Source organism: Paraburkholderia sp. GAS32, from assembly GCF_050434225.1.
Taxonomy (GTDB): domain Bacteria; phylum Pseudomonadota; class Gammaproteobacteria; order Burkholderiales; family Burkholderiaceae; genus Paraburkholderia; species Paraburkholderia madseniana.
In genome coordinates this window covers 172,338-214,999 of record NZ_JBNPVS010000012.1, presented here as the reverse complement: position 1 = coordinate 214,999, position 42,662 = coordinate 172,338, and the positions used below count along the sequence as shown (strand labels likewise).

The window sequence follows — 42,662 nt, the reverse complement described above, 5'->3', positions numbered from 1 at the left end:
TCTGCTGAGTAGGCTTTCATTCACCCTGATTTTACCGCCCCCGGACCATGTCTATAGGAATCAGATAACACGACAAGTAGTCTGACGCCGGGGGATGCAAAGAAAAGTAGGTGCCGCCCCGCACAGGGGCAACGCTAATAGACCACTAACAATTCAAGGAAAGGCCAACGCCATAAGAACACTGACAAAAGCGCCGCGCAGGCAAACAAACCAAGCAAACCCGAACACCGTAGGCAAACAGACAAATAGTCGCCGCAGGCACAAAGCAACCTTCAACCCGCACGCCCCCTACTGCGCCGCCAGGTCTCCGACGGCAACTCCTCAAACTGCCCCCGATACTCGTTCGAGAAATTCCCAAAATGCCAAAACCCCCACCGCGTAGCGACTTCAGTCACCGAAGCAGAACCTCGCAACTCACGCCGCACATGATCGAGCCGAACAGCCCGTATATACGCTGAAGGATTCACCCCAAGCGTATCCTCAAACGCATACTGCAAAGTGCGCCGACTCGCGCGAAACCGAGCACATAGCTCGGCGACAGACAGCGGGCAATCCGGCGACTCTTCCACCAGCTCACGAACGCTGCGCACAAGTTGCCAGTTCCGCGCGGTACGCGCTTCGACATTCCCGTGTGGATCCGCATCCCGCATTCCCTGCAATACCTCGGCAAGACCAAATATCACCGACTTCTCGAACGCCGCCGCCACGCCGCCATCATCGAGCAACGTCGGCGTCGCAGCCACGGCGTCAAGCAATTGCTTCAGCACCTCGCGAAAGCCCTGCAAGCGGACAGGATCGACATTCAATACGCCAGGCCTCGCGCCCAGCCGCAACCCAATTTCATCGAGCTGCGAGCGCAGTAAACGATCGCCAATCGCGCCAGGCTCGATCTCCAGATTCACCACCAGATGCGTGTCGGGCGATAAAAACTCAAACCCGCCATCGCCGGAAAACACATGCAGGCCGTCACGGTGACTCGTCTGCCCGCACAGCAGCGCATGCCCTTCGAGTTGAAATGGAATGCCCACGGCGAGCTTGGACCGCGCCACCTGGCCGCGTTGATAGACCGTGCGGTTCAGCCGCTCCACCAACACCCGCACGCCGCCCGCGGCGAACGAACTCACCGAGCCGTCGAAGGCGCCGCGCGAAATCTGGCAATAGCTTTGGTTCCACGCGTCGAGCAACATCGCCTGCTCGTCGATGTTCCGGCAACAGCGAATCTCGACGGCGCTGCTTGTCTGATTGACCGGCTGCATAGCTTCTCCCGATTCTACTGGCGCTCCCCGAAAAGCCTCGTGCCGGTCAGTGTATGCGAAAAAAAATTTACGTCGCAGTGTTGGAGCGACCCATCCGGGCCACTCATGCGGCTTCCTGCGCCATGTCCGCGCAGATCACGAACACGGCGACCGCCAGATACGGCAAGCATTCAGGTTCAGATGTAATGAATTTGTCAGAAATTCGGATTTTTACGGGATTTTTACGTTTTTGCCAATTTTGGATAGTCGCCGCTTTTTGCCGCCCCTACTTTGTGCACAACGCAATGCAACACAACGCACTGGACACTGGAACGGGAGTCACGCATGAGCAGATCGGCAGGCAGGCTGGAAGGCAAGATCGCAATCGTGTCAGGCGGCGCGACCGGCGCGGGCGGCGCGGCGTCGCTGCTGTTCGCGCAGGAGGGCGCGCAGGTCGCCGTAGTCGATATCAATACCGATGCGGGCGAGGAACTCGTGACGCGAATTCGCGCGGCAGGCGGCACAGCCGAACTGTTTGCCGCCGATGTATCGAAGCGCGCAGCCGTGGACGCCGCCGTGGCAAACATCATGGCGCGCTTCGGCCGTATCGACGTGCTGTTCAACCACGCCGGCAGCATCGTCGTAAAACCGTTCGTCGATACCACCGACGAAGACTACGACTGGCTCATGAACGTCAACGTGAAAAGCATGTTCATGATGACCCGCGCGGTGCTGCCGCACATGCTCGCCGCGGGCGGCGGATCGATCGTGTGCACCGCGTCGATCTCGTCGGTCGCGGCCACGCCGCTCGAAGTGCTGTACTGCACGACCAAAGGCGCATGCGCCATGTTCGCGCGTTCGATTGCCGTCGAGTATCGCGACCGTGGCATTCGCTGCAACGCCGTATGCCCCGGTTTCATCGATACGCCGCATGGGCGTCGCGAAATCAGCGCGCTCGCGAAGTATGGCTTCGATGCGAGCGAAGCGGCGCTGTCGGTGCAGCAGGGCCGTCTGTGCGCGCCGGAAGAAGTCGCACGCGCCGCGCTCTTTCTCGCCAGCGACGACGCCAGTTTCGTCAACGGCGCACACCTGTACGTGGATAACTGCTTTACGGCTGCGTGAGCCGGTCCTTCGTCGCGCGGTCACGCCAGTTTGCCGCTTCGTCATAACCCTGTTCAAAGGATCGCGTCATGGACATCAACACGGCCGTGCCGTCGGCGGACCCCGCCGACAACGACGTCAAGCTGTTGCACAAGATGGGCTACGCGCAGGAACTGTCCCGGCGCATGGGGGCGTTCTCGAACTTCGCGGTGTCGTTCTCGCTGATCTGCATTCTGTCGGGCGGCATCACGTCGTTCCAGATGGGCTTGTCGGCGGCGGGCGGGGCGTCGATCGGACTCGGCTGGCCGCTCGGCTCGCTGTTCGCGTTGGTCGTGGCGGCGGCGATGGCGCAGATCGCATCGTCGTATCCGACAGCAGGCGGCCTCTATCACTGGAGTTCGATTCTCGGCGGCAAAATGTGGGGCTGGCTCACCGCGTGGCTGAATCTGCTCGGTCTCGTGTTCGTCGTCGCCGCGATCAACTACGGTACCTATGATCCGTTCTTTCGCACGCTGATCGCGCCGATGTTCGGTGTGAGTCCGGATTCGCTCGGCTGGTGGCAGCAGACGCTCTTTCTGACCGCGATCACCGCTTCGCAAGCATTCCTGAATCATCGCGGCATTCGCATCACCAGCAAGATCACGGACCTGTCGGGTTATCTGATCTTCGTGGTGACGGTCATGCTGGTGGTGTCCCTGCTGGTGTATTCGCCGGTCAAGATCGATCTGTCGCGGCTCTATACGTTCACCAACTTCACGGGTATCGATGGCGGCGCATGGCCCAAGCAAACCATCGCCATGGCGTTTCTGTCCGGCCTGCTGCTGACCGCTTATACGATCACGGGCTTCGACGCTTCCGCGCATACCTCGGAGGAGACGCATCAGGCGGCGCGCAATGTGCCGCGCGGCATCGTTGGCTCCGTGTTCTGGTCGACCACCTTCGGCTACGTGATGGTGTGCGCGTTCGTGCTGGTGATGCCGGATATCACTGCGGGGGTGAAGCAGGGCACCGGATTCTTCGAAGCGATTCTTGCACCGATTCCGGGACCGCTGCGCATCCTGATCGAATTGCTGATGTTCTTCATCAACTACGTATGCGGCCTCGCAGCCGTTACGTCGACCTCGCGCATGATGTTCGCGTTTGCCCGCGACGGTGGCTTGCCCGGCTCGAAGTGGCTGCGCAAGGTGAATGCGGCACACCGCACGCCGGGCGCTGCGATCTGGACCTCGGCAGTGCTGGCGATCGTGGTGACGTTGTACGGTGATGCGTTCACGGTGCTGAGCGCGGGGAGCGCGGTGTTCCTGTTCATCTCTTACGCTATGCCGATTGCAGCCGGTATTTTCGCCGAAGGGCGCACGTGGAAGGAAAAAGGGCCGTTCCAGTTGGGCATGCTGTCGAAGCCATTCGCTGTTGCAGCGGTGTTCGGCGCACTCGTGCTCGCCTATGTCGGCATGCAGCCGCCTAACCAGAAAGTGGTGTACGTGATTGTCGGTTTGCTCGCGATACTGCTGGCGATCTGGTACGGCGCGGGTGTGCGCAAGAGCTTTGCGGGCCCGCCGATCGGCAAGGTGTCGAAGGAGCGCGAGCAGGAGTTGAGCGGGATGGAGGGGCGACTGGGGGAAAGCTGAAGGAAGGCTGAAGCTCTGCGAGTGCGCGGCCAGACGCCGCTACCCATGTCTGAAAAAATAACGTCAGCCGGCCCTGAAGCCGGCTGACGTTTTTATTACATCTACCGCATGATGTGGCAGTTGCTAATTAGATACCGACGTATCCCACCGGCACCGTCGCGTTGGATTTGGCAACCGACGCGTTGTTCGACACCACATACACCGGCGATTCGGTCAGGTTGAGCGTGAGCGTACCGTTGCTGTAATTTGCGCTCGACGCATTGCCCATCATGTCGACCACCTTCACCGTGCCGCTCGTGCCCGGCGCATCCACCGTGAGGCTATACGGCACGCTATAGGTCGAGCTGAAGCCGACGCTGGCGTCCCACACGCTATTGTTGTGCGCCCACAAGGCGGTGATCACCGCGCCGTTGCCCACCTGCTGGAACGCGTAGGCGTAGACGCCGGTCGGCGTGCCGTTCACCGCTCCGAGCGTGTGCGTGCCATCGAGCGTGTGCGTCATCGCGCTGATCGCCATCGCAACCGGCTTCGGACTGATGTTCGTCGCGCCGAATGCGCCTTGCGCGTCGTTCAGGTCGAAGAACGTGCCGTAGCCGACTTCGCCCGGATAGTCCGCACCGTAGAACACGTAGGTCTGATCCGCGCCTTCACCCAGCGTGATGATGTGCATGCGTGCCGCGACCGCCGCTTGCGCGTACAGCACGTTCGCGCTCGGATAGTTCGGACCGTACGAGGTGCCGAGGTCGTAGCTGATGCCGGCTTCCGTCGAGAACAGCTTCATGCCCGGACGGTAGTCGGTGGCCATTTCAGAGCGCAGAGCGCGCATCTGGCCGCGCAGCGAACCTGAGGCGGTCGACGGGTCACTGTCGTAGCGCTCCGGCGGATGCGACGGCGAAGTGCCCGCGTCGTAGTAGCCGTGCGTTGACACCGCGTCGATGTATTTGCCGAAGCCGAGCGGCGCGAGGCGCTTCAGACGCGTCGTGGTCAGGCTCGGGAACGCGTCGGCCGGGCCCATCACCACCGCGCTCGAATCGGTCGAATGGATGCCTTGATAGACGGACTGATACAGCGCGATGAAGTTGGCGTCGGTGTCGGTCCAGAACTGGTTGGGCTCCCACGTCACCTGATAGTAGTTCGCCGACTGGGTCGGGAAGTACGCCGCGCGAATCGCGCTCGATTCCGTGCCGACGCGGCTCATGTAGCTCTGGTAATACGAAAGGCTGCTCGGCACGCTCGTGTCGTCCTGGAACGCACCGGTGCTGCTCGCCCAGGCAGGGATGCCGTCAAGACGGATCAGGCGCATCACGTTGCCGGTCTTGTAGAACGGATCGAGATTGTTCGCTGACGGATTGAAGGTGTTCGCTCCGTTCGGTTCCATCGTCGAGAGCTGGCGGTCGTCGATCGTCGACGAGATGCCGAGGTCGGCCAGCAGGGCGCCGTTGTCGTTCGCGCCCTGCATGCCGAAACGGTGCTGTTCCTGATGCGCGTAGGTGACCGCAGGCACGACCTGGGACAGGTTCGGCAGCACACCGAAGGTCGCGATGCCGACCGGGCGCGTGCCGGCCTGTGGCAGTTGACCGCCGTTCTGCGCCAGCGTGCCCGTTGCGGCGAAATAGCCGGCGAGCGTCGAGGTGCAGTTGAGCGTGATGGTCTTCGAACCGCTCGGGACGGCGGTGCTGCCGCTCGCCGCAACTCGGCCGATGGTGTCCGTGACGGCCCAGTTCAGCGTGTCGGCGTTCGGTACGTTGGTGCTGAAGGCGAGCTGGAACGCGCTGCCGGAAGCGAAGATGCGTGTGCCATCCGCGCTGGGCGTGTCGGCGGAAATGGTGGCGCTGCCGGAGCCCGCCGAGACGGCCGGCGACGTGCAACTGAGTGTCGCGACGGTGTTGCCCGCGCCGTTCACCGTGGCGGTGCCGCCGGTGCTGCTGTTGCCGGCCGCCGTCGAGTTGGACGAGCCGTTGAGCTGGGTTGTCGCGTTGTTGCTGGCGCCGTTACCGCCGCCGCCACCACCGCAGCCCGCTAGCGCGAGAGAAAGTGTCGAGAGTAGGAGTAGTTGTGATTTCATCAATCTCTAACCAATGCGTTTTCTGAACATTCGTTGGGCTCTTCGCGCAAAGCGCGTTGGGAGACGGAACGAACATCGGGGTTCAATTGCAAGCCAGCCGATAACCGAGGCTTCGACACTGGCCGTCCTGGGTGCGCAAACCATTCGTTCGCGCGAAGGTGTGATGCCTTCCCGGGTTGTCGGCCCCGAACGCATTTCTCTGCAGAGAAATTCTTATCGTACGAATCCATGCCACTCGTCATGGCGGATCTGGCGGAATCGGACGACCGGGGAAGGTGTGACGAAAACAACGAACGTCTTGAGGAACAGCGCAATCCACATCGAAGTGCTTGAGTCCATCGCGCCATTCGATGAACTTTTTACTGTCCTGAAAGCAAGAAAGGCTCTGATGGGAAGAATCGACAGCAACAATACGCATTAGTATGTTTAAAAGAAGTAACGAGTCGTTACGTATGAACATTGATGCAGTACTAATTGCATTGATCGCATCAAAAAATAGGTATGAGGAGATCAGTCTTTATCCGCCATGTGAAAGTGGGGTCGAAAAGATTTGTAACGGATGCCTAACTATACGAATCGGGATAAACCGCGGAGAAATGGGTGATAGCCCTCATTCCATAGCCGATTGAGTCTTGGAGATGGCGGAAAAGTGCTGGGCCTTCGGTGTAACGTTTCCTCGCGATAGTGACTCCGCGGCGGAACTGTCGCTGTTTTACGGAGACGAGGCTGCGTCCCGCGAAAGGGACGCGCCAGATAAACGACGATGGATGCCGACATTTTTTCGGGACCGGTACTTGCTGCTCGGCTTGTCCATCCGCTGCGCAAAAAAGGCGGTTATCCAGAGAGATAAATCGTGAGAATTCTTCAGTTGGTTCACGCACCGCGACTATCCGGGGCGGAAGTACTTGTAAAGGGGCTCGCGATTCAGCATCAGCGCGGCGGCCATGAGGTCTGTATTACGTCGCTGCTTCCCCAGCAGGACGATTTCGTCGGCATTCGTGCCGAGCTGGAAGCCGCGGGTGTCACCTGTCTGTTCCCGAGCAGCCCCCACGGCAGGGTGGGCAAATTGCTGCACCTGTATCGCGTGGTACGCCAGTTCCGCCCCGACTTCATCGTGGCGCATGCCACGCTCGCCGCACTCTATGTCCGGCTTCTGCCCGTGCACACACCGATCGCCTGGGTGATGCACTCCGGTGTCAACGACTTCGAGAACGGCGCGCTCAAGCAGGCCGAGCGCCTGCTGTCACGGCGGGCGAGAGCGATCATCGGCGTGTCGCAGAAAAATATCGACGACTACCTGCGAGAGATCGGCAAGCATCCGGCGATGGTGGTGATCCCGAATGGCGTGGACGCGTCGCTGTTCGCCGAAGACAACAACCCATCCGCACCGGATATCTCAGTGCCTGCGAAGCAGATCGTTCAGCTAGGCCGCTATATAGAAGGGAAGAGCCAGTTGGACACGATTCGTGCGTTCGAGCGTGTCGTGCAGAGCGAGCCTGAAGCGCGCCTGCTGCTGTGCGGAGTCATCGAGGAGATCCCCTATTACGAGGCGGTGGTGTCGCTGGTTCATCAGCTTGGCCTGGACAGCCGCGTGACGGTATGCGGGCCGCGCCTGGATGTCGCCGCGATTCTTCGCTCCTCGCGTGTCTTTGCCATGCCTTCGCGTTTCGAAGCGCAGAGCATCGGCTTTCTGGAGGCGCTCGCCTCGGGTATTCCTGTCGTGGCGAGCCGGATTCCGTCGTTCGGCTTCGCCAGCGGATTTGCCGGCGTCAATCTCGTCGACACGGCCGATCCGGAGGCCTATGGCCGCGCATTGCTCAAGGCGCTCGACATGCCGCGAGCGAACCGGCAACTGGCGGGATACACATTGCGCGACACGGCAGACCGCTACATGACGATCGCGCGGCAGTTCGTTCGGCCGCTGCGCGTTTCGACCTGAGCCGCGTCGGGTCGATCGGCTCGCGCTACTGCGTCAACCGGTCGATCCGCACCGTCTCCGAGAACAGCCCCGGCAGTTCGCCGAGATCCTGGGCTGCGCCCAGGGCGAAACCATCGCCTACCGGATAGCGCGTCAGCGCCGGTGCGCCGCCGGTGAAATAGAAATCGCCGAGCGTCGCGTCGATTCTCCTATAAAGCACGAGTGCCGCGTTGCGCTTGTCACGCACGAAAGCCGGAAAGACATCCGACCACGACATGCCGCGCAAGGCCGCCGCCTGGACCGGCACGGCGTTTGCATCCGCTGTGTCGAGCGTGGCAATGTCGACGACCGCGTCCTCGTTCGTTCCGTCGAGATGCGGTGTCAGAAGAATCAGCGTATTGCTCGCTTTGCCGTGCACGGCCCCGACCGTCACTTTGACGAAGTCGGGCAGGAAACTCGTCGGCAATAGCTTGCGTTCGCCGACGGTCATGCGCGTGCCGTCGTTGGCGATTGGCGTGATCGCAAGCCGGTCGTCCGCACCCTCCACCGCGACCAGTGACGCGCGTGATCCTGCAGTCTGGACTGCCAGAAGATTGGCGTTTTGCCGCAGGGTTTTTGCTTGTGCCATGAGCGTCGGCGCTGAGGCCACTGAGCCCGCTGAGCCTGTGGACGACGCCATCCAGAGGTCGAGCCCGCTATCGGCGCGTTTCTGTGCGATCAGCACGTCCGTATGTCCGGTTCCGCCGAAGTCCGCCGCCACATATTGCTGCGTCAACGCAGGCCTGAACTCGCGGCTGGTCTGAAGCCAGAGACGTGGGGCCTCGAAGCGCTCGCCTGTGCTGCGGAGCAACCAGAACGCGGTGCCACCCTGGCGCGCGGTGATGACCATCAGGTCCGCCTTGCCGTCGCCGTCGAAATCGCCGAGCAGGAAGCGCGCGCTATCGAAACACAGCTTGTCATCCGCACAACTGGGCGCCGTGGCGCGGGGATCGAAAGAGACCGTGCCGGCGTACCAGAGGGCGGGGGGCGACGCTTTCACGAGCGACGCCGCGTACACGTTGAAGCCGGGTCCGTCGTGTTGTCGCTGCACATAGACCGCGGCTTGCTCCCCCGTGCCGCCGATGTCGCCGACCATCGCGGTTGCGAGCCGCCAATCGGTCGCCTGAGTGCGTTGCGTGGTCGCCCAACGGTAGCGTGTGGTGAGCAGAGTGCAGCCGCGCATGGTGAGTTTGCCGTCGTTTTCGCCAAGACAGTGCCGCAGCGGCGTGTAGACGAGGCCGAAGTCCCACGGCGTCCAGCGCTGCGCCATGTCCCATTGATCGCAGGTCTCGGAGATCAGATAGCCGTCGCGTTCGGCGATGCATTGCGAAGTCGCGACGCTGACGAGCGCGGCGTTGCGCGGATTGCCGGGATAGACAGTCACGGGATCCCAGCGCCATTGTTGCGTGGATGAGCCCGTGCACGCGGCGAGTGTCGGCGCCTGGCCGCTGCCTGCGGAAGTTAGACAACGGCTCGCCGCCGCGTTGAAGAGCTGAATGGGATGCGATTGAAAATCCGCGATGCGGCGATCGCTGCGATCGGCGAAGGCATAGCGGCGCGCGACCCAATTACCGTCCCACTGAAACTCGCCGAATACGTGCGAAAACTCGCTGCCGTCGACAGAAAAATAGCTGGCGACGATGTCGCGCTTGCGCTGAACTTCGGCCGCCGGCACATTGCCGGGCCAGTCACCGGTCGGATAGGTGATGTGGTATTCGATCGGCACGCTTTTGTTCAGCGTCTGGGCGACGTGGCGCGTGATGCGCGCGGCGTAGATGTGATCGGGATGCTCGAGAAACGGTACGGTGTCCGGATTGAGCGTATAGATCTGCGACGCCCCGGCAAGTATCACTTTCAGTGTGGCCGACAGCGAGGCCCGATCGTATTGCGCACGCACGGAACCGTCGGCGTTCATCGGATAGGTGGAAAGCGTGGCGTGCTGTTCCCACAGGAGGCCGAGCGGTTCGCGGCCGCCGCGCACGGCGCCGCCGGGCAGGCGGAATTCGAGCAGACGCACTTGCGGCTTGGCCTTCAGCACCATCTGATGCACGAGCTTGCCGGCGATCGGAATATTCGTTTCGATCCATTCGTCAGGCACCCCCGCCATGCGCGCATACGCGAGCCGCGAGGCCCGCTCGCGGGTCTGCACGTAAGCGAAATCCGCACCGTTGGCGCCGCCGATCAGATGGACGGTGGTGATGCACCAGCCGGCGTCGAGCCGTTCGCTGATGGCGGGGTCCACAAAAAGAAGATCGTCATCGAGGTGGGCGACGACCGTGACCAGCGTCCCGGCGCCGCAATCTGCCGCGCGCGCCGCACCGGAAACGAGAGTGAAAAAAAGTAGCGCTAGAAAAGCAATGGATGAATCGCGAACGAGCCTGGCTGCCGATGATCGCATGTTTGATTCGAACCCTGACGGTGAGCTCGATCATACTGTACTGGCGTGGGCCGCCACGTTGGCGAACTCACAGTAGGCAGCACTTTGCGTGCCGGCAATGGGCCATGCGGATGGCGGGGCTGTTGGCGCGAGCGGTGGCCCTAACTCTGCCGCTAACGGAAGTAAGCCTTGGTGTTCTCGTGAACATCGGCGCGTGCGAGCAGCTCCGAAGGTGCTAGCCAGAGATAGTCGCTGTGCTGGTCGAGCCGGCCGACCGAGATGGTGCTGGTGAACTGCAGCGCATAGGCGAGCACGATGTAGTGCGTCGAGACGTCAGGCTCGGCGGCAAAATTGTCTTTGTAGTGGTGCTCGAAAACGCCCTCGAAGCGCGCGGTCGAGCGGTTCAGCCTGCCGATGCCCAATTCGGCGTCGGCAATGCGGGTGAACGCTGCGTCGAGCGTTTCGTCCTTATGAATGCGCCCGCCGGGAACGAACCATGTGCCGCGGGCAGGGCGATTGCGCCGGTGGCCGATCAACACGCGGCCCTCGGCGTCGCTGACGATCAGATCGATCGCGACCAGCGGCGTCAGACGCACCACGTCCAGGAAATCGATCTCGGTCAGCATTCCATCTCCTGCAGGGCGCGCGTCGCGTTGAACGCGTGGTGATCGTGTGGCGATGCTGAAAGCGCTATTAGTCGCCATGGTGTTCATCATCCCGGGTGAGACGGTTTGAGACATTCGCCAGCAGCAGTGCGACCAGAATCGCGCCGACCGTGGCGAAGAGAAACGCCCCAACCATCGCGGCCAGCACCAGCATTGTCCATGCGAGGCCGTTCATTTCTCGGCTCCAGCGCGTTGATATGCATGCGACGTAGTCTCCGTCTGGATTTTACGGGTGTAAGAAACGACCTGCCCTGTCACTTCACGCCGAAGTATCGTCGCGTCTCGACAGCAAGCGTTGCGTATCGAAGGATCCACGGCGGCCGCTACGCGCACCCCGCACCCCGCACCCCGCGCGGCACATCTAGCGAGGCACGTAACCCTCCGGAGTCGTGACCGCGTCCTTGAACACGCCAGCGTTGGCGGACACCACATAGATAGGCGTCGGCGAGAGCTTGAGGTTCGCGACACCGTCGCGATACGGCAAGCTCGATGGGTTGCCCATCATGTCGAACACGGTCACTTCGCCCGACGTGCCGGGCGCGTCGACACGCAGACGATAGGCCGCGCTCTGGCTCGCGCTGAAGCCGGCTTTGGCATTCCACGCGTCGTTGTCATGCGTCCACAGCGCCGTCACGATCTTGCCGCCGCCGAGCCGGCGGAACGCGTACGCGTAGACGCCTTTGGGCAGACCTTTGAGGGGCCCGAGCGTATCCGTTCCGTCGATGATCCGCGTCATCGCCGCCACCGCGAGGGCGGCGGGTTTGGGGCTGATGCGAGCGGCGCCGTAGGCGCCATTCGGATGATCGAGTTCGAAGAAAACACCATAGCCGGGCGCCGCGTCCGGCATGTCCGCGAGGTAGAACACGTAGGTCATGTCCGCGCCTTCGCCGAGCAGGATGAGATGCGTGCGCGCCACGACCGCGGCTTGCGCATACAGCACGTTCTCGCCCGGATAGTTCTTGCCATACGCAGCACCAATGTCGTAGCTGATGCCGGTTTCGGTGACGAACAGCGGCGCGCCGGGTTTCAGGTATTGACGCAACTCGTGGCGCAGCGCGCGCATTGCGGCGGGCAGAGCGCCCGGCACGGTGCCCTGGTTGCCTGGGTCGGCGACGCGCTCGGGAGGGTGCGACGGTGTCGTGCCGATGTCGTAATAGCCGTGAATGGTCATGCCATCCATATAGCGGCCGATCCCGAGCGGACCGAGACGGCGCATCTTCTCGACATTGACTTGAACCGAGGCGTACGTCACACCCATCACCACGGCATGCGGGTCCGTCTGATGAATGCCCTCCCAGACGGCCTTGTACATCGCGACGAAATTCGCGTCGGTATCGCGCCACGGCAGGCCGCCGTCGGCGTCCGGTTCCCACGTCACCTGATAGTAGTTGTCGCGCTGTTTGGGGAAGTAGGTCATCCGCGTGCGGTTGGACTCGGTGCCGACTTTGGCCATGTAGTCCTTCATTTGCGCGAGCGAGGTCGGCGCATAGCTGTGCGTCTCCTTGCCGGTCGGACTTACCCACTGAGGAATACCGTCGAGCTGGATCAGACGCATGATGTCGCCGCGCCGGAAGTAGGGAAGCAACTGCTTGCTTGCGGGATCGAACGTGCCCGCGTTTTTTGGTTCTTCCATATACCAGTTGCGATTGTCGTTCGCCCACGAAAGGCCGAGCGCGGTATAGGCCGGGCGATAGCCGTCGCCGTCGCAACAATGCTGTAGAGGCGCCAGGTAGGCAGTGCCCTGTCCGCCGAATCGATGCAGATCTTCATACGGAAAGCGTACGGCGGGTAAGGCAGTGGAGGTGTCAGGCAGTACGCCGAAAGTGGCGATCCCCGCAGGACGTGTGCCACGCGATTCAAGCTGGCCGTGTGCGCGTTCCAGCGAAGCGGAAACGGCGAAGTAGCCGGCAACGGTCGAGGCGCAACTGAGGGTCGACAGCGTGGCGCCCGCCGCAACGGGGAAGCGGCCGCTGGCCCGCACGGCATTCCAGCTATCGCGGATCTGCCAGTTGAGCGTGTCGTTTTGCGTAGGTCGTGTCGTGAAGACGAGCGCGAAAGGTTTGTCCGCTGCGAACAGGCGCGTGCCGTCGCTCGGCGTGTCCGCTTCCAGCAGATCGCCGTTTGCGGCCGCGCGCACCTGCGAGGCGGGCGCGGCGCAGCGCAGACCCTGCCCGGGCGGTGCCTTCAATGAAGTGGGCACCGTGGCTGCAGATTCCGTCGCGGCGGCGGGCGCTGCGTCTTTTTGCGCCGGGACGGCGGCCTCGGCCTTGGCCGCCGTACTCGAATCAGCCGCAGTGACCGCAACCGCGCAGCGCTTCTCCACACCGGGTGCGGGATCGCCGAACACACCGTTATTGCAATCGGCGCTGGTCGTGAACGTCTTGATGACATGTTGCTCGACCGTGCCGTACAGCACGTCGCGCGTACCACTGAACCGGCAGGTTCCATATTCCGCCGCGCATGCTGTCCACTTTCTGCCGTCGATCGTCAGATCGGCATTGCTTGCGCTGTCAGGACCGGTTGAAGCCGCTGCCGCACTACACGAGGAGGCCACGATGCCCAGCAGGATAAACGCCGCCGCCGAGGCGGCAACGCGCAGCACTAACGCGTGGGCGGCACAGGCGCCGAAGGGTGGTTGCAGCGCGCGATATTCGCATACATCAGACATGTGTTCCCCGTGTCGTTCGACGCATAGGTTCCGGCATGTTCCAACGATAAGGCGTCACCGGATGGCTAGTTGACCAGGCCATACCCGCCTCAGGTTACCTCGTGTCGCAATGTGTTGCGGAAACCGCATAGGCTATTTCCGCAATTCGATGGCGGAAACATACCGGCTCTCATCCGACAGAATCCGCCATTGGCCCGTCTATTGCCGGGCGGGCTAAAGTTGTCTTATTGCAGTGTTTCACGTTTGAAACATTAATCGTCGTGTTTATATTCTCCAGATCCTATAACAGCGAATTAAATAATTTTGTCTCTCGAAAAGTGCTTATATTAGAACCTGCTTTACATGTCTCCGCTGACCGAATATATCGTCAGAAGAAACCTCATCGGGCATCTGGTAAGAGCAATGAGTGGTGCAAGCAAGGCGGCTGCGCTCATTCTGACGACGTGATGGAAAGAAGTCACTTCAAATCCGCGAAATGATGGGCGGATCAAATTGCAACTCAAGCATTTCGAGTAGCGATTGTATGTGCGTCAACGCACAAAAAATCACATTAAATTAGCATTAAGATTCGCAGAATGTGAATTCATTCATATGCAGAATCGGCTTTTAATTCATTGAAAAAATAGTAGTGGAGTGCTTGTTCCGAAAATCACTGGCTGGCCACCAGATCGAAACGCCAACATGTCTGCACTTTCGGTCATGGCGGCTAAATGCTTGATTGGGGATGACTATGATGCACTGCACAGAACATTCGTCTGTGTAGGCGTTCAAGGTTGAAAAGTAGATCCGTATTCTGTTGAGAGGATGACTATGACCTGCGCGAGTCTCGAGTCTGCAATGCTGCGCTGGGTGCACGCACCGAACAAAGGTATGCGTCGCATCGCAATCCTGATGTTCAACGACTGCTCGCTGCAGGGCGCGGGCGTGGTTGCCGAGGTGTTTCAGGCTGCCAACGAACTGGCATCGTCCGGCTCGGGTGGCTGGTTGTATGACGTTTCCTTCCTGTCGGCCGACGGCGGCATGGTGACCTCGTCATCGGCACTGCGGGTCTGGACCGACGGGCTCGACGCGCGGCATTACGGCGGCTTCGACGCGTTGTATGTAGCCGGTGGCAAAGGCGCTTTCGCCGCAGCCGGCGACGAGCGGCTGATCGCCTGGTTACGGCGCGTGCGCCGCAACACCGGCATGATCCGGCCGATCGCGGAAGGGCGCGCGCTGCTCGAGGCAGCGTATGTGCCGGACATCAAGGAAAGCGGCGAATTGCATCAGCCGCAGTCGATGTCTTCGCGCCAGACCGAACAGAACGGCGATGCGGGTGACCGGCTTGAATCGATGAGAAGCGCGCTCGCCATGATCAAGCGCGATCTCGGCGGTGCGACCGCCCGCACGGTGGCCGAGCGTCTGCTTGCCGATTCGTGCTCGAACCTCGCACCGCTGCTTGGTGAAGACGGCGGTTTGAGCCCCGGCGACAAAGTGCGCGCGGCGGCCCGCTGGCTGCAAGAGAATTGCCAGCAATCGATTTCGATTGCCGATGCGGCTCAGTTCGCCGCGATGAGCGAGCGCAACTTCCTGCGCCGCTTCAAGATGGAAATGGGCATCACGCCCTCGAGTTTCCTGTTGCATGAGCGCCTTGCGGTGACCTGCAGCCTGCTGACCGAGTCGGAATTGCCGGTGGACAAGATTGCCCGGCGTACCGGCATGGGTAACGGTGACCGCCTCGCGAAGGTCTTCCGCAAGCGGATGAGGATTTCCCCGACTGAGTTCCGGATTCAAAGCCGCCGCATGGTCGGCGGATAGCGCGCGCCGCGAACCGCGCTGAGCGCGCCCAACACGCAGTCGTTTCGTACCGTGCTTCGGTAAGTATTTCCTTGATCTCAAAGAATTATAAGGATTCCGAATATGTTGACTAAGGGATTTGTGAGCGCTGCGTCGGCGAACCCGGACGGCGCCAGTGCCGGGACCGCCGGTGCGCATTGCGCGCGCATCGTCCCGGTCATTCTTGCGGGTGGCTCGGGCACTCGGCTGTGGCCGGTGTCGCGCGAAAACTATCCGAAGCAACTGATCGACGTGGTCGGTTCCGACTCGCTGCTGCAGGCGACCGCGCGGCGTATGGACGGCTTTCCCGCCGGCTGGAACGTGGACGTGTCGCCGATCATCGTGTGCGGCGAAGAACACCGGTTTGTGATCTCCGAGCAGCTTCTGGAAAACGGCGTGGACGCGCGTCTGATCGTCGAGCCTGCGCGGCGCGATACGGCGCCGGCGTTGACGCTCGCCGCGTCGCTCGCGTGCGCGGACGGCAACGACGCGATTCTCATCGTGATGCCGGCCGACCATTCGATTGCGGATGTGCCTGCGTTGCAAGGCGCGCTGGAACGTGCGGCCAGGTACGCGGAACGGGGCTCGATCGCCACGCTGGGCGTGCCGCCCACGCGCCCCGATACGGGCTTCGGCTATATCCGCATCGGCGCGGAATTGCCCGACGGCGGTCATGCGATCGACGGCTTTGTCGAGAAGCCCGCCGAGGAAATTGCCGCGCAGTACGTCGCTGCGGGCACGTATTGGTGGAACGCCGGGATCTTCGTCGTGCGGGCACGTGTGTGGCTCGATACGCTGAAACGTCTGCAGCCCGAGATGCACGCGGCCTGCGAACGCGCATTCGCGAACGGCCGCACCGAAGGCGCGTATTTCCGTCCGCTGGTGGACGCTTTCCTGAGTTCGCCCGCTGACTCGATCGACTATGCCGTGATGGAGCGTCTCACTGACGTGGACGATGCGAGTGACGCGAGCGTCACGGATGAAACGGCCGCGACCCACGTCACCGACCCGCAGGAGTCCGGCGCGAATCCATCCGGCGTCGTCGTGCGGCTCGATGCGGGCTGGTCGGATCTCGGTTCCTGGGACGCCGTCTGGGCCGCGATGGATAAGGACGCCAACGGCAACGCCGGGCGCGGCCGCGTGACGTTCGAAGGCGCGGTGTCGAGTTATGCCCATTCCGAAGGACGGCTCGTCGCCTGTGTCGGCACGACCAATGTCGTGGTCGTCGAAACGGCCGACGCCGTGCTGGTGGTCGACCGCTCGCACGTGCAGGACGTCAAGGGCCTGGTGTCGCGCATCAAGGCGCAACACGCACCCGAGGCCGATGCGCATCGCAAGGTGCGCCGCCCGTGGGGTTTCTACGATTCCATCGACCACGGCGAACGCTTCCAGGTGAAGCGCATCGTCGTCACGCCGGGCGCGAAACTTTCGCTGCAACTGCATCACCACCGTGCCGAACACTGGGTCGTCGTGCGCGGCACGGCGCTCGTCACGCGCGGCGAAGAGCAGTTCCTGCTGAGCGAAAACGAATCGACCTACATTCCGCTCGGTACACGTCACCGGCTCGAAAACCCGGGGAAAGTACCGCTCGAAATCATTGAAATCCAGTCAGGCACCTATCTCGGTGAAGACGACATTGTGAGGTTCAACGACAACTACGGCCGCTGCTCCTAACAGCGCCCCGGAATCATGTGCGGAAAAGAACGAACGGCAAGAACGAGGTAAGCAAAATGCGCAAGTTTCAGGATTTGCTCGCGCGAGTTTTCGATGTCGCGTTGGTACTAGTGGGTGCGGCGGTGGCGTCGCAGATTCGCTTTGATTACCTCGCTCAATCCGGGTTCTATTGGGCGCTCGTGATGTTTTCCGCCGCCTTTGCGCTGGCCATCTTTCCAGCGTTCGGTGTGTATGAATCATGGCGCGGCCGCTCCAAGCTCTCGCTGGCCGGGCAGGTGTCGCTCGCCTGGTTGATGGTGCAGGGCAGTGCGCTGGTGCTGATGTATTCGCTGCACCGCATCGACTTCGTCTCGCGGCTGTGGTTCTCGTATTGGACCGCGGTGACGGGCGGCCTGCTGATCGCTTACCGGCTGATCACGCATGCGGTGCTGGCGCGTGCGCGCAGTGCCGGTCTGAATCTGCATCAGGTCGCGATCGTCGGCAGCGGCTCGCAGTGCGACGCGATCATCCGCAGGATCGATTCGGCGCCCGGCACAGGCTTTCGCGCGACGGCCGTCTACAACACGCGCCCTGACGTGTCTGCTGTGACCAGCACGCGGGTTCCTGTCTGCGAGACGGTGGATGCGCTTGCCGACTACATTCGCACCAACGACGTGCACGAGCTTTGGCTGATGTTGTCGCTCGCCGAAGAGCCGCTGATCTGCAAACTGATCAGCGAGTTTCGCGACGATCTGGTGAATATCCGCTTCATGCCGGACGTACGCAGCATTGCATTGTTCGATGGCAGCGGCGTGATCGATCTGCTCGGCGTGCCGGCGATCAACCTGGTCGCCTCGCCGCTGTCGGCCAGTTCGATGCTGAAGAAAGAAATCTTCGACCGCCTGTTCGCCGCCACGGCGTTGATCGGCCTCGCGCCGATCCTGCTCGGCATTGCGATCGCGGTGAAGCTCTCGTCGCGCGGCCCGGTTCTCTTCAAGCAGAAGCGTAAAGGCGCGGACGGCCGTGTATTCACGATCTACAAATTCCGCTCGATGCGACTGCATCACGAGCCGAAGGGCACGCTCAAACAGGCGACGCGCGACGATCCGCGCGTTACGCGCGTCGGCGCATTTCTGCGCCGCACGAGCCTCGACGAACTGCCGCAATTCTTCAACGTGTTGCGTGGCGACATGTCGGTCGTCGGACCGCGTCCCCATGCACTCGAGCACGACGACCTCTATCAGAAAGTGGTTGCCGGCTACATCAATCGCTATCGGATCAAGCCGGGCATTACAGGCTGGGCGCAGATCAACGGCTTTCGTGGCGAAACCGACCGCATCGAGAAGATGGAGCGTCGCGTCGAACATGACCTGTACTACCTGGGGCATTGGTCGTTCGCACTCGACATGCGGATTATCGGCGCGACGATCGTTGCCGGACTGGCGCATCGAAACGCCTACTGAGTACTAAGTAGTTAACAAGCACGCTGGGCTCTACCTCCCCCGAGGACAGTCCCTGGCGCAAGGAGGAAACACCATGAGCTCGCTTGGCATACGCACGGGAAGTCTCGTGATTTTCACAGTTACAGCACTGCTTTCCGGATGCGGAATCGTACCGGGTCAACAGATGATTACCCCAGCCGCGGTTCAGGACACGGGTGGGGACTACAGCACGGAAGCATCGCAGCAACAGCAGATTCCGATTACCGATATCAACCTCGCGCTGCTGCGCAAGATGAACACGACGCGGACGTCCGCGACGCTGCCGCCGGAGACGACCGCGCTGTTCGGCAAACCGACCGCATACAAGGTCGGCCCGGGCGACGTGCTGCAGATCGTTGTGTGGGATCACCCGGAACTCGCCGCCGCGCTGGGCCAGCCCGCGCAGAACGCGAAAACGACGGATGCCGCGCCCGGTTTTCTGATCGACGAAAACGGCGACGTGCAGTTTCCGTATGCGGGCACGGTGCACGTGGCCGGCAAAGACGTCGGGGCGATCCAGAAGGAGCTGCACAAGCGCCTGAGCAACGTGTATCAGAAGCCTGAGGTGACGGTGCGGGTGGCCTCGTTCCGGAACGCGCAGGTCTATGTCGACGGTGAAGTACGCACCCCTGGCGCGCAGTCGGTCACGGACATTCCGTTGTCGTTGACGAGCGTGATCAACCAGGGCGGCGGCTTCAGCGCAAATGCGGATCGCAGCCGCGTTGAGCTGATCCGCAACGGCGTGACGTACCCGCTCAACGTGGACGACCTGATCAAGCGCGGCCGCAATCCGTCGGACATCTACCTCCAGGCCGGCGACATCGTGCGGGTGGCTTCGCGCGAAGACAGCGGCGTGTATGTGATGGGCGAGGTCAACAAGCCGGCGACCATCCTGCCGATGCGTAACGGCACGCTGACGCTTTCGCAGGCCATTTCCGACAGCGGCAGCTTCGACTCGAACACGGCGGCGGCCAGACAGTTGTTCGTGATCCGCAATTCGACCAGCGAAGCACCGCAGGTCTACCACCTCGATGCGACCTCGCCGGTGTCCATGATCCTCGCCAATCAGTTCGAGCTTCAACCGAAGGACGTCGTGTATGTCGGTCAAGGCGGACTGGTCCGCTTCAACCGTGTGCTGAACCTGCTGCTGCCGGCGATCAATGCGGCTGTAACGGGTGCTGTTCTTGCGAAATAACAACCGTGCAACGTGACCTTGAACCGCCGGGCTTTGTTGGGTGAACAAAATGGCAATTAATTTCGAAAACCGCTATACCGACGTGTCCGGACCGGACGAGCTGCACCTGTCGGACTATCTGCGCACGATCGTGAGAGGTTGGCGCACGATCGTGACGGTGACGCTGATCGCACTCGCGCTGGGGTGCGCGTATGCGTTCCTTGCGCCGCCGACGTATCGCGCGGATGTGCTGTTCCACGTCGAGGACAAGACGGCCAACGCCAACGCGAACGGCAAGGATTCCTTGCCGCCGCTCACCGGCATGTTCGACACCAAGCCCTCGACGGCGGCGGAGATCGAGTTGCTGAAGTCGCGTCTCGTCACCGAGGAAACGGTCAAGAACCTGCACCTCGACATTTCAGCTTCGCCGCGTTATCTGCCGTTTATCGGCGGGATGATCGCGGGCCTGGTGAACGGACATTGGGGCTTCAAGTTGCCTTCTTTCATCAACCTGTCGGGCTTCGCATGGGGTAACGAGAGCATTGCCGTGTCGCGCTTTGACACGTCGAAGGACTTTTACGACACGTCCTTCACGCTGATTGCCGGCGATGGGGGTTCGTACGTGCTGCGCGACAAGAACGGTATCGCGATTCTCTCCGGCCGCGTCGGCGAGACCGTGGAAACCGACACCGCCGACGGCCCGATCGCGTTGCGTGTCGACAAACTGGTCGGCGAGCCTGGCGCGCGTTTCGAACTGCAGCGCGCCTCGACGCTGGGCACCGTGGACCGTTTGCAAAAGGCGCTCGTGGTGGCCGAAACCACGCTGCAGTCCGGTGTGATTCGCACGAGCCTCGAAGGCGGCGACCCCGCGCTGACCGCGGCGATCGTCAACAGCATGGCGCGCGAATTCGTGCGTCAGGACGTGGAAAGCCGTTCGACCGAAGCGGAGCACATGCTGGCCTTCCTCGACCAGCAACTGCCCGGCTTGCGCAAGGAACTCGACGACGCCGAGCAACGCTACAACAAATTCCGCAACGCGCACGGCACGGTCGATCTCGGTGAAGAAAGCCGCCTGTTGCTCCAACAGGTCGTGGACAACAAGACGAAGCTGCTCGATCTGCAACAGCAACGCGCGGAGATGTCGCAGCGCTTCACGGCGAATCACCCGGCGGTAGCCGCGCTCGATGCACAGATCGCGGCGTTGCAGGGCGCGGCAGCCACCATGAATCGCAGCGTGGCTGTGATGCCGGATACCGAGCAGACCGCGTTGCGCCTGCTGCGCGACGTGCACGTCGATACGGAGCTCTATACCAATCTGTTGAACAGCGCGCAGCAACTCCGGGTGGCGAAAGCCGGCCAGGTGGGCAACGTGCGGGTGGTGGACTTCGCCGAAACGCCTGACGAGCCGGTGCGCCCGAAGCGCGTGCTGGCGATCCTGATCTCGCTCGGCGGCGGCTTGCTGATCGGCATCATGCTGACCTTCTTCAAGCGCGCGATGTACGGCGGCGTGGAACGTCCGGACGAACTCGAAGCGGTGCTCGGCGTGCCGGTGTTCGCGATCGTGCCGCGCAGCCAGACGCAGCTGCGTTTGCAGGAAAACGTCATGCTGCGCCGGCGCGGGCTGCATGTGCTGGCGCAGCAGGCGCCGGAAGACATCGCCGTGGAAGGCGTGCGCAATCTGCGGACCTCGTTGCAGTTGTCGCTCGATCACGCCGAGAACAACGTCGTGATGATCACGGGTTCGCGGCCCGACACCGGCAAGTCGTTCCTGTCGGTGAATCTGGCGGCGCTGGTGGCGTCGGCGAACAAGCGGGTGCTGATTATCGACGGCGACATGCGGCGCGGCGACGTCCATTCGCATTTCGGCATCGCCCATCAGCCGGGGCTCTCGGACGTGCTGAGCGGTGGCGATCTCGCGTCGATGGTCCAGCGCGACGTGCTGCCCGGACTCGACGTGCTCGCCAAGGGCACGCTGCCCTCGCATCCGTCTGAATTGCTGATGAGCAAGCGTTTCCAAACGATGCTCGACGAGTTGAAGTCGCACTACGACATCGTGATCGTCGACACACCGCCGGTGCTTGCCGTGACCGACTCGACGGTGATCGGCAAGTACGCCGGCACGACGCTGCTGGTGGTGCGCCACGGCCGCCATCCGCTGAACGAGATTGCCGAGACGGCCAAGCGGCTGCTCAACGGCGGCGTATCGCTCAAAGGCGTGCTGTTGACCGACGTGCCTCAGGAAGGGGCATTCCTCGGTTCGGGCTATCAAGGCGGTTATTACGGATACGACAGCATCGCGGGTTGAGATGGCGGCTCCATGACGGGGCCGGCCATTCGATCGTGGTGTTGCACTGGGATCTCAAAGTTCAACGAGGGGAGGGGTTCATGAAACGCAAGGTCGCGCTGATCACCGGCATTACTGGACAGGACGGGTCGTATCTCGCCGAGCTGCTGCTCGCCAAGGGTTACGACGTACACGGCATCAAACGCAGGTCATCGCTGTTCAATACGGACCGGATCGATCATCTCTATCGAGACCCGCACGACCCGGACCAGCGACTCTTCCTGCATCACGCCGACCTGACCGACTCGACCAGCATTCTGCGCGTGATTCAGCGTGTGGAACCCGATGAGATCTACAACCTCGCGGCGCAGAGCCACGTGGCGGTTTCGTTCGAGGAACCGGAATACACCGCTAACGCGGACGGCCTCGGCGCGTTGCGGATTCTCGAAGCGATCCGCATTCTGGGGCTTCAGCACAAGACGCGTTTCTATCAGGCCTCGACCTCGGAACTGTACGGCCTCGTGCAACAGGTGCCGCAGTCCGAGACCACGCCGTTCTATCCGCGCAGCCCGTATGCGGTCGCCAAGCTGTTTGCGTACTGGACCACGGTCAATTACCGCGAGGCGTATGGGCTCTATGCCTGCAACGGGATTCTGTTCAATCACGAATCGCCTGTGCGTGGCGAGACCTTCGTGACGCGCAAGATCACGCGCGCGGTGGCGCGCATCGCGGTGGGCATGCAGAAGATTTTGTATCTCGGCAATCTGTCGGCGTTGCGCGACTGGGGCCATGCGCGCGACTACGTCGAGATGCAATGGCGCATGCTGCAACAGGAACAGCCGGAGGATTACGTCATCGCCACCGGCGTGCAGTACAGCGTGCGCGAGTTCGTTCAGCATGCCGCCGCTGAATTAGGCGTCACGGTGCGTTTCGAAGGCACCGGTGTGGATGAAGTCGGCATCGTAGAAAAGGTGGAAGGGCGCGAAATCAAGATGTCGCCCGGCGATGTGATCGTGCGTGTCGATCCGCGCTACTTCCGGCCTGCCGAAGTCGAGACGCTGCTGGGCGATCCGTCGAAAGCCCATGCGCAGCTCGGCTGGAAGCCGACTACGCCGTTCAGCGCGCTCGTCAAGGAAATGGTGCGCTCGGACTATCAGATTGCGAGACGTGACGCGCTTGTCACGCTGGCCGGTTTCACGGCGCTGGAACATCACGAGTAACGGCGATGAACAAACAAGCACGCATCTTCGTGGCGGGCCACCGTGGTATGGTCGGCTCCGCGCTGGTCCGGCGGCTCAATGCCGAGGGCTATCAAAACGTCGTCACACGTTCGAGGGCGGAACTCGACCTCACGGATCAGACTGCCGTGAACGGCTTCTTCGAGCGGGAAAAGATCGACGTGGTACTGCTCGCGGCCGCGCGCGTGGGCGGCATTCTCGCCAATGCGTCGCAGCCGGGCGAGTTCATCTATGAAAATCTGGTGATCGAAACCAACGTGATTCACGCCGCGTATCGCGCGCAGGTGGAGCGGCTGGTGTTCTTCGGTTCGTCGTGCATTTATCCGAAGCAATGTCCGCAGCCGATCCGCGAGGAGTATCTGTTGACCTCGCCGCTCGAGCCAACCAACGACGCCTACGCGATCGCGAAGATCGCCGGCCTCAAGCTGTGCGAGGCGTACAACCGCGAATACAACACGCAGTACGTCTCGTTGATGCCGACCAACCTGTACGGCCCCAACGACAACTACGACCTGAACAGCAGCCATGTTTTGCCGGCTCTGCTCAGGAAGGCGCACGAAGCGAAGGTGGACGGCTCCGCGACCTTGACGGTGTGGGGCTCGGGCACGCCACGCCGCGAGTTTCTGCACGTCGACGATCTCGCCGCGGCGACGCTCTTCGTGCTCGAACACAACGTGACAGAAGGCCTGTTCAACGTCGGGGTGGGTGAAGACCTGTCGATTCGCGAACTGGCCGAATGTATCTGCAAGGTGGCCGGCTTCGAGGGTGAGCTCGTGTTCGACGCGTCCAAACCCGACGGCACGCCGCGCAAGCTGCTGGACGTCTCGCGGCTCGCGCAAATGGGTTGGCACGCGACCATCGGCCTCGAAGAGGGCATCACGTCCACGTATCGGGAATTCGTTGAATTACACGCCGGCTCGACCGCCGCCGCCGTCATGCACGTTTAGGCGCGCATTGAAGGGCTGCTGGGCGCGATTCCGGCAATGAGGGAGCGCGTGGAGCGTTCGCACGAATAGCGTGCAACGCACACAGGGACGATTTTCGAGGAGTGGCATAAAAATGACTGCGTCAGTCACGATCTTCCACAACGTCGTATGGTCGCGTCACAAGGGTGTCGTGTTCTCCGCCTTGCATAACATCTCGGCATCCGGCGCGATTCGCTACTCGATGGTGCAGATTGCGGATACGGAGCACGACCGTATTGGTTTTTCGGACGTCGACTATTCGTACCATCGCTATCCGATGCACAAGCTGTTCGACGGTTGCTACGAAGATGTGCCGACGTTGAAGATGATCGCGCGGCTCACCTGGGAAGTGTTGCGGACCAAGTCGGATCTGATCGTCCTGCCGGGTTACCACCGTCCGGAATACTGGGCGATGCTGGCGGCGTGCATCGTGACCGGCAAGCGGCGCGCGGTGTTCTGCGATTCGACCGCGCGCGACCGGCCCAAAAAACTGCTGACGTCGATTCCGAAGCGTGTGTTCTTTTCGCTCTGCGACGGCTATTTCGGTTTCGGTGAACGTAGCCGCGAGTATCTGGAGTCACTCGGCGCGAAGCGCGACAAGATTTTCGTGCCGTGCCAGGCCGCGGCAATGCCTGGATCGTTTGCGCCGGAGCGCGCGCTGGTCGAGCGGGTTGCGGCGCGCGCCGGCAATCCGCCGGTGTTTCTGTACGTGGGCCGTCTCTCGGAAGAGAAGGGCATCGGCACGCTGATCGAGGCGTTCGCCGGCTTGAGGCGCCGCATTCCGGCGGCGAAGTTGCGCATTGTCGGCACGGGACCGATGGCGGACGCGCTGCACGCGAAGGTGGCCGATCTCGAACTGGGCGACGCGGTAGCTTTCGCCGGCAGTTTGCAGGACGAGCCGCTCACCCGGGAATACTACGGCGCGACCTGCATGGTGTTGCCCAGCTATAGCGAGCCGTGGGGACTCGTTGTCAACGAGGCGCTCGCGCATGGTTGCCCGGCGGTGGTCAGCGAGAGTTGCGGTTGTGTGCCGGAACTGGTGATCGATGGCGTGAGCGGCTATGCATTCACGGCGGGCGATGTCGCCGGACTGCAGCGCACGATGCTCAAGGCGATGGAGGCATTCGCCGACGCCGGCGGCACGGCGCGCCGCTGCATGGATGTGATTCGCCGTTTCGATCCGCCTTCTGCCGCCGCCAATATCGCGCGTGGCTGCGCCATGATGCTGAGCGACTGAGGCGCCTCCCGGCCCCGCCGCCCATGCGAAGCTCTAACCCGTCCTGGCAGCCACAATGAAGATTCTGATCTACGGCATCAATTACGCGCCTGAACTGACGGGGGTGGGTAAGTACACCGCGGAAATGGCTGTGCTTCTGGCCAGACGCGGCCACGAGGTTCGCGTGGTGTGCGCGCCGCCTTATTACCCTGAGTGGCGCGTGGCGGCGAACTATGTGTCATGGCGGTATCAGCGCGAAACGCGCGACGGTGTGACGATCTGGCGCGCGCCGCTGTGGGTGCCGGCGCGCCCGAGCGGGCTGAAGCGGATGCTGCATCTGGCGAGCTTCGCGGCGAGTTCGTTGCCGCTGCTCGCCCGGCAGGTGCTATGGCGCCCCGATGCCGCGATGCTGATCGCGCCGACCCTGATGTGTGCGCCCGCTACGCTGGCGCTCGCGCGTCTTGCGGGCGCGAGTGCGTGGCTGCATATTCAGGACTTCGAGGTCGATGCCGCTTTCGATCTGGGTCTTCTGAAAAGCTCGCTCGCAGCGCGCGTGGCGCGCTGGATCGAAAGCACACTGCTGCGCCGCTTCGATACCGTATCGTCGATTACGCCGCAGATGGGTCTGCGCGCGGCGGTCAAGGGCGTCGAGCCTTCGCGGGTCGTGTGCCTGCCGAACTGGGTCGACGTGTCGACCATCTTTCCGCTGACGCGCGCGAGCGACTACCGGCGCCTGTTGGGCATTCCGCCCGGCCAGAAGGTGGTGCTGTACTCGGGCAACATGGGCGCGAAACAGGGCATCGAAACGCTCGCCGATGCGGCGGCATCGCTCGCCGCACGTACCGACCTCACCTTCGTTTTCTGCGGCAGCGGCGCGGCGAAAGAGAGTTTGCTCCAGCGCTGCGCAGGATTGACGAACTGCGTGTTCATTCCGCTGCAACCCATGGAACGTCTGAACGAACTGCTCAATCTCGCCGACATTCATGTCCTGCCGCAACGCGGCGATGCGGCGGATCTGGTGATGCCCTCGAAGCTCACCGGCATGTTCGCAAGCGGGCGCGCGGTGGTGGCCATGGCGCGGCGCGGCACGGGTCTCTACGACGCGGTGGCACCGCGCGGCGTGATCGTGCCGCCGGATAACGTCAAGGCTTTGGCGGCGGCGATCACGGTACTGGCAAGAGATCCCGAACGCCGTGCGGCGCTGGGTAAGGCGGCCCGCAATTATGCGGAGCGCGCGCTATCGCCGGAGTCGACGATCGGCACGTTCGAAGCGCGGCTCGCGACGCTGGTTCATGGCGCGCGTGGTTCACGTGGCTTAAGTGGCGCGCATGCAAATGGGGAGACGCCGTATTTCGGTGTTCCGAGGTCTTCAACCTCCCCGACCCGGCGGCGCAAGCCGGCTACAACGGAGGAAGCCGCGCCGGATTGATCCGGTACGCGGCCATCTCATGAATGCGATATCACCACGGGGATTTGTAGACGGCGTGCTTGCCCGCATCGAACGGATCGGCGTAAGTGGTTTTCGCGGCGCCATCGGGCATCAGACGGGCGGCCGCGTTCGGACCGCCTGGCTGACCGGCCGCGCGCACCTTGCCGTTGCCGGCGGCCTGCGCCTTGTTGGGCTGCTTGCGCACGGCAGGCTGCGCTCCGCCCAGCACCGTCATGCGTTGTTCGTCGAGCAGGGCCGCCTGCTGGGCGTCGGCGGTATTGCCTTGCTGCGCGTCTGGCGAGCCGTAGTCGCGTGGGGCGCCGAGCAACTGCGCTTCGCTGTTGCGATGCGCCGCACCCGGGTTGGCGCGCGCTGCGGGGGCGGGGGTGCCGTAGCTGGTCGCAGCCGTAGCGGCAAGGGCCGGCGCAGCGGGCGCGGGCGCTGCTGCGTTCTGCGCGAGCGCCGGTACGGCATAGGTCGCGATGGCGAGAACCAGCGGGGGTGTTATGTGCCGAAACGAGATGGTCATCGCATGCCCCAGGAAGATGCGGTCGCAATAGCGCTATCGTGCGCCAACCAGTACGCGTGCAGCCGCCAAAACGCTTGCTCGTACGGCCATGAAGCCGGCTTCAGTAAGGAGTCGAAACATAATGTGAGTGTGACGCAGGGGTATGTCGATTCCCGTTCGTGGTCTGGAGAAATCTGATGGGTAACGCCGCCGACGATCCGCAGATCGGGCGTATGCCGGAAGTCGAAGGCGTTCGCGAGGATGGCCGTGTCATCGATCTCAGTCTGGCTGGAAAGGGAAACTATCGCGCGAAGCGCGGTGCCCTGATCGAGCTCATCTGGTTTGTTGTTGAAGCCTGCGTGATCAACAACAAGCTGCTGCCGCTCTCGTCGGTCAGGGTTGCGTTGTTACGCCTGTTCGGCGCGAAGATCGGCACGGGTTGCCGCTTCGTGCATCCATTGCGCGTGAAATCGCCGTGGAACCTGGAGGTGGGGGATAACTGCTGGTTCGGCGTCGACGTCTGGATCTACAACCAGGCGCTGATCCGCATCGGCTCGAATGTCTGCATTTCCCAAGGGACGTTCCTCAGTGCCGGCTCTCACGATATGAGCACCACGATGGATCTGCGCGTCGCGCCGATCGTCATCGAGGACGGTGTCTGGATCACGTCGAAATGCGTTGTGCAGATGGGTGTGACGATCGGCCGGTCCGCCGTGGTGACGCCGTTGTCCGTCGTGCATCGTTCGCTCGATCCAGAGGGCGTGTATGGCGGCAATCCATGTCGTTTTATCCGGAACCGTTTCGATTCCGTGACCTGAAGCACAGAGAGAGAACCGCAGCGTTTATACGCTGAGGAGGCCAGGTCGTTGACAAGCCGGAATGTCGGCGACCGCAACCGGATTGTCGATCGATGCGCTTGATCGACACCTGCGGCGACGCCGATGATGCGTTCGGCAACGACGTGTGCGTGGTTTGCTTGCCAGCCCCGGTTGGATGAGTAGCCGGATTGACGCACTCAGATATGCATGAAGAAGATGGGGAGTAGGGATGTTCATCGATACTCGCACTGTTGAACACAACACGGTCATTGAAACGACGGTCTGCATCATTGGCGGAGGGGTCGCCGGGATTACGCTTGCGCTGGAGATGTCGAGGGCCGGGGTCGACACCTGCATGCTCGAAAGCGGGGGCTTTGGGCCGGATGACGAAACCCGCGACCTCTATCGCGGCGAGAACGCCGGGCTTCCCTATTCATTTGCGGACGGCTCGCGCAGCCGTTATTTCGGCGGCAGCAGCAACTGCTGGGGCGGCTGGTGCCGCCCGCTCGATCCGTGGGACTTCGACAAACGCGACTGGATCCCGCACAGCGGCTGGCCGTTCGGTCTCGACGAACTGGCGCCGTATTACGCGCGTACGCATGAACTGCTGAAGCTCGGCCCGCAGAATTTCGACCCTGCCTACTGGGAGCGCGAGATCGGGCGCCATGACGTGCGCCGCATACCGCTTGCGACCGGCGACATGCGCGATACCGTCGCGCAATTCAGCCCTCCTGTGCGTTTCGGTAAGGCCTATCGCGACGAGCTGTCGCGTTCGGCGCGGGTGCGCGTGTTTCTGCATGCGAATGTGCAGAATATCGACGCCGATGCTGAGGGCACGTCTGTTGCGCGGCTTCAGGTGGCGACCATCAGTGGACGCAAAATGACGGTGACCGCGAGGATTTTCGTGCTCGCCACGGGCGGCATCGAGAATGCGCGGCTTCTACTCGCTTCGAACAACGTGCAGGCGGCGGGACTCGGCAATGCCAACGATCTGGTGGGCCGTTACTTCATGGATCATCCGCGGATGATGTCCGGCAAAGTGCGTTTTCGTCCGGGCAACGCGCGCAATAAGCTGTATGACATCAAGTATCACTATCAGAATGCCGCGGTGTCCGCGCACGGCACGAAGATCTCCTCACAGTTCGCGCCGAAGCAAGAGTTGATGGAGCGCGAGAAGCTGCTGAACTCGCGCGTGTGGCTCTATTCGCGCTGGTACGGTGAAGGAACGGCAGGGTCCGAGGCGCTGATCCACTGCAAGGAAGCGCTGTTGCAGAAGGACCAGCCGGGCCGCAGCCTGAAAACCGATGTCGCGACGATGATCGCGCATCCGCTGCACACCGTGGGCTACGGTTTGACGCGGCTGTTGCAATGGCCCGCGTTGATCACCGACGTGACCTTGCAGGCGATCGTCGAAGCGGTGCCCGACCCCGATAGCCGGGTCACATTGTCGGCCGATAAACGCGACCGGTTCGGCATGCCGCGCGTGAAGGTGGAGTGGCGTCTGGGCGAACAGGTGCAACGCACCTTCGACAAAACCTTCGCGTTGCTCGCGCAGGAGTTGCAGATGGCGGGCATCGCGGACGTGGAACTCGACGCGCCGCTCGAAGGCCGTAGCTGGCCGGCGAAGCTGGAGGGCACGTGGCATCACATGGGCACCACGCGCATGCACGATTCGCCACGTGAAGGCGTGGTCGATCGCGATTGCAAGGTGCATGGGATGAGCAATTTTTATGTGGCGGGCAGCTCGGTCTTTCCAACCGTCGGCGCCAACTTTCCGACCATCACGATCGCCGCGCTTGCGCTACGTCTTGCGGGTCATCTGGTGCGGCAACTCGATGTCCCGGATATCGTCGGCGATACGCGGGGCGACGCCGCCAACAGTTCCCTGATGTCGGTCCAGACGCAGCAGCCTCAAGTCGAAACCCTGCCGATCGCAGCCTCGACCTTGACGCCGTTGATGAAGGAGCAGTGAAGAACAGCCGGTGACAGTGCGCGCCTCGCGGCGCGCCGTTATTCCAACGTCACCGGCTCGGTTGAGTCGTGGCTTCGCGCAGCGTGGTGAGCGTGTTTTCGCGCGTTTCGCCGATGCTGCCTTTCGTTTCCAGCAGCGCGGTCAACGCGCTGACCATGGTTTCGACCCGGAAGCGTGCTTCGAAAGTGCGAGTTGCCTGAGCGCGCATGGCGGCGCGTGCGGTGTCGTCGAGCTCGAGCCAGCGCACGAGATTCTTTTCCGTACCGTCTACTGTGTCGGCAGCCACCATCCCCGCGCCGTCCGCTTCGATCTCGCGCCACACGTTGACCTTGTCGGAGATCAGCGCCGGCAGTCCGCAGCCGAGCGCTTCGGCAACCGCTACGCCGAAGTTCTCCTGATGCGAGGGCAGAACGAACACGTCGCTTGCATGGAACGCGCCCCACTTGAGATCACCTTGCAGCATGCCCGGCAGGCTGAGGCGGTGCGCGATGCCGGCCGCCTGAGCCTGGGCGCGCAAGCTGGCCACCCAGCCGGTCTCGTCGGGACCCGCAATCATGAGATGCAGCGACGGGTCGCGGCCGGCGATACGCGCAAACGCATCGATCAGCAGATCACAGCCTTTCTTCGCGTGCACGCGGCCGAGAAACAGCACGATGCGTTTGCCGCGCAAGCCGGGCACGGCTTGCAGGAACGCTTCGCGCAGAGGCTCTATGTCGAGCGGCGGCACGGTCGCGCCGTACGGCACGATCCGCTCATGCGCCCGGTACAGCCAGAACGATTGACGGGCGCGCGCACGTTCTTCCTCCGTCGTAAAGATGACGGCGCGTGCATCGCGCAGTACCCGGTATTCGGCCCACGGCCAGTACAACCACTTCTTCAGATGCTTGAGCGGGTAAGCCTGTTTGAACCAGGGGTCGAGCATGCCATGTACGTACACGTAGTAGGGCACGTCGCTTTGGCGCAGCGCTTTCCATGCCGCGAAGCCGTGGTACTGCCACAAGCCGTGCACGATGACCGCGTCGAAGCGCTTCGCGTTGCCGGCGAGCCACGGCGCGAGTGGCGCGCTGTAGCTATAGCGGCTGTTGACGGGGCCGAATGCGTGGACCGGAAACGGAAAGGACGCGAGGTAGGCGTCGCCGGGCGCATCGCAGGTGGCCACTTCGATTTCGTGCCCGGCGTCCTGCATCGCCGCGCCGCTGCGGCGAACGCCTTCAACCGGGCCGCCCGCGCGGGGATCGACGCTTGCAAGCAAATGGAGAATTTTCATCGGACGATATTCCGTCGATTGGCGTTTTGCGTCGACGTGGGGCGCGACACGAGGGCGCCGAACTGGCCGGCGCCGGGTGCGGTGCTTGCCGCGTGCGAGATGCCGAGGGTCGTCGCGAGATCCGCGCGACCCATGCCGGGCTGGATCCTGCCGGGCAATTCAGGCATGGCGGCTGGGTGCAAATGCGGGGGCGTAGCTGGGCGTTTCATCCGCGCTGGCAGTGCGCGCTGCAATCGCGCGTGCGTGGCGATCATCAGGCCGAGGGCAACGCCGAATATCAGTCCGGAGAAACGCGGCCCGAGCGGATTGCCACCGATCGACGTAGCCGGCAGCGCGGCGAACAGCATGATGGCGCGGCCTAATACCGGAAGCATGGGCGCGTCGGGAACCACCACGCGCCAGTAGCGGTACGAGAAAAAGCAGATTGCCAGCGCGGCCAGGGTCGCCAAAGGCATGGCGATGCCGAACAGCAGTCCGCCCGCGAAGAGCTGATAGACCCAGAAATTATGGCCCGCCGGCCATTCGTTGATCGCGTAGAAGTCTTTCTCGCTGATCTGGCCGGCAAGGTCCGGCAGGTAAACGGGGGAATAACGGTAGTAGTGCCCGTAGCCTTCGCCGAACAGCAGCGTTTCCGGCGACGCCGTCACCTGGTCGTACTGATCGCGCATCTCGGCGAGACGGGTGATCGTGGTTGGATCCTTGCCGGTGACGGTTTCCTCGGACGCGAAAATGCGCTGCGTCCAGTGTTCGGTGACGGTCGGGAAAGTGACTGCCACTATGCCTACCACGCCGGCCAGTACCGCGCCGGTCATTACGCTGCGGGCGGCCGTACGCCAAACAAGCTGGATCGACGGTGCGCTCAGTGCCATCGCGAACAGGAACAGGAAGACCGTGCCGATCATCAAACTGCGCGTCACGCTCAGCAACTCGACGATCACGCTGACCGCGAACACCGCGATGGTGAAAAACGAAAAGCGTCTGGCGACGACGAATTCGTGCAGTAGCACGGCTTGTAGCCCCAGCAACGTCACGGAGATGATACGAAAGCGCGCATCTTCGAGGTCGCCGCTCGTGGCGAGGCCATAGGCGAAGGTGAACAGGAGACAGATCACGTTGGAAACGAACAGGGCTTTCTCGAACTGCGAGATTCTGTATTCGCTCCACGGACGGCAGGCCACGAGGTAGCCCAGCAGAAACAGCACGAACGGTAGGAGAACGCGCAGATAGTTGCCGGTGTCGTTATCCTGAACAAACTGGGCGACGATGCTGCCGAGCACGCACAGCAGCACGCTGAAGGTGATCACCGAGCGCAGCCGCGAGCCGTTGTGAAAGCGCGGCGCGATCAGCGCGAGAGCGAGTCCCGCGGCGATCACGGGGATGACGAAAACGAACTGGATAAAGTGGCCTACGTTGGCGTCGGGCGCTTTATAGTCCAGTGCAAGCGGTAACAGAAATAACCATATCCAGAGCGTCGCATACTGATGGCGCATTGCTGATCCCTCCCCGTGCTGTCGATCCGCCGTTGGTCTATAGCGGACGGTCTCGCATCGGGTCATTGTGCGGGAATATCCCCATGTGGCCGTTCCACCTGGCCAGTTTCGTCGCCCATTGCCTGGGTTCTGGCGACAGTGGCAAGGGCGGTCCCTGCAAGACGCGCGCACACTTGCTGATGTTGTCGGCCAATGCCTTGATGTTGGCGCGCGCGCACGCGTGCCGCCACCGAAGATGCAAAAAGGGACACGCGCCCAAGAATGGTGACAGGGGAGAACAACATGAAATTATTCGGCGGGGCGAAATCCGTAACAGCCGGGCGGGCCATCGAGCTGGATTTCGTGCGCGGCATCGCCATTATCATGGTGATGGGCTTTCACTTTCATGTCGTTCAGACCGGCAACATCCTGATTGAGATCATCGAGTACCCCCTGAAGAATTTCGGGCGGGAAGGCGTCAACCTGTTCTTTACGCTGAGCGGATTTCTGGTTGGCGGCCTGCTGCTTCGACAGTACGCCGAATCAGGTAATGTCGACGCGAAGCGCTTTATCGTCCGGCGGATTTTCCGCATCTGGCCTGCGTATTACGTGCTGATCGCGTTTCATGTGCTGGCCGGTCGCCATCCGTGGAATACGTTTCTGGTGCAGAACCTGACCCACCTGCAGAACTATCTGGGCACCTCGATTACCCAGACCTGGAGCCTCGCGGTCGAAGAACACTTTTATCTCGTCCTGCCGGCGCTGCTGTTGCTGTTTGCGCGCTGGCGCCTTGGCGCATGGACGATTGTCGGCGTGCTCACCGGAATCTGCGCGGTGGTGTTCACCGCGCGCTGCTTCGCGGTGGCGAGCGGCAACCTGGAAGGGGCATTCGCGTACACGCAATATCGCATCGACAGTTTGCTGGTCGGCGTGATTCTGTCCGCGATCTACTGGATGAAACCGGGCGTCTATCATCAGATCGCAAAGCGCAAATGGCTGCTGGTCGCCAGCATCGTGATTCTGTGTGCGTGGCTCGCCCTTGCGACGAAACACATCGCGCTTGACGAAAGCATCGGCTATACGATTCAGGCGCTCGGTTTTGCCGCGCTGATCGTGTTCGTGCTGGAGTATTCGGGATCGTTCAAGACGTCGTGGGTGTATCGCGGGATTGCCTGGATCGGCCTCTATTCGTATGGCATTTACCTGTGGCATTCGCTTGCGCTCGCTCCGGGCGACATGCTGATTCGCAAAGCGACTGCCATGGGTCTCGCGCCGAGCGTAATCTGGATCGTGGCGCTTACCGCGCAGTTTGCTTTCGCGATTGCGATTGGCTATGTGACCACGCGCGCGATCGAGTATCCGTTCCTGCTGATGCGCAACGCGCTGTTCCCGGCAAAGCGCAACAGCTCGGTGCGCGAGGAAGTGCCTGTTGCCGGCGGCCAGGCTGCCGCGCGATGACATAGCGCATCGCGCCAGACTCTCCGAGTCTCTACCGAGGTGAGGGTGTGTCGAAGAAGGCGTGTTGCCGGATCAGGCCATCTGCTGCAGCAAGGTCTGCTTGAATTGCCCGAGCGTATGCCGTGACAGCAGGTCTTCGCGTGCCGCCGGAACGGCCTCGGGCTCGTGCGGCCACGAGGTCATGGTCTCGGTGATCGCCTTGCCGATCGAGGCGGAGCTCAGGTCCTTCAGAATCGGTCCCAGTTCGCAGCGCCGGCTGAACCAGCCGATCAGTCCATCTTCCGTTGCAATCACGGGCTTGCCGAAGCGGTACGCCTGCACGAGCACGCCGCTCATGCCGTAGTGTCCCTTGTAGCCTAGCCAGACTGCGTCGCAGGCGGAGAACAGATCGCGCTCGACGTCGTTCGCAATGAACGAGTCGAGCACCAGTGGCGCAGGCGTGAGGTTGCGCACATGATTGCGCATGAAATGGCGCGTGCCCGCATCCTGCTCGCCCGCGACGATCAGCGTGGGCGCATGCTCCAGACGCGTCAACGCGTGGACCAGTTCGTAGATGCCCTTGCGTTCGGTGATCGAGCCGTACACCAGCAGATAACGCTGCGCGGGGTTCAGTCCGAGACGCTCACGGGCCAGCACTGGATTTTCCGCGTGCTCGTCTGGAAACGGGTCCGCGACATAGGCGACGGCCGCGCTGTTTTTCGAGGCGTTGTGCGCGGACCATTCCGGCAGAGTCGGGTCGATCGTCAGCAGTGTGCGCAGCCCGACGGAGCGGATTGCACGCTTGAAAAGCAGCGCCTTGACCGCATTCACAATCGGTCGGTCGGGCGACTTGATGCCGACCTTGTGATGATGGAAGGTCGAGCGCATCGTGATGCCGATCCAGGGTGTCTTGCGAAAAGGCGAACCGAGAAACGGCAACGCGTAGAGGAAGTAATCCACATAGGGCACAACCACCAGCCTGATCGGCTGCGCGTGGCTGACGATGCGATGCACGCGCTTGAAATAGCGGTGAAAGCGCGAATACTGGTTCGATTGGCGCAACAGCCCGCGGGGCCGCTCCTCGGGGTCGACGAAGGCGATCTGCAGATCCGCGCGGTTCGCGGCGACGATCTGTCTGGCGAGCCGATGGTCTTCGTTGGCGGATTCCGTTGCGAGGATGCAGGGATAGCCGGCTTCCGTGCAGGCCTGCATGGTCCATTCGACATAACGCCAGCGGTGGCCGGTGAGGTTGGGTTCCACAATCAGGACGTAGTCTTGTTCCATCGATGCAGTGGTCTTCAGTGGTCGAATGCGTTGTGGAAAAGCACCCTTGCGCCGGCTGTCTGAGGCGCTAGCTGAACAACGTTAGCATCGGCGGCGTCAGTGAATCCGTCTATTTGACCCGTTCTGTGGGTAAACGTACTAGAGCGCAATGGCTTCGGCTGAACTGACCTAGCTGATGGCGGTTGTTGCCGATTGTCTCGCTGTAAGGTCGTATATGGGATTCGATGAAAAAACTCGCCAGCTTGCTGGTGCAATCTAACAATTTATGCGCCGGCGGCGTTTCGCAGCGATGCATTGAATCGCTGCTTATGGCCGAGTCAACGGCGCTCCGATTCGACGGAGAAACAGCTTGCGGGCGATCAGGCTTCCGGCGCTCTCGATAGCGGCCAGCTTCGGCACGAGCGCGGCGACATGGGTGCTATTGCAGCAGTTCGCCGTGCGTGGGCTCGTAGCCATCAAATTTCTTGCGATTGGCCGGATGCTCGGGCCGGCGGCGATCGGCAGCGTGAGCGTGGCCTTGCTCGCGGTGGCGATTGCCGAGGCGTTGTCGGACACGGGTCTCGCGCAGGCGGTCATTCAAGGCGAACATCCACCGTCGCGTACGCAACTCGGCGCGGTGTGGACGACGCTGACCGCGCGCGGCGTGCTCATCTCGCTGCTGCTGGTCGCGCTTGCACCATTGCTGAGCAATCAGTTTCATCTGAACGGTTCACTGGTGCTGATTCAGCTTGCCGCGTTGCTGCCTCTGTTACGCGGTCTCGCATCGCCCACTTACTACCTCGTGCAGCGCGAGCGGCGCTTCCAGCATATTGCCGGCGTCGAGGTCGGGGCGGCATTTGTCGATTGTTCGGTCGGACTGGGGCTCGCGTATTTCGGCGCCGGTGCGGCCTCGGTGCTGCTCGGCCTCGTGGCCGGCGAGAGCCTGAAAAGCATCCTGACCTGGGCGACGATGAAACCGCGTCCGCCGATGCGCGCCGTGTGGTCGGGCATTGGTCACTACGTCGGCTTCAGTCGCTGGATCTGGGCGAGCAGTGTGATCAACCTGCTGCTCAACCAATTCGACAAGGTCGTGGTCGGCAAACTGCTCGGCCCGGCGCAACTGGGTGGCTATCAGATGTCGTCGCGGCTCGCGCAGATGCTGCTCGCCGACGCCGCCATCGCGATGTCGCAATACCTCTTTCCCACCTTCGCGGCACGTCATCGCCGGAGTCCGCAGGCCGCATCGCGGCTGATCAAGATTTATCTGCTCGTGATCGCGATCGGGCTCGCGGGGTTCGTCGCGGTGCTGAGGCTGATCGCCGAGCCGCTCTTCTCGCTGATTCTCGGCGCGGCCTGGTTGCCTGCGGTGCCGCTGTTCAGAATTCTGGTGATCAATATGGCGATCGGCGCGTTGATTGCCGTGCTGGTCGCTTATCTGCGCGCGGTGGGTGACGCGAAGGCGACGGTGCATGCGTCGCTGATTCAGGTTGTCGTGCTGCTGGCGAGCGTGCCTGCGGCGGTTCATTGGTGGGGCGTGACGGGTATTGCCTGGTCCATGACCCTTGGCCTTGGCTGCGCCGCGGCGTGGATGCTGTTCAGAACGTTGACTGCAAGGACTTCATGATGCGCGTCTTACATCTGGTTCTGGCGCCGCGTTTGTCGGGCGCCGAAGTCCTCGCCAAGGACCTCGCTATCGATCAAAGCGCCGAAGGCATGGCCGTGTGTGTGGCCTCGCTGTTGCCCGTGCACGCCGAATTCCTGCCCTTGCAGGACGAACTGCAGCGGCACGGTGTGCAGTGCTGGTTTCCTTCGCGGCGCAGGCGCGTCGCGGGCAAACTGTCGAATCTGTTCTTCACGGTGCGGCGATTTCAACCGGACGTGATTTTCGCGCACGCCACGATTCCTTCGTTTTATGCGCGCGCGTTGCCAATACGGGTGCCGGTCGTCTACGTCATGCATTCGGCCGCCAACGATTTCGAGCGGCCGCTGTTCCGGCGCGTCGAGCACATCCTGTCCGGACGTGCCCGGGTCGTGATCAGCGTATCGCAACAAGGCATGACCGATTACGTGCAGGCCATCGGACCGCATCCTTCGATGACCGTGGTGCCCAACGGGGTCGACCTCGGCCGCTTCACGTTCACCGACGGCGCCGGGTATAGTGGCCGGGCGCCCCAGGTCGTGCAGATCGGGCGGTATGCGTCGGTGAAGAATCAGCTTCTGACGGTGCGTGCCTTCGGCCAGGTGCTCGAGCAGGTGACGGACGCGCGCCTCGTGCTGTACGGCGTGGTCGAAGATCCGGATTATCAGCGCACCGTCATTGGCCTCGTGCAGGAGTTGGGCCTCGCGCACCGCGTCGTGGTGGCGGGTCCGCGCACCGATGTGGCGAGCGTGCTGTCGGAGTCGAACGTGTTTGTCATGCCCTCGCGTTCCGAGGCGCACAGCGTGGCGTTTCTTGAGGCGTTGGCTTCCGGTATCCCGATCGTCGCGAGCAGGATTCCGTCGTTTGCCTTCGCGAACGGCTTTCCCGGTGTGCAACTGGTCGATACGGACGATGTGCCGTGCTATGCGGATGCCGTGGTCGCGGCGCTAGGGCAGGCGCGGGCGCAACGCTCGCTTGCCGGTCTGACGCTTAGCGATACGGCGGCTCGCTATCGGGCGATTGCGCATCAGGTCAGTAGCCATCTCGCCGTGCCGGCCCGTTAGTTCTTCGGCTGGACCCTGCCTATGGCTTGCGCCGGGACAACCTGACGTTCAATGGTGGCTGATGGCGGAGCTGCGGTCGTCGGATGTCGTCTCGGGTGCGGGCGTCGACGGCCACGCGCTCGCCAGTTCGGACTCGCGCATCGCGAGGGTCAGCAGGCGCTGGGCTTCCTTGCTGCTCGAATCGACCTGCAGCGCATCGCCGGCTTTGTGCCAGACGCACGCCCATCGTGCGACATAGCCGCAACCTCGCGCCACGCTCAAAAGAGCGTCCCGCTCTTGTTCACGCGCGGTCACGGTGTCGCGCATGTGCAGTGCGTCGGGGTTGTCCGGCTGGGCCGCGATGGCTGCCGCCAGGCGCGCTTTCGTCGCCGACAGATTGTTCTGCTGCAGATTGGCGCGGGCGGACCTGATCTGCTTCGAGGCGTCTACGCCAGCTTTGACGGGCGGGTTGTAGGTCTGGCCGCCCGGGTTGTGCTTCGCCTCGGCCGATGCCGTCATCATGCGCCGCGGAGCCGGCGGCGGCGCAACCGGTGCCGGGACAGGAAGCGATCGCACGGGCACGGGCTTCACGGGCCGTTGAGCAACGAAGACCGGCGCGGACCCCTGAGCGAGGGCAAGCGGCGGTTTCACGTTCTGGGTCTTCACTTTGCCGGACACCGCGATAGGGGTGCCGTCGTCCGAGTCGTTGCTGTGAATGAAGCCAAGGTACACGGCGGACGCGACAACCAGCATCGAGACGCCGAGCACGACGGGCTGGCGCAGTTTGTGCACGACGGGGGCGGCGACCGGTGTCTCGCTGGTGACGGAATACGGATCGGTTAGCTCTCGCGAAGACGGGCGCCAGATTCGCGGCGTCATCAGCCGGGTCACTAGCATCGGCTGGGTATCGCCCAGCGGCATTTTCAAGGGGGAAGGCAGCGGTCGGCGCGTGCCGGGCGAATCGACTGGACGCGCGCCGCACTCGGCGCACGGCGTAAAGCGACCTGCTAGCGACGCACCGCAGTGCTCGCATTGGGGGTAATCATGCTGATCGGAAGTAAAGTCGCTAAGCATTGCCGTTTCGCAAACGGGCGTCGAATGCCGGCGCCACAATCAGGAAGAACCAGGCACGGCAGCGAGGCTTGCAATCGGGATTACTGTGCGACGACGTAACCCCGCGCTTGCATGCATGCGCCATACGCGGCCCAATACTGTGTCATTGGCGGCTCGGGCGCCGGCAGCGGCGGCAGCTTCACGCCGGATGCAGCAGCCGTCTGTGCCGCGCCGGCTGCTGCCGTCCCCGAGGCGCCGTTATCCGCGCTGGTTGCCGATGCCGGCGTGGCGGCCGCGGTCGTCGCGGTTGCCGTGGTCGAACTTGCTGTCTTTGTCGCTGCAGCGGTCGTTGCCGTGCTCACGCCGGCTCCGCTTGCGGCTGGTGCGGCTGCGGCGACGGGCATGCTTGCGCCAGGCGGGGTCGCTGAAAAACTGCTGGAGGGCAAGGGTGGCCGCGACGGGGCCCCCGTCGACGACGTTTTGGTTGCCGCAGGTTTGCGCGGTGGAAGCTGCGATTCGTGCGCGATGTTGATCTTGGTCTGCTTGTTGGCAGTGGCGTAGCACATCGCGGTGTCGATGCTGCGCTGATAAGCGCTTTGACTTCGGATGGGATAGATGAGCGGCTGCCATGCGAAAGCAGCACTGCTAAACACCGATAGCGTCAATGCCGTATATGTTCTGATTCTCATCGCAGTCGCTCCCGCAGCGATGTTTCGCCGTTCGCCGGCAATCGCGCTTCGCGGTATGTTCTCGTGGCTGCTGATTTTGCCGCTGAACGGCGGCTCACTGCCGCGAAGGCTGCTTTCTTGAGCCTAACACCGGGCACTGTCGACACAAGGCGCCTTATAGCGTACGAAAACGCCATCCTGCAGTCGAATCAAGACACTCCGGCGTGAAAGGGCGGCAAACGCGGCGAAAATCCAAGGGAATTCCCTGAACGCCGCGTGCCGCCACGCTGACTGAGTGACCAGGTTGTCAGATTGCCTTTCTCACCGGTTGGAAATCCGCCTGGTCAGCCGCGTTGCGATATTCCGCCAGCCATTTGTCGTGTTTCGTCGCAGCAGCTAAGACGTTGCGCTCCTTGACGTGACCGAAACCGCGAATCTCGTCGGGGAGATTGGCAAGCCGCATCGCGACGTCCAGACGGTTGTTGTCCAGCGTGCGACAGAACTCGTCGATCAAGGCGATGTACTGATCGATCAGGGCGCGTTCACCGCGCCGCTCGGCGGTCTTGCCGAACACGTCGAACGCACCGCCGCGCAGGAATTTGAGCTTCGCGAGCACGCGGAACATCGGGAGTGTCCATTGCCCGAAGCGTTGCTTTTTCAGGTGACCGTGTTCGTCGCGTTTCGCCAGCAAGGGCGGTGCGAGGTAAAAGCCGAGCTTGTAGTCGCGGCCAGGTTCGCCTTCGAACTGCGCCCGCAGTTTGTCGAAGTACGCCGGGTCGGCATAGAGACGCGCAACCTCGTACTCGTCCTTGTAGGTCATCAGCTTGGCCAGATTGCGCGCGACCACTGGCGTGAGGCGTAGCTTCGCGCCCGCGGCGAGCGTGGTTTCCTTGGCTCGCATCTGTTCGATTACCGCTCGATAACGCGCGGCATACTGCTCATTCTGGTAGAGGCCCAGCAGTTCGACGTTACGCTCGATGAGCCGTTCAAGCGATTCCGGCATGTGTACAACGATTGCCTGTTGCTGATTGGTACGCGGCGCGAATGCATCGGCCGCTGCCTCGCCATGCTGCGCGACAAAGCGGCCCCATTCGAACGCGAGGCGATTCTTGTCGACCGCGACCCCATTCAGTTCGATGGCACGGTCGAGGCTTTCATAGCTGACCGGCAACCAGCCGCGTTGCCATGCGAAACCCAGCAGCAGCGGATTCGCGTACAACGTGTCGCCAAGCAACGCGAGCGCGAGGCGATTGGCATCGATAAAGTCGCAGTCCTCGCCGATGCTGTCGCGCAGGTCGCCTTGGATCTGATCGCCGGGAAAGGCCCACTGCGGATCGCGCACGAATTGCGCGGTCGGCGTTGCGCCGCTATTGATCGCCGCTTTGGTGACACCGCGTTGCGTGCGCGCCAGCACTTCGGCGGACGCTGACACGATCGCGTCGCAGCCCAGAATCAGGCGCGCTTCACCGGTCGCAATGCGGGTTGCGTGCAATTCGTGCGGCGTTGCCGCGATCTGTACGTGGCTCAGTACAGCGCCGCCTTTTTGCGCGAGGCCCGCCATGTCGAGCACGCTGACGCCTTTGTTCTCGAGATGCGCTGCCATGCCGAGCAGGCCGCCGATCGTCACGACACCGGTGCCGCCGACACCCGTTACGAGCACGCCATAAGGTTTTGCAAGACCTGCGATCTCTGGGCGCGGCAGTGCGGTGAAGTCCGGAAGCGCGGTCCCACTGGCCGTCTTTGCCGGCTTCTTCAATTGCGCCCCTTCAGCGGTGACGAAGCTCGGGCAAAAGCCGTTCACGCACGAGAAGTCCTTGTTGCACGACGACTGATTGATCTTGCGCTTGGTACCTTGCGGCGTTTGCAGCGGTTCGACAGACAGGCAATTCGATTTCACCGAGCAGTCGCCACAGCCTTCGCAGACCGCATCGTTAATGAACGCCCGCTTGGCCGGATCCGGATAGGTGCCGCGCTTGCGGCGCCGGCGCTTTTCGGTCGCACAGGTCTGGTCGTAGATCAGGACCGTGGTGCCCGCAACTTCGCGCAACTCGCGTTGCAGACGATCGAGCTCGTCGCGGTGATACACCTTCACGCCTTCCGGCAAGCGTACGCCCGTAGCGTATTTTTCAGGTTGGTCGGTGACGACGAGCACTTGCTTCGCGCCTTCGGTCGTCACCTGGAACGCGATCTGCGGCACGGTCAGCACGCCGTCGATGGGCTGGCCGCCGGTCATCGCGACCGCATCGTTATAAAGAATCTTGTAGGTGATGTTCGCACCGGCCGCGATCGAGGCGCGGATCGCCAGCAAACCCGAGTGAAAGTAAGTACCGTCGCCCAGATTCGCGAACACGTGACGTTCGTTGGTGAAGTGCATCTGGCCGGTCCACGCCACCCCTTCGCCGCCCATCTGGCTGAAGGTTTCCGTGTTGCGGTCCATCCAAATGGTCATGTAGTGACAGCCGATGCCGGCCAGCGCGCGTGAGCCTTCGGGGACGCGCGTCGACGTATTGTGCGGGCACCCCGAGCAGAACCACGGTTGCCGTTCGGTGACGGTGCGCGGCGTGGCGGCGTCGC

General features: G+C 62.4%; 30 protein-coding genes (1 of these 30 only partly in view). 17 read left to right on the top strand and 13 right to left on the bottom strand.

All coding sequences use genetic code 11. From position 1 onward, the window contains the following. Nucleotides 1-272: 272 nt before the first annotated feature. A complete protein-coding gene (locus tag P3T25_RS17355) occupies nucleotides 273-1,256 on the bottom strand; it encodes a helix-turn-helix domain-containing protein (protein WP_429358496.1) in 984 nt (327 codons plus the stop codon). A 324-nt stretch (nucleotides 1,257-1,580) separates the two neighbouring features. Between P3T25_RS17355 and P3T25_RS17350 the strand changes: the two genes are divergently transcribed. Both P3T25_RS17350 and P3T25_RS17345 read left to right on the top strand, forming a co-directional pair. Then, entirely contained in the window at nucleotides 1,581-2,357 is a 777-nt protein-coding gene (locus P3T25_RS17350) for an SDR family NAD(P)-dependent oxidoreductase (RefSeq protein WP_154559524.1), read from the top strand. Between the two features lie 68 nt (nucleotides 2,358-2,425). After that, nucleotides 2,426-3,964 carry an amino acid permease gene (locus P3T25_RS17345; protein WP_429358495.1) on the top strand — a complete coding sequence of 513 codons (1,539 nt, stop codon included), beginning with the start codon at nucleotides 2,426-2,428 and terminating at the stop codon, nucleotides 3,962-3,964. 127 nt (nucleotides 3,965-4,091) lie between these two features. Here P3T25_RS17345 and P3T25_RS17340 read toward each other — a convergent pair whose 3' ends face one another. Next, nucleotides 4,092-6,029 carry a hypothetical protein gene (locus tag P3T25_RS17340; RefSeq protein WP_171926914.1) on the bottom strand — a complete coding sequence of 646 codons (1,938 nt, stop codon included), beginning with the start codon at nucleotides 6,027-6,029 and terminating at the stop codon, nucleotides 4,092-4,094. Between the two features lie 853 nt (nucleotides 6,030-6,882). Between P3T25_RS17340 and P3T25_RS17335 the strand changes: the two genes are divergently transcribed. Continuing rightward, nucleotides 6,883-7,968, top strand: a complete 1,086-nt coding sequence (locus P3T25_RS17335; protein WP_429358494.1) for a glycosyltransferase family 4 protein — start codon at nucleotides 6,883-6,885, stop codon at nucleotides 7,966-7,968. A 25-nt stretch (nucleotides 7,969-7,993) separates the two neighbouring features. Here P3T25_RS17335 and P3T25_RS17330 read toward each other — a convergent pair whose 3' ends face one another. The 4 genes from P3T25_RS17330 to P3T25_RS17315 all read right to left on the bottom strand — a co-directional run bounded on the left by P3T25_RS17330 (nucleotide 7,994) and on the right by P3T25_RS17315 (nucleotide 13,696). Then, nucleotides 7,994-10,384, bottom strand: a complete 2,391-nt coding sequence (locus P3T25_RS17330; protein WP_429358493.1) for a hypothetical protein — start codon at nucleotides 10,382-10,384, stop codon at nucleotides 7,994-7,996. A 152-nt stretch (nucleotides 10,385-10,536) separates the two neighbouring features. Beyond that, nucleotides 10,537-10,989 carry a GDP-mannose mannosyl hydrolase gene (locus P3T25_RS17325; protein ID WP_154559520.1) on the bottom strand — a complete coding sequence of 151 codons (453 nt, stop codon included), beginning with the start codon at nucleotides 10,987-10,989 and terminating at the stop codon, nucleotides 10,537-10,539. 67 nt (nucleotides 10,990-11,056) lie between these two features. After that, a complete protein-coding gene (locus P3T25_RS17320; RefSeq protein WP_429358492.1) occupies nucleotides 11,057-11,203 on the bottom strand; it encodes a hypothetical protein in 147 nt (48 codons plus the stop codon). Between the two features lie 186 nt (nucleotides 11,204-11,389). Then, the gene (locus P3T25_RS17315) at nucleotides 11,390-13,696 is read right to left on the bottom strand and encodes a hypothetical protein (protein ID WP_429358491.1); all 2,307 of its coding nucleotides are present in this window, start codon (nucleotides 13,694-13,696) and stop codon (nucleotides 11,390-11,392) included. Between the two features lie 810 nt (nucleotides 13,697-14,506). Between P3T25_RS17315 and P3T25_RS17310 the strand changes: the two genes are divergently transcribed. From P3T25_RS17310 to P3T25_RS17270, 9 genes are all read left to right on the top strand, one after another. Next, a complete protein-coding gene (locus P3T25_RS17310) occupies nucleotides 14,507-15,493 on the top strand; it encodes a helix-turn-helix domain-containing protein (protein ID WP_171926960.1) in 987 nt (328 codons plus the stop codon). A 102-nt stretch (nucleotides 15,494-15,595) separates the two neighbouring features. Then, entirely contained in the window at nucleotides 15,596-17,185 is a 1,590-nt protein-coding gene (locus P3T25_RS17305; protein WP_429358490.1) for a sugar phosphate nucleotidyltransferase, read from the top strand. A gap of 56 nt (nucleotides 17,186-17,241) precedes the next feature. Then, the gene (locus P3T25_RS17300) at nucleotides 17,242-18,627 is read left to right on the top strand and encodes an undecaprenyl-phosphate glucose phosphotransferase (protein ID WP_171926919.1); all 1,386 of its coding nucleotides are present in this window, start codon (nucleotides 17,242-17,244) and stop codon (nucleotides 18,625-18,627) included. 73 nt (nucleotides 18,628-18,700) lie between these two features. Continuing rightward, nucleotides 18,701-19,840 (top strand): polysaccharide biosynthesis/export family protein, encoded by a 1,140-nt coding sequence (locus tag P3T25_RS17295; protein WP_171926920.1) that lies wholly within the window; start codon nucleotides 18,701-18,703, stop codon nucleotides 19,838-19,840. Between the two features lie 49 nt (nucleotides 19,841-19,889). Next, nucleotides 19,890-22,124 (top strand): polysaccharide biosynthesis tyrosine autokinase, encoded by a 2,235-nt coding sequence (locus tag P3T25_RS17290; RefSeq protein ID WP_154559515.1) that lies wholly within the window; start codon nucleotides 19,890-19,892, stop codon nucleotides 22,122-22,124. Nucleotides 22,125-22,204: 80 nt separating this feature from the next. Further along, nucleotides 22,205-23,323 (top strand): GDP-mannose 4,6-dehydratase, encoded by a 1,119-nt coding sequence (gene gmd / locus P3T25_RS17285; RefSeq protein ID WP_266260694.1) that lies wholly within the window; start codon nucleotides 22,205-22,207, stop codon nucleotides 23,321-23,323. A 5-nt stretch (nucleotides 23,324-23,328) separates the two neighbouring features. Next, on the top strand, nucleotides 23,329-24,288 hold the full coding sequence (locus P3T25_RS17280) for a GDP-L-fucose synthase family protein (RefSeq protein WP_154559513.1): 960 nt from the start codon (nucleotides 23,329-23,331) through the stop codon (nucleotides 24,286-24,288). A gap of 112 nt (nucleotides 24,289-24,400) precedes the next feature. Next, a complete protein-coding gene (locus P3T25_RS17275; RefSeq protein ID WP_429358489.1) occupies nucleotides 24,401-25,543 on the top strand; it encodes a glycosyltransferase family 4 protein in 1,143 nt (380 codons plus the stop codon). 55 nt (nucleotides 25,544-25,598) lie between these two features. Next, a complete protein-coding gene (locus P3T25_RS17270) occupies nucleotides 25,599-26,951 on the top strand; it encodes a glycosyltransferase WbuB (protein ID WP_429358488.1) in 1,353 nt (450 codons plus the stop codon). A 31-nt stretch (nucleotides 26,952-26,982) separates the two neighbouring features. Here P3T25_RS17270 and P3T25_RS17265 read toward each other — a convergent pair whose 3' ends face one another. Further along, the gene (locus P3T25_RS17265; protein ID WP_171926925.1) at nucleotides 26,983-27,480 is read right to left on the bottom strand and encodes a hypothetical protein; all 498 of its coding nucleotides are present in this window, start codon (nucleotides 27,478-27,480) and stop codon (nucleotides 26,983-26,985) included. 176 nt (nucleotides 27,481-27,656) lie between these two features. Between P3T25_RS17265 and P3T25_RS17260 the strand changes: the two genes are divergently transcribed. Further along, complete coding sequence (locus P3T25_RS17260; protein ID WP_408306575.1) at nucleotides 27,657-28,277, top strand: putative colanic acid biosynthesis acetyltransferase; 621 nt, start codon at nucleotides 27,657-27,659, stop codon at nucleotides 28,275-28,277. Nucleotides 28,278-28,506: 229 nt separating this feature from the next. Further along, a complete protein-coding gene (locus P3T25_RS17255; RefSeq protein WP_429358487.1) occupies nucleotides 28,507-30,249 on the top strand; it encodes an FAD-dependent oxidoreductase in 1,743 nt (580 codons plus the stop codon). A 49-nt stretch (nucleotides 30,250-30,298) separates the two neighbouring features. On the opposite strand, the gene P3T25_RS17250 is transcribed toward P3T25_RS17255, so the two are convergent. Both P3T25_RS17250 and P3T25_RS17245 read right to left on the bottom strand, forming a co-directional pair. Then, on the bottom strand, nucleotides 30,299-31,516 hold the full coding sequence (locus P3T25_RS17250) for a glycosyltransferase (RefSeq protein ID WP_429358486.1): 1,218 nt from the start codon (nucleotides 31,514-31,516) through the stop codon (nucleotides 30,299-30,301). After that, nucleotides 31,513-33,006, bottom strand: coding sequence for an O-antigen ligase family protein (locus P3T25_RS17245; protein ID WP_154559506.1), 1,494 nt, complete (start codon nucleotides 33,004-33,006; stop codon nucleotides 31,513-31,515). The genes P3T25_RS17250 and P3T25_RS17245 overlap by 4 nt, the downstream gene beginning before the upstream one ends. A 282-nt stretch (nucleotides 33,007-33,288) precedes the next feature. On the opposite strand from P3T25_RS17245, the gene P3T25_RS17240 reads away from it, so the two are divergent. After that, complete coding sequence (locus tag P3T25_RS17240) at nucleotides 33,289-34,443, top strand: acyltransferase family protein (RefSeq protein WP_429358485.1); 1,155 nt, start codon at nucleotides 33,289-33,291, stop codon at nucleotides 34,441-34,443. 72 nt (nucleotides 34,444-34,515) lie between these two features. Here the strand turns inward: P3T25_RS17240 and P3T25_RS17235 are convergent, their stop codons facing one another. Continuing rightward, nucleotides 34,516-35,706, bottom strand: a complete 1,191-nt coding sequence (locus tag P3T25_RS17235) for a glycosyltransferase (RefSeq protein ID WP_429358484.1) — start codon at nucleotides 35,704-35,706, stop codon at nucleotides 34,516-34,518. Nucleotides 35,707-36,055: 349 nt separating this feature from the next. On the opposite strand from P3T25_RS17235, the gene P3T25_RS17230 reads away from it, so the two are divergent. Both P3T25_RS17230 and P3T25_RS17225 read left to right on the top strand, forming a co-directional pair. Beyond that, nucleotides 36,056-37,309 (top strand): oligosaccharide flippase family protein, encoded by a 1,254-nt coding sequence (locus tag P3T25_RS17230; protein ID WP_429358483.1) that lies wholly within the window; start codon nucleotides 36,056-36,058, stop codon nucleotides 37,307-37,309. After that, entirely contained in the window at nucleotides 37,309-38,388 is a 1,080-nt protein-coding gene (locus P3T25_RS17225) for a glycosyltransferase (protein ID WP_429358504.1), read from the top strand. Before P3T25_RS17230 ends, P3T25_RS17225 begins: the two co-directional genes overlap by 1 nt. Nucleotides 38,389-38,436: 48 nt before the next feature. Here the strand turns inward: P3T25_RS17225 and P3T25_RS17220 are convergent, their stop codons facing one another. The 3 genes from P3T25_RS17220 to P3T25_RS17210 all read right to left on the bottom strand — a co-directional run. Beyond that, on the bottom strand, nucleotides 38,437-39,264 hold the full coding sequence (locus P3T25_RS17220; RefSeq protein ID WP_429358482.1) for a hypothetical protein: 828 nt from the start codon (nucleotides 39,262-39,264) through the stop codon (nucleotides 38,437-38,439). Nucleotides 39,265-39,521: 257 nt separating this feature from the next. Continuing rightward, nucleotides 39,522-40,109 (bottom strand): hypothetical protein, encoded by a 588-nt coding sequence (locus tag P3T25_RS17215; RefSeq protein ID WP_429358481.1) that lies wholly within the window; start codon nucleotides 40,107-40,109, stop codon nucleotides 39,522-39,524. A gap of 286 nt (nucleotides 40,110-40,395) precedes the next feature. Continuing rightward, nucleotides 40,396-42,662: the 3' portion of an indolepyruvate ferredoxin oxidoreductase family protein gene (locus P3T25_RS17210; protein WP_429358480.1), read on the bottom strand. 1,321 nt of this gene lie beyond the right edge of the window; 2,267 of the gene's 3,588 nt are visible here — the last part of the coding sequence; its start codon lies beyond the right edge, outside the window; the stop codon is at nucleotides 40,396-40,398.

Excerpts from the sequence above, each read along its gene's own strand:
- P3T25_RS17355 (WP_429358496.1), bottom strand. The coding sequence starts at position 1,256 with ATGCAGCCGGTCAATCAGACAAGCAGCGCCGTCGAGATTCGCTGTTGC.
- P3T25_RS17350 (WP_154559524.1), top strand. The coding sequence starts at position 1,581 with ATGAGCAGATCGGCAGGCAGGCTGGAAGGCAAGATCGCAATCGTGTCA.
- P3T25_RS17345 (WP_429358495.1), top strand. The coding sequence starts at position 2,426 with ATGGACATCAACACGGCCGTGCCGTCGGCGGACCCCGCCGACAACGAC.
- P3T25_RS17340 (WP_171926914.1), bottom strand. The coding sequence starts at position 6,029 with ATGAAATCACAACTACTCCTACTCTCGACACTTTCTCTCGCGCTAGCG.
- P3T25_RS17330 (WP_429358493.1), bottom strand. The coding sequence starts at position 10,384 with ATGCGATCATCGGCAGCCAGGCTCGTTCGCGATTCATCCATTGCTTTT.
- P3T25_RS17325 (WP_154559520.1), bottom strand. The coding sequence starts at position 10,989 with ATGCTGACCGAGATCGATTTCCTGGACGTGGTGCGTCTGACGCCGCTG.
- P3T25_RS17320 (WP_429358492.1), bottom strand. The coding sequence starts at position 11,203 with ATGAACGGCCTCGCATGGACAATGCTGGTGCTGGCCGCGATGGTTGGG.
- P3T25_RS17315 (WP_429358491.1), bottom strand. The coding sequence starts at position 13,696 with ATGTCTGATGTATGCGAATATCGCGCGCTGCAACCACCCTTCGGCGCC.
- P3T25_RS17310 (WP_171926960.1), top strand. The coding sequence starts at position 14,507 with ATGACCTGCGCGAGTCTCGAGTCTGCAATGCTGCGCTGGGTGCACGCA.
- P3T25_RS17305 (WP_429358490.1), top strand. The coding sequence starts at position 15,596 with ATGTTGACTAAGGGATTTGTGAGCGCTGCGTCGGCGAACCCGGACGGC.
- P3T25_RS17300 (WP_171926919.1), top strand. The coding sequence starts at position 17,242 with ATGCGCAAGTTTCAGGATTTGCTCGCGCGAGTTTTCGATGTCGCGTTG.
- P3T25_RS17295 (WP_171926920.1), top strand. The coding sequence starts at position 18,701 with ATGAGCTCGCTTGGCATACGCACGGGAAGTCTCGTGATTTTCACAGTT.
- P3T25_RS17290 (WP_154559515.1), top strand. The coding sequence starts at position 19,890 with ATGGCAATTAATTTCGAAAACCGCTATACCGACGTGTCCGGACCGGAC.
- gmd (WP_266260694.1), top strand. The coding sequence starts at position 22,205 with ATGAAACGCAAGGTCGCGCTGATCACCGGCATTACTGGACAGGACGGG.
- P3T25_RS17280 (WP_154559513.1), top strand. The coding sequence starts at position 23,329 with ATGAACAAACAAGCACGCATCTTCGTGGCGGGCCACCGTGGTATGGTC.
- P3T25_RS17275 (WP_429358489.1), top strand. The coding sequence starts at position 24,401 with ATGACTGCGTCAGTCACGATCTTCCACAACGTCGTATGGTCGCGTCAC.
- P3T25_RS17270 (WP_429358488.1), top strand. The coding sequence starts at position 25,599 with ATGAAGATTCTGATCTACGGCATCAATTACGCGCCTGAACTGACGGGG.
- P3T25_RS17265 (WP_171926925.1), bottom strand. The coding sequence starts at position 27,480 with ATGACCATCTCGTTTCGGCACATAACACCCCCGCTGGTTCTCGCCATC.
- P3T25_RS17260 (WP_408306575.1), top strand. The coding sequence starts at position 27,657 with ATGGGTAACGCCGCCGACGATCCGCAGATCGGGCGTATGCCGGAAGTC.
- P3T25_RS17255 (WP_429358487.1), top strand. The coding sequence starts at position 28,507 with ATGTTCATCGATACTCGCACTGTTGAACACAACACGGTCATTGAAACG.
- P3T25_RS17250 (WP_429358486.1), bottom strand. The coding sequence starts at position 31,516 with ATGAAAATTCTCCATTTGCTTGCAAGCGTCGATCCCCGCGCGGGCGGC.
- P3T25_RS17245 (WP_154559506.1), bottom strand. The coding sequence starts at position 33,006 with ATGCGCCATCAGTATGCGACGCTCTGGATATGGTTATTTCTGTTACCG.
- P3T25_RS17240 (WP_429358485.1), top strand. The coding sequence starts at position 33,289 with ATGAAATTATTCGGCGGGGCGAAATCCGTAACAGCCGGGCGGGCCATC.
- P3T25_RS17235 (WP_429358484.1), bottom strand. The coding sequence starts at position 35,706 with ATGGAACAAGACTACGTCCTGATTGTGGAACCCAACCTCACCGGCCAC.
- P3T25_RS17225 (WP_429358504.1), top strand. The coding sequence starts at position 37,309 with ATGCGCGTCTTACATCTGGTTCTGGCGCCGCGTTTGTCGGGCGCCGAA.
- P3T25_RS17220 (WP_429358482.1), bottom strand. The coding sequence starts at position 39,264 with ATGCTAGTGACCCGGCTGATGACGCCGCGAATCTGGCGCCCGTCTTCG.
- P3T25_RS17215 (WP_429358481.1), bottom strand. The coding sequence starts at position 40,109 with ATGAGAATCAGAACATATACGGCATTGACGCTATCGGTGTTTAGCAGT.